At 68.0% G+C, this 56388-nt stretch carries 54 protein-coding genes and 1 pseudogene (2 of these 55 only partly in view); 23 read left to right on the top strand and 32 right to left on the bottom strand.

Annotation, left to right across the window (positions count from 1 at the left end; all coding sequences use genetic code 11):
• Positions 1-201 carry the beginning of a cysteine hydrolase family protein gene (locus CUJ89_RS21600; RefSeq protein WP_114179484.1) on the bottom strand. It extends 411 nt beyond the left edge of the window, so 201 of the gene's 612 nt are visible here — the first part of the coding sequence; it begins with the start codon at positions 199-201; its stop codon lies beyond the left edge, outside the window.
• 326 nt (positions 202-527) lie between these two features.
• Positions 528-1844 carry a citrate-proton symporter gene (locus CUJ89_RS21595; RefSeq protein ID WP_114181491.1) on the bottom strand — a complete coding sequence of 439 codons (1317 nt, stop codon included), beginning with the start codon at positions 1842-1844 and terminating at the stop codon, positions 528-530.
• Between the two features lie 321 nt (positions 1845-2165).
• Here CUJ89_RS21595 and CUJ89_RS21590 point away from each other — a divergent pair, with 321 nt between their 5' ends.
• Together CUJ89_RS21590 and CUJ89_RS21585 are read left to right on the top strand one after the other, a co-directional pair.
• Positions 2166-3083, top strand: a complete 918-nt coding sequence (locus tag CUJ89_RS21590) for a LysR family transcriptional regulator (RefSeq protein WP_114179483.1) — start codon at positions 2166-2168, stop codon at positions 3081-3083.
• Positions 3084-3303: 220 nt separating this feature from the next.
• Positions 3304-4059, top strand: a complete 756-nt coding sequence (locus CUJ89_RS21585) for a glucose 1-dehydrogenase (RefSeq protein WP_114179482.1) — start codon at positions 3304-3306, stop codon at positions 4057-4059.
• A 109-nt stretch (positions 4060-4168) separates the two neighbouring features.
• Here CUJ89_RS21585 and CUJ89_RS21580 read toward each other — a convergent pair whose 3' ends face one another.
• The 4 genes from CUJ89_RS21580 to CUJ89_RS21565 form a co-directional block, all read right to left on the bottom strand.
• Positions 4169-5686: a purine-cytosine permease family protein gene (locus CUJ89_RS21580; protein ID WP_114179481.1), complete on the bottom strand. Its 1518-nt coding sequence runs from the start codon at positions 5684-5686 to the stop codon at positions 4169-4171.
• A 253-nt stretch (positions 5687-5939) separates the two neighbouring features.
• Positions 5940-7451, bottom strand: a complete 1512-nt coding sequence (locus CUJ89_RS21575; protein WP_114179480.1) for an efflux transporter outer membrane subunit — start codon at positions 7449-7451, stop codon at positions 5940-5942.
• Positions 7448-10621 carry an efflux RND transporter permease subunit gene (locus CUJ89_RS21570; RefSeq protein WP_114179479.1) on the bottom strand — a complete coding sequence of 1058 codons (3174 nt, stop codon included), beginning with the start codon at positions 10619-10621 and terminating at the stop codon, positions 7448-7450. Before CUJ89_RS21570 ends, CUJ89_RS21575 begins: the two co-directional genes overlap by 4 nt.
• A 13-nt stretch (positions 10622-10634) precedes the next feature.
• Positions 10635-11861 carry an efflux RND transporter periplasmic adaptor subunit gene (locus CUJ89_RS21565; RefSeq protein WP_114179478.1) on the bottom strand — a complete coding sequence of 409 codons (1227 nt, stop codon included), beginning with the start codon at positions 11859-11861 and terminating at the stop codon, positions 10635-10637.
• 79 nt (positions 11862-11940) lie between these two features.
• Between CUJ89_RS21565 and soxR the strand changes: the two genes are divergently transcribed.
• The gene (gene soxR / locus CUJ89_RS21560; protein ID WP_059522233.1) at positions 11941-12420 is read left to right on the top strand and encodes a redox-sensitive transcriptional activator SoxR; all 480 of its coding nucleotides are present in this window, start codon (positions 11941-11943) and stop codon (positions 12418-12420) included.
• Positions 12421-12429: 9 nt separating this feature from the next.
• Here the strand turns inward: soxR and CUJ89_RS38580 are convergent.
• Positions 12430-12507: pseudogene (locus CUJ89_RS38580) on the bottom strand (3-oxoacyl-ACP reductase); the annotation flags it as partial.
• A gap of 9 nt (positions 12508-12516) precedes the next feature.
• Positions 12517-13170, bottom strand: coding sequence for a TetR/AcrR family transcriptional regulator (locus CUJ89_RS21550; RefSeq protein WP_114179477.1), 654 nt, complete (start codon positions 13168-13170; stop codon positions 12517-12519).
• Between the two features lie 148 nt (positions 13171-13318).
• Between CUJ89_RS21550 and CUJ89_RS21545 the strand changes: the two genes are divergently transcribed.
• A complete protein-coding gene (locus CUJ89_RS21545; protein WP_114179476.1) occupies positions 13319-14611 on the top strand; it encodes an NAD(P)/FAD-dependent oxidoreductase in 1293 nt (430 codons plus the stop codon).
• Between the two features lie 44 nt (positions 14612-14655).
• Positions 14656-15045 carry a DUF3331 domain-containing protein gene (locus CUJ89_RS21540; RefSeq protein WP_114179475.1) on the top strand — a complete coding sequence of 130 codons (390 nt, stop codon included), beginning with the start codon at positions 14656-14658 and terminating at the stop codon, positions 15043-15045.
• A 2-nt stretch (positions 15046-15047) separates the two neighbouring features.
• On the opposite strand, the gene CUJ89_RS21535 is transcribed toward CUJ89_RS21540, so the two are convergent.
• Both CUJ89_RS21535 and ggt read right to left on the bottom strand, forming a co-directional pair.
• Entirely contained in the window at positions 15048-16376 is a 1329-nt protein-coding gene (locus CUJ89_RS21535) for a dicarboxylate/amino acid:cation symporter (RefSeq protein WP_114179474.1), read from the bottom strand.
• Positions 16377-16389: 13 nt separating this feature from the next.
• Positions 16390-18141: a gamma-glutamyltransferase gene (gene ggt / locus CUJ89_RS21530; protein ID WP_114179473.1), complete on the bottom strand. Its 1752-nt coding sequence runs from the start codon at positions 18139-18141 to the stop codon at positions 16390-16392.
• 362 nt (positions 18142-18503) lie between these two features.
• Between ggt and CUJ89_RS21525 the strand changes: the two genes are divergently transcribed.
• Positions 18504-19382 (top strand): MurR/RpiR family transcriptional regulator, encoded by an 879-nt coding sequence (locus CUJ89_RS21525; protein WP_114179472.1) that lies wholly within the window; start codon positions 18504-18506, stop codon positions 19380-19382.
• A 27-nt stretch (positions 19383-19409) separates the two neighbouring features.
• Here the strand turns inward: CUJ89_RS21525 and CUJ89_RS21520 are convergent, their stop codons facing one another.
• The 3 genes from CUJ89_RS21520 to CUJ89_RS21510 form a co-directional block, all read right to left on the bottom strand.
• A complete protein-coding gene (locus tag CUJ89_RS21520) occupies positions 19410-20747 on the bottom strand; it encodes an AAA-associated domain-containing protein (protein ID WP_114179471.1) in 1338 nt (445 codons plus the stop codon).
• Positions 20748-20758: 11 nt separating this feature from the next.
• Positions 20759-22510: an ABC transporter permease gene (locus tag CUJ89_RS21515; protein ID WP_114179470.1), complete on the bottom strand. Its 1752-nt coding sequence runs from the start codon at positions 22508-22510 to the stop codon at positions 20759-20761.
• A gap of 82 nt (positions 22511-22592) precedes the next feature.
• Positions 22593-22817 (bottom strand): phosphate transporter, encoded by a 225-nt coding sequence (locus CUJ89_RS21510; RefSeq protein WP_114179469.1) that lies wholly within the window; start codon positions 22815-22817, stop codon positions 22593-22595.
• Positions 22818-23073: 256 nt separating this feature from the next.
• On the opposite strand from CUJ89_RS21510, the gene CUJ89_RS21505 reads away from it, so the two are divergent.
• The 3 genes from CUJ89_RS21505 to CUJ89_RS21495 all read left to right on the top strand — a co-directional run bounded on the left by CUJ89_RS21505 (position 23074) and on the right by CUJ89_RS21495 (position 25750).
• Entirely contained in the window at positions 23074-24018 is a 945-nt protein-coding gene (locus CUJ89_RS21505; RefSeq protein WP_114179468.1) for a metallophosphoesterase family protein, read from the top strand.
• A gap of 17 nt (positions 24019-24035) precedes the next feature.
• The gene (locus tag CUJ89_RS21500) at positions 24036-24377 is read left to right on the top strand and encodes a cupredoxin domain-containing protein (RefSeq protein ID WP_114179467.1); all 342 of its coding nucleotides are present in this window, start codon (positions 24036-24038) and stop codon (positions 24375-24377) included.
• Between the two features lie 233 nt (positions 24378-24610).
• Positions 24611-25750, top strand: coding sequence for a patatin-like phospholipase family protein (locus tag CUJ89_RS21495; protein ID WP_114179466.1), 1140 nt, complete (start codon positions 24611-24613; stop codon positions 25748-25750).
• Between the two features lie 150 nt (positions 25751-25900).
• Here CUJ89_RS21495 and CUJ89_RS21490 read toward each other — a convergent pair whose 3' ends face one another.
• Positions 25901-27064 (bottom strand): alpha/beta fold hydrolase, encoded by a 1164-nt coding sequence (locus CUJ89_RS21490; protein ID WP_114179465.1) that lies wholly within the window; start codon positions 27062-27064, stop codon positions 25901-25903.
• 248 nt (positions 27065-27312) lie between these two features.
• Between CUJ89_RS21490 and CUJ89_RS21485 the strand changes: the two genes are divergently transcribed.
• Both CUJ89_RS21485 and CUJ89_RS21480 read left to right on the top strand, forming a co-directional pair.
• Positions 27313-27621 (top strand): ArsR/SmtB family transcription factor, encoded by a 309-nt coding sequence (locus CUJ89_RS21485; RefSeq protein WP_114179464.1) that lies wholly within the window; start codon positions 27313-27315, stop codon positions 27619-27621.
• Positions 27622-27703: 82 nt separating this feature from the next.
• Positions 27704-28765, top strand: a complete 1062-nt coding sequence (locus CUJ89_RS21480; protein ID WP_114179463.1) for an alkene reductase — start codon at positions 27704-27706, stop codon at positions 28763-28765.
• Between the two features lie 18 nt (positions 28766-28783).
• Here the strand turns inward: CUJ89_RS21480 and CUJ89_RS21475 are convergent, their stop codons facing one another.
• The gene (locus CUJ89_RS21475) at positions 28784-29311 is read right to left on the bottom strand and encodes a GNAT family N-acetyltransferase (protein ID WP_114179462.1); all 528 of its coding nucleotides are present in this window, start codon (positions 29309-29311) and stop codon (positions 28784-28786) included.
• An 86-nt stretch (positions 29312-29397) separates the two neighbouring features.
• Here CUJ89_RS21475 and CUJ89_RS21470 point away from each other — a divergent pair, with 86 nt between their 5' ends.
• A complete protein-coding gene (locus tag CUJ89_RS21470) occupies positions 29398-30009 on the top strand; it encodes a LysE family translocator (protein ID WP_114179461.1) in 612 nt (203 codons plus the stop codon).
• Positions 30010-30045: 36 nt separating this feature from the next.
• On the opposite strand, the gene CUJ89_RS21465 is transcribed toward CUJ89_RS21470, so the two are convergent.
• Together CUJ89_RS21465 and CUJ89_RS21460 are read right to left on the bottom strand one after the other, a co-directional pair.
• The gene (locus tag CUJ89_RS21465; protein WP_114179460.1) at positions 30046-30267 is read right to left on the bottom strand and encodes an oxidoreductase C-terminal domain-containing protein; all 222 of its coding nucleotides are present in this window, start codon (positions 30265-30267) and stop codon (positions 30046-30048) included.
• A gap of 4 nt (positions 30268-30271) precedes the next feature.
• Positions 30272-30613, bottom strand: a complete 342-nt coding sequence (locus CUJ89_RS21460; RefSeq protein ID WP_114179459.1) for a hypothetical protein — start codon at positions 30611-30613, stop codon at positions 30272-30274.
• 229 nt (positions 30614-30842) lie between these two features.
• Between CUJ89_RS21460 and CUJ89_RS21455 the strand changes: the two genes are divergently transcribed.
• Entirely contained in the window at positions 30843-31211 is a 369-nt protein-coding gene (locus CUJ89_RS21455) for a DUF2784 domain-containing protein (protein ID WP_114181490.1), read from the top strand.
• A 122-nt stretch (positions 31212-31333) separates the two neighbouring features.
• Here the strand turns inward: CUJ89_RS21455 and CUJ89_RS21450 are convergent, their stop codons facing one another.
• Entirely contained in the window at positions 31334-32212 is an 879-nt protein-coding gene (locus tag CUJ89_RS21450; protein ID WP_161556551.1) for a phosphatidylinositol-specific phospholipase C, read from the bottom strand.
• A gap of 6 nt (positions 32213-32218) precedes the next feature.
• Here CUJ89_RS21450 and CUJ89_RS21445 point away from each other — a divergent pair, with 6 nt between their 5' ends.
• Positions 32219-33241: a LacI family DNA-binding transcriptional regulator gene (locus CUJ89_RS21445; RefSeq protein ID WP_114179458.1), complete on the top strand. Its 1023-nt coding sequence runs from the start codon at positions 32219-32221 to the stop codon at positions 33239-33241.
• Between the two features lie 32 nt (positions 33242-33273).
• On the opposite strand, the gene CUJ89_RS21440 is transcribed toward CUJ89_RS21445, so the two are convergent.
• The 10 genes from CUJ89_RS21440 to CUJ89_RS21395 all read right to left on the bottom strand — a co-directional run bounded on the left by CUJ89_RS21440 (position 33274) and on the right by CUJ89_RS21395 (position 45018).
• Positions 33274-34134 carry a carbohydrate ABC transporter permease gene (locus tag CUJ89_RS21440; protein ID WP_114179457.1) on the bottom strand — a complete coding sequence of 287 codons (861 nt, stop codon included), beginning with the start codon at positions 34132-34134 and terminating at the stop codon, positions 33274-33276.
• Entirely contained in the window at positions 34131-35000 is an 870-nt protein-coding gene (locus CUJ89_RS21435; protein ID WP_114179456.1) for a carbohydrate ABC transporter permease, read from the bottom strand. Before CUJ89_RS21435 ends, CUJ89_RS21440 begins: the two co-directional genes overlap by 4 nt.
• A 34-nt stretch (positions 35001-35034) precedes the next feature.
• A complete protein-coding gene (locus CUJ89_RS21430; protein ID WP_114179455.1) occupies positions 35035-36273 on the bottom strand; it encodes an ABC transporter substrate-binding protein in 1239 nt (412 codons plus the stop codon).
• A 187-nt stretch (positions 36274-36460) separates the two neighbouring features.
• Positions 36461-37669 (bottom strand): porin, encoded by a 1209-nt coding sequence (locus CUJ89_RS21425; RefSeq protein WP_114179454.1) that lies wholly within the window; start codon positions 37667-37669, stop codon positions 36461-36463.
• Positions 37670-37826: 157 nt separating this feature from the next.
• The gene (locus tag CUJ89_RS21420; protein WP_114181488.1) at positions 37827-38765 is read right to left on the bottom strand and encodes a helix-turn-helix domain-containing protein; all 939 of its coding nucleotides are present in this window, start codon (positions 38763-38765) and stop codon (positions 37827-37829) included.
• A gap of 69 nt (positions 38766-38834) precedes the next feature.
• A complete protein-coding gene (locus CUJ89_RS21415) occupies positions 38835-39422 on the bottom strand; it encodes a DUF3156 family protein (protein WP_114179453.1) in 588 nt (195 codons plus the stop codon).
• The gene (locus tag CUJ89_RS21410; RefSeq protein ID WP_114179452.1) at positions 39419-40921 is read right to left on the bottom strand and encodes an APC family permease; all 1503 of its coding nucleotides are present in this window, start codon (positions 40919-40921) and stop codon (positions 39419-39421) included. Before CUJ89_RS21410 ends, CUJ89_RS21415 begins: the two co-directional genes overlap by 4 nt.
• A 240-nt stretch (positions 40922-41161) precedes the next feature.
• Positions 41162-42502, bottom strand: a complete 1341-nt coding sequence (locus CUJ89_RS21405) for an aspartate aminotransferase family protein (protein WP_114179451.1) — start codon at positions 42500-42502, stop codon at positions 41162-41164.
• Positions 42503-42565: 63 nt separating this feature from the next.
• Positions 42566-44068 carry an aldehyde dehydrogenase family protein gene (locus CUJ89_RS21400; protein ID WP_114179450.1) on the bottom strand — a complete coding sequence of 501 codons (1503 nt, stop codon included), beginning with the start codon at positions 44066-44068 and terminating at the stop codon, positions 42566-42568.
• A gap of 209 nt (positions 44069-44277) precedes the next feature.
• On the bottom strand, positions 44278-45018 hold the full coding sequence (locus tag CUJ89_RS21395; protein ID WP_114179449.1) for a helix-turn-helix transcriptional regulator: 741 nt from the start codon (positions 45016-45018) through the stop codon (positions 44278-44280).
• 476 nt (positions 45019-45494) lie between these two features.
• On the opposite strand from CUJ89_RS21395, the gene CUJ89_RS21390 reads away from it, so the two are divergent.
• Positions 45495-46370, top strand: a complete 876-nt coding sequence (locus CUJ89_RS21390; protein WP_114179448.1) for a lipid A biosynthesis lauroyl acyltransferase — start codon at positions 45495-45497, stop codon at positions 46368-46370.
• Positions 46371-46535: 165 nt separating this feature from the next.
• Here the strand turns inward: CUJ89_RS21390 and CUJ89_RS21385 are convergent, their stop codons facing one another.
• Entirely contained in the window at positions 46536-47417 is an 882-nt protein-coding gene (locus tag CUJ89_RS21385; RefSeq protein WP_114179447.1) for a neutral zinc metallopeptidase, read from the bottom strand.
• 404 nt (positions 47418-47821) lie between these two features.
• Here CUJ89_RS21385 and CUJ89_RS21380 point away from each other — a divergent pair, with 404 nt between their 5' ends.
• From CUJ89_RS21380 to CUJ89_RS21360, 5 genes are all read left to right on the top strand, one after another.
• A complete protein-coding gene (locus tag CUJ89_RS21380; protein ID WP_114179446.1) occupies positions 47822-48613 on the top strand; it encodes an SDR family NAD(P)-dependent oxidoreductase in 792 nt (263 codons plus the stop codon).
• A 195-nt stretch (positions 48614-48808) separates the two neighbouring features.
• Entirely contained in the window at positions 48809-49879 is a 1071-nt protein-coding gene (locus CUJ89_RS21375; protein ID WP_114179445.1) for a LysR family transcriptional regulator, read from the top strand.
• Positions 49880-49980: 101 nt separating this feature from the next.
• Positions 49981-50667, top strand: a complete 687-nt coding sequence (locus CUJ89_RS21370) for a DUF4286 family protein (protein WP_114179444.1) — start codon at positions 49981-49983, stop codon at positions 50665-50667.
• 80 nt (positions 50668-50747) lie between these two features.
• Entirely contained in the window at positions 50748-52067 is a 1320-nt protein-coding gene (locus tag CUJ89_RS21365) for an MFS transporter (RefSeq protein WP_114181487.1), read from the top strand.
• A gap of 49 nt (positions 52068-52116) precedes the next feature.
• Positions 52117-52818: a DUF2848 domain-containing protein gene (locus tag CUJ89_RS21360; RefSeq protein WP_114179443.1), complete on the top strand. Its 702-nt coding sequence runs from the start codon at positions 52117-52119 to the stop codon at positions 52816-52818.
• 118 nt (positions 52819-52936) lie between these two features.
• Here the strand turns inward: CUJ89_RS21360 and CUJ89_RS21355 are convergent, their stop codons facing one another.
• A complete protein-coding gene (locus tag CUJ89_RS21355; RefSeq protein WP_114179442.1) occupies positions 52937-53917 on the bottom strand; it encodes an NAD-dependent epimerase/dehydratase family protein in 981 nt (326 codons plus the stop codon).
• A 98-nt stretch (positions 53918-54015) separates the two neighbouring features.
• On the opposite strand from CUJ89_RS21355, the gene CUJ89_RS21350 reads away from it, so the two are divergent.
• On the top strand, positions 54016-54918 hold the full coding sequence (locus CUJ89_RS21350; RefSeq protein ID WP_114179441.1) for a LysR family transcriptional regulator: 903 nt from the start codon (positions 54016-54018) through the stop codon (positions 54916-54918).
• Positions 54919-54984: 66 nt separating this feature from the next.
• On the top strand, positions 54985-55200 hold the full coding sequence (locus CUJ89_RS21345; RefSeq protein ID WP_152036653.1) for a hypothetical protein: 216 nt from the start codon (positions 54985-54987) through the stop codon (positions 55198-55200).
• 74 nt (positions 55201-55274) lie between these two features.
• On the opposite strand, the gene CUJ89_RS21340 is transcribed toward CUJ89_RS21345, so the two are convergent.
• Positions 55275-55472 carry an oxidoreductase-like domain-containing protein gene (locus tag CUJ89_RS21340; protein WP_114181486.1) on the bottom strand — a complete coding sequence of 66 codons (198 nt, stop codon included), beginning with the start codon at positions 55470-55472 and terminating at the stop codon, positions 55275-55277.
• Between the two features lie 117 nt (positions 55473-55589).
• On the opposite strand from CUJ89_RS21340, the gene CUJ89_RS21335 reads away from it, so the two are divergent.
• Positions 55590-56024, top strand: coding sequence for a RidA family protein (locus tag CUJ89_RS21335; RefSeq protein WP_114181485.1), 435 nt, complete (start codon positions 55590-55592; stop codon positions 56022-56024).
• 120 nt (positions 56025-56144) lie between these two features.
• On the opposite strand, the gene creD is transcribed toward CUJ89_RS21335, so the two are convergent.
• On the bottom strand, positions 56145-56388 hold the final stretch of the coding sequence (creD, locus tag CUJ89_RS21330) for a cell envelope integrity protein CreD (protein ID WP_114179439.1). The gene runs 1151 nt beyond the window's last position; only the last 244 of its 1395 coding nucleotides appear in the window; its start codon lies beyond the right edge, outside the window; its stop codon occupies positions 56145-56147.

Below are 56388 nucleotides of genomic sequence, written 5' to 3'. Positions count from 1 at the left end.
GTGAAACACCGGAATGCCCGCGCGGTCGGCGAACGCGATCACGCGCTGCGCATTGCCCAGCGCGCGCGGCCCTTCCGGAATCGACAGCCGGCCGCTGAAATATTCGTTCTGGAAATCGATCACCAGCAGCGCGGTGTGCGCGGCGTCGATGGACGTCGGCGCGGTCGCGCCTGCCAGGGTACGGATGGTCGGATGTTGCATGGGGCGCTCTCTCGGTTGGCAAATCGAACGGAACGGCGCGCCGGACCTGCCGGCGCCGCCGGACGCGGCCTGGAGCCTCCCCGGCCGCGAGGCGCCAGTGTCGGGCCGCGCGGATTTATGCGACAGCGGCGCGCGGGACAACGTCCGACAGGATCGGGCCAACGTGCGCCACCGCCTACGATAGCGCGGCCGTTCGCGCGCCCGGCCGCGTGCGTCCGTACGCGACCAGACAGGTTCTGGCCGCCGCCCGCGATGCTGACCATCGGCTGCACCGATACCCATCGTGCCGCCCGCGCCGATGAATTGCCGGCGCGGGCGGCGGGCCGCTACTTGACGCTCAGCGGTTCGCCCTGAAACTGCCGGCGCGCGAGCACGCACGGCGCGCCGTCGTGCATGAACACGCTCGCGACCAGCCCGAACGAAGCCGCGAACAGCACGTACCACGCGGGTGCGACGGGCGAGCCGCTTGCGTGCGTCAGCCACGTGACGATGAACGGCGCAAAGCCGCCGAACACCATCACCGCGACGTTGTACGCGAGCGCAATGCCGGTCGAACGCGAGCGCGTCGCGAACTGCTCGGCCAGCGTGGTCGGCGCGGGGCCATAGCAGATGCCGATGATCGTGCAGATCACGAGCTGCATCACGAGCAGGCGCCCGATGCTCGGCGCCGCGGCCAGCCACGAGAACAGCGGATAGGTGACCATCAGCATCGCCAGCGTGCCGGCGATCAGCACGGGCCGCCGGCCGATGCGGTCGGACACGACCGCGGCGACCGGAATCGTCACCGTCAGCAGCGCGACCGCCACCATCTGCACCTTGAATACCTGGTCGAGCGGCAGTCCGAAGGTCTTGTGCACGAACGTCGGCATGTTCACGAGCATCACGTAGAACACGGCCGTGCCGGTGATCGTCTGCCCCATCGACACCAGCACGCCGCGCAGGTTGTCGCGCAGCACGCGCGACACGCTCGCCGGCGGCTCGACCGTCGACTTGCTCGCGTCGAGGAACGCGTCGGTCTCCTCCATGTGCCGGCGGATCCACAGGCCAACCGGCCCGATCAGCAGCCCGAGCGCGAACGGCACGCGCCAGCCCCAGCTGTGCAGCGCGGCCTCCGACAGCGACTGCGTGGCCCACGCGCCCATCGCGGCGCCCGAGAACACCGCGAGACACTGGCCGATCAGTTGCCACGATCCGTACAGGCCACGCCGGTTGGCCGGTGCGCTTTCGACGAGAAACGCGGTGGCGCTCGCGTATTCGCCGCCCGTCGCGAAACCCTGCAGCAGCCGCGCGACGACGATCAGGATCGGCGCCGCCGGGCCGATCGTCGCGTACGACGGCGCGAACGTGATCAGCGCGATCGACAGCGTCATCAGCAAGATGATGAGCTGCATCGCCGCCTTGCGGCCCTTGCGGTCCGCATAGAGCCCGAGCAGGATGCCGCCCACCGGGCGCATGAAGAAGCCGACCCCGAAGGTCGCGAGCGACATCAGCAGCGACGCATACTGGCTGTCGGCGGGAAAGAACAGCCGCGCGATGATGCCGGAGAAAAACCCGTAAACGATGAAGTCGTACCACTCGAGGGTATTGCCGACGACAGCGGCAATCACCTGCCGATGCCGCGAGTTCCGACGTGAGTCGCGCATGCTTGTCTCCTGCAGTCTCATGGTGCCGCGCCGCATGCGTGCCGCCGTCCGTGGCGGGCGTGCATGGGCGAACCGGCTGTTCGTATCGCCTGCCGATGCGGGACAGGCACGACGGAACCTCTCGGCCCGCGCGCACGACCGGCGTGAAACGATGGTAGGGACGCCGAAAACCTGCATCAATCAATGCCCGCAGCGGATGATTAGCCGGAGATTAAATGTTTCTCGCCAGGCCCCGCCGCGAGAAAACCCCGGTGATTCGCGCATTGTTGCGGCCCGGGTTCTGCGGCAGAATCGTCGGCCGCCCTCCCCGTCGCCTGCACCATGCGCAACCGCATCAACGAAGAGATCACGTTCCGCAAGCTCGAAGTGCTCCTCGCCTTCATGGAAGCCGGCAGCCTCGCGAAGGCCGCCGAGGCGCTGGGCGTCAGCACGGTCAGCGTGCACCGCGCGCTGCATACGCTCGAGGAAGGGATGCACTGCGCGCTGTTCCGCCACGAGGGGCGGAACCTGATTCCGACTGATGCGGCGCAGGTGCTCGCCGAAGTCGCGGGCGAAGTGCTCAAGACGATGACGGACGGGATCCGTGCGACGCGTGAGGCAGCCGGCTACGGCGCCGGTCAGTTGAAAATCGGCTCGCTCTATTCGCTGACGATCCGCACCGTGCCCGAGGTCGTGATCGCGCTGAAGGAGCGCCGCCCCGAACTGCAGGCCGAGCTCGTGCTCGGCTCGAACGCCGACCTGCTCGACAAGCTCAGGCAGGGCGCCATCGACGCGACACTGATGGCGCTGCCCGAACCGGACGCCGAGATCGAATCGATCGCGCTGTTCGAGGACGAGATGTTTTTCGCCGCGCCGATCGATTCGCCGTATGCGCAACGCGACGCGATCGATCTCGGCGCGTGCGGCGACGCGCCGTTCGTGTCGCTTGGCGAAGGCTTCGCGACGCACCACGGCTTCACGGAAGCGTTCCGCACGGCCGGCGTCACGCCAAATGTCGTGATGCGGGTGGGCGACATCTTCTCGCTGATCAACCTCGTGTCGGGCGGCGTCGGCTGCTCGCTGCTGCCCGGCCGCGTGCGCGACCTGTTCGCGCACAAGATCGCGCTCGTGCCGCTCGCCGGGCCCACGATCCGCCAGACGATCGGCCTGAGCTTCCTGCACCGCCGCGAGCGCGACCCGAACCTGCTCGCGCTCGCGACCGTGTGCCGGCTGACGGTCAAGGGGCCGAACGCGCGGTAACGCGCCGATCGATTCGCAGCGCCCGCCTCCCCCTTTTCGGCTCGCGCACCCATGTCATTGCGACGCCGCGCAACACGACACCGCCAGCCGCCCACACCGTGACGCAAACGGCGCGTACTCGTCCGTTTGGATGGCACGAAGCGCGCGCTTTGTTGCGATCATGGCCGTCATTCACCGCGCGGCACGCACGCGGCCCCTCTCACTGACTGGAGCAATCCTGATGAAACGACTCGAAGGCAAGGTGGCGCTGATCACGGGTGGTGCCCGCGGCCAGGGCGAAGCGGAAGCACGCCGGTTCGTCGCCGAAGGCGCACGCGTGGTGATCGCCGACGTGCTGGACGAAGCCGGCCAGCGCGTCGCGGCCGAACTCGGCGACGCCGCACGATTCCAGCATCTCGACGTGACGAACGAAGACGACTGGCAGACGGCCGTCCATGCGACGCTCGCGCATTTCGGCCGGCTGGATATCCTCGTGAACAACGCCGCGATCCTGAAGCTCGTGCCGATCGAATCGTGTTCGCTCGACGACTATCGCAAGGTGATCGAAGTGAACCAGGTCGGCTGCTGGCTCGGCATGAAGTCGGCGCTTGCCGCGCTGAAGGACGCGGGCGGCGGCTCAATCGTCAACGTGTCGTCGACGGCCGGGATGGAAGGCGTCGCGGGCGGCAGCGCGTACGTGTCGAGCAAGTTCGCGGTGCGCGGGATGACGAAGGCCGCCGCGCTCGAATTCGGCCACCACGGCATTCGCGTGAACTCGGTGCATCCGGGCGGCATCGATACGGTGATGGCGCGCCCGCCCGAGTTCGCGGACTTCGACCCGTCGTCCATCTATAGCGGCCTGCCGATCGCGCGCATCGGCAAGCCCGACGAAGTGGCCAGTCTCGTGCTGTTCCTCGCGTCCGACGAATCCGCGTATTGCACGGGGTCGGAATTCATCGTCGACGGCGGGCTGCTCGCGGGCAGCACGTTCCACTGATACGGCCCGACATGCCGGCAGGCCGTCGCCCTGCCGGACACGACAACGCCGCCGGCGGCCATGCCCGCACGGCGGCGTTGTTGTTTCGAAGCGAAACGCAACGCGCGGCTCAGTACCCCTTCGGCTGGATCGCCGGTGCGCCGACGCCGCGCGCCGCGCCCCTGCCGCCGCGCGCGAAACGGCGCCCGTGCGGGCCGTACACGCCGTCCGCTTCCGGATACAGCGTCAGCAGCACGAAATACAGCATCCCGCCCATCGCCAGCGACACCGGCACGCTCAGGTCGAGTCCGCCCGCGAGGTTGCCGAGCGGCCCGACGAACTGGCCCGGCAGGTTCACGAACGACAGCCCGACGAACGCGGCCGGCAGCCAAGCGCCCATCGCGCGCAGGTTCCAGCCGTGCGTGAACCAGTAGTGGCCGCCGCGCAGCCCGCGGTTGAACACCTGCAGGTCGTCGGAGAGATAGTAGCCGCGGCGCGTCACGTAGCCGATCACCATGATCGCCATCCACGGGCAGCTGAACGTATCGATCAGCGTCGAGAACGTCGCGACGCTTTCGACGAGGTTGAACCAGAAGCGGCCGACGAAGATGAACGCGATCGCGATCGTGCCGATCAGCAGCGTCGCGCGCACGCGGTTCAGGAAGCGCGGGAACATGCTCGATACGTCGAGACCGGTGCCGTACAGCGCGGTCGTGCCGGTCGACATCCCGCCGATGATCGCGATCAGGCACATCGGCAGCAGGAACCAGCGCGGCGAGATCGCGAGCAGCCCGCCGACGTAGTCGTTCGACGCGATGAATGCGGGCGCCTTCGACGCGATGATCGTAGCGGTCGCGAGGCCGAAGAAGAACGGCACGAAGGTCGCGATCTGCGCGGCGAACACGGCGCCCATCACGCGATGCTTCGGCGTGTGCTGCGGGATGTAGCGCGCCCAGTCGCCGAGCGTCGACGCGAACGACACCGGGTTGCTCAGCGCGACCAGCACCGCGCCGACGAACGCGGCCCAGAAGCCCGCGCCGCCCCGCTGAAGCGTGCCGGCGTAATTCATGTCGAACAGGCCGGCGAACGCGAACAGGCCCGCGACGAACAGCACGCTCGCGGCCCACACGGCGATCTTGTTGACCCACAGCATGAAGCGGAAGCCGTAGATGCAGACGATCAGCACCAGCACCGCGAACACCATGTAGGCCGCGCCGAGCGTGAAGCCGTTGACCGGCATGCCGACCATGTCGTGCGCGCCGCCGACGAGCGCGTCGCCCGAACTCCACACCGCGAGCGAGAAGAACGCGATCGACGTGAGCAGCGCGAGGAACGAGCCGACGATCCGGCCATGGATGCCGAAATGCGCGCCGGACGACACAGGGTCGCTCGTGCCGTTGCGCGGGCCGAACAGGCTCATCGGCGCGAGGATGCAGGTGCCGGCGAGCACGCCGAGCACGATCGCGCAGACACCCGCCTTGAACGACAGCCCGACCAGCACGGGAAAGCTGCCGAGCACCGATGTGGAAAACGTATTGCAGCCGCCGAACAGCAACCGGAACAGATCGATCGGCCGCGCATAGCGCGATGCATCGGGAATGCGCTCGAAACCGAACGACTCGACCTGCGTAATCCTGCCTTCACCCATTTGTCTCCAGCTCCTCTGGTGCGCCTGTACGGCCCGGGGCTGCGGCCATACGACACATCGTCATCGATTCGCGGCCACTCTAAACCGGATCGAGCAGCGCAAATATCACGCATTCGAGACGTTTACGACGAAGGAGAACAATGTTTCCCGGCGGGCAACCGGCCGGTTTCCGCGCCGCCCGTGCGGCGCGGGCGATGCGAGGTCCGCCGCGCGGCGGGCGCAACGCCCCCGGCCCGCCGCGCGGCCCCGCGTGCTACCGCCCCGACTGCGCGAGCGGGCCTTGCGCCCCCTGCCCCGTTCCCGACGGCCAGCCGCCCGCGAGCGCCTTGTACAGTGCCACCGTCGACGCCGCGCTGCGCATCCGCCCGTCGGCCGCCGCATCCTGCGCCTGCAGCAGCGTCCGCTGCGCGTCGAGCACTTCGTAGTAGTCGATCGCACCGGCCGAGAAGCGCGTCTGCGCGAGCTGCGCGGCGCGCGCGCTGTCGTCCGCCGCCCGCAAGAGGTGCGCCGTCTCGTCGCGGGTGCGCGCGACGCGCAACAACGCGTTCTCCGTTTCCTCCAGCGCACCGAGCACGGTCCGCCGGTACTGCGCGAGCTGGCCGGCCGCTTCCGCGTCGCTCGCGGCGATCCGCGCGCGCACGCGGCCGACATCGAGGAACGACCAGTCAATGCCAAGCGCGATCAGGTTCGTATCGCTGCCGGCCCGGAAGAATCCGTAGCTGCTCGTCGCGCTGCCGAGCAGCCCCGACAGCGTGAAGCGCGGAAACAGGTCGGCCGTCGCGACGCCGATGCGCGCGGTCGCCGCATGCAGCCGCGCTTCGGCGGCCGCGACATCGGGGCGCCGGCGCAGCAGGTCGCCCGGCGTGCCGGGATCGATGTCGGCGGCAAGCACTGGCAGCGGCACGGGCGTGCCCGTCGACGCGGCTGCCTTCGGGATATCGAACCGGCCGATCAGCGCATCCGGCGTCTGCCCGGTCAGCACCGCGAGGCGGTGCTCGTCGACGCCGATCGCGGCTTCGTACACGGCGATCCGCGACGTCGTCGATTCGTACTGCGCCCGCGCGCGCGCCGCATCGAGTTCGGAGCCGCGCCCCGCGCCGACGCGCGCATTGATCAGCGCGAGCGTCTGCTTCTGGTTGTCCGCGTTGTCTCGCGCGATCCGCAGCCGCTCCTGCGAGCCGCGCAGATCGACATACGTGCTCGCGACCTCGCCCGCGATCGCGACGCGCACCGCACGCACGTCCGCCGCGCTGGCCGCCGTTTCCGCTCGCTGCGACTCGATCGAGCGGCGCACCCGGCCGAACAGGTCGAGCTCCCACGCGGCATTGATCCCGATGCTGGACGTCGGCGTATCGCGCTGGCTGCGCGGCGCGCCGAATGCCTGGTCCTTGCTCATCAGTTGATGGCCGATCTGGCCGCTCGCGGTGATCGTCGGATAGCGGTCGAAGGCCGCCTGCGACAGCAGCGCATTCGATGCGTCGTAGCGCGACACGGCGACCTGCAGGTCCTGGTTCGCCGCGAGCGCCGCGTCGACCAGCCGCGTCAGCGCCGGATCGCCGAAGCCGCGCCAGAACGCGGCGTCGGCATCGGCCGATGCGTCGGGCGGCGTATCGGCCGGCGACGCATCGTGCTGCGTGGCCGGATGCGCGTCGCGTGCGAACCGTACGGCGGTCGCCATGTCGGGCCGCCTGAAATCGGGGCCGACCGCGCACGCGGCGAGCGTCACCGACATCGCGAACGCGGAAAGACGGAAAGCTGCGCTCATCGGTTTTCTCCTTCAAGGGTGCCGTGCTGTTCGCTCCAGACGGCCGGCGTGCCGCCTGCGAGCTTGCGGATCGCGACATAGAACACGGGCGTCAGGAACAGCCCGAACAGCGTGACGCCCAGCATCCCCGCGAACACGGTGACGCCGGTGGCCGCGCGCACTTCGCTGCCCGCGCCGCTGCCGATCAGGAGCGGCACCGAGCCCGCGATGAACGCGACCGACGTCATCACGATCGGGCGCAGCCGCAGCTTGCACGCCTCGAGCGCGGCTTCGATCACGCCCTTGCCCTGGATTTCGAGCTCGCGCGCGAACTCGACGATCAGGATCGCGTTCTTGCATGCCAACCCCATCAGCACGACCAGACCGACCTGCACGAACACGTTGTTGTCGCCGCCCGACAGCCACACGCCGAACAGCGCCGCGCACATGCACACGGGCACGATCAGGATCACCGCAAGCGGCAGCGTCCAGCTCTCGTACAGCGACGCAAGCACGAGGAACACCAGCATCACCGCGAGCGGGAACACGACGATCGCCGCGTTGCTCTGCGTGACCTGCTGGTAGCTGAGGTCGGTCCATTCGAGCGTGATGCCGGGCGGCAATACCTCCTTCGCGATCTGCTGGAGCTTCGCGATTGCCTGCGACGACGACATCGTCTTCGGATCGGCGTCGCCGATCAGGTCCGCGGCCGGATAACCGTTGTAGCGGACGACCGGGTCGGGCCCGTACGCGGGGCCGACCGTGACCATCGAGCCGATCGGCACCATCTCGCCCTTCGCATTGCGCGTGCGCAGGTTCGCGATGTCGGCGGCCGTCTGCCGGTGGCCGGCATCGGCCTGCGCCATCACGCGGTACACGCGGCCGAACACGTTGAAGTCGTTCACGTACATCGAGCCGAGATAGACCTGCAGCGTGTTGAACAGGTCGGTCAGCGCGACGCCCTGCGCCTTCGCCTTCAGCCGGTCGACCTTCACCTCGAGTTGCGGGATGTTCGCCTGGTACGAGCTGACGGGATAACTCATCCCCGGCGTCTTCGCGACCGCGGCCTGGAATGCGGTGAGCGCGTTCTGCAACGCGCCGTAGCCGAGCCCGCCGCGATCCTCCAGGTACAGCGAGTAGCCGGAGCCGTTGCCGAGGCCCTGGATCGGCGGTGGCATCAGCGCATAGGTGATGCCGCCGCCGATGGCCGCGAAGCGCGCGTTCAGGTCCGCGTTGATCTGCGCGGCAGTGCGATGACGCTGGTCGAACGGCTTCAGGATCACGTACGAGTTCGTGATGTTCGGCGTGTTCACGCCCTGCAGCGCATTCAGCCCGGCAAACGCCGGCACCATCTCGACGCCGTCGGTGCCGAGCGCGATCTTCGTCATCTGCTCGGTCACCGCGCTGGTGCGCGCGAGCGACGCGCCTTCCGGCAGCTTCGCGCCCGCGAACAGGTACAGCTTGTCCTGCACGGGGATGAAGCCGCCGGGCACCGCATTGAACAGCAGCGCGGTGCCCGCGAGCAGCGCCGCATAGACCGCGAACACCACGCCGCGCCGCTTCAGCGTGCGTGCGACCACGCCGTGATAGCGATCGGAGCTGCGCTCGAAGAAGCGGTTGAACGGATGGAACAGCCAGCCGAACGCGCGGTCGAGCCCGCGTGTCAGCGCATCCTTCGGCGCACCGTGCGGGCGCAGCAGCTTCGCCGCGAGCGCGGGCGACAGCGTCAGCGAGTTGATCGCGGAGATCACCGTCGAAATCGCGATCGTCACCGCGAACTGCTTGTAGAACTGGCCCGTGACGCCCGACATGAACGCCATCGGCACGAACACCGCGCACAGCACGAGCGCGATCGCGACGATCGGCCCCGACACCTCGCGCATCGCCTGGTGCGCGGCATCGCGCGGGCTCAGCCCCTGCGCGATGTTGCGCTCGACGTTCTCGACGACGACGATCGCATCGTCGACGACGATCCCGATCGCGAGCACGAGCCCGAACAGCGTCAGCGTGTTGATCGAATAGCCGAGCAGATGGAGCCATGCGAACGTGCCGACCACCGATACGGGCACTGCGACAAGCGGAATGATCGATGCGCGCCACGTCTGCAGGAACAGGATCACGACGAGCACGACCAGCACGACCGCCTCGATCAGCGTGTGCTGCACCGCACGGATCGATTCGCGCACGAACACCGTCGGGTCCCACACGGGGCGGTACGCAACGCCGGGCGGGAAGCGCTTGGACAGTTCGTCGAGCTTCGCATAAACGGCCTTCGCGACGTCGAGCGCGTTCGCGCCCGGCGACAGGAAGATGCCGACCACGGCCGAATGCTTGTCGTTGAAATACGAGCGCAGCGTGTAGTCGCCCGCGCCGAGCTCGATGCGCGCGACGTCGGACAGCTTCACGACCTGGCCGTCGTCGCCGTTGCGCAGCACGATGTCGCTGAACTCCTGCACCGTGCGCAGCCGGCCGCGCACGTTGATCGACACGAGGAAGTCATTCGCCTTCGGCGACGGCTCCGCGCCGAGCTGGCCGGCCGACACCTGCACGTTCTGCTCGCACACGGCGGCGATCACGTCGCTCGCGGTCAGTCCGCGCGACGCGAGCCGGTTCGGGTCGAGCCACAGCCGCATCGCGTAGTCGCCGGAGCCGTACACGCCGACGTCGCCGATACCGGTGAGCCGCGACAGCTCGTCCTTCACGTGCAATGTCAGGTAGTTGCGCAGGTACAGCGAATCGCGGCTGTTGTCCGGCGAATAGAGGCTCACATACATCAGCGGCGTCGGCGACTGCTTCTGCGTGGTCACGCCGTACTGGCGCACCTCGTCGGGCAGGCGCGACAGCGCCTGGCTCACGCGGTTCTGCACGCGCACGGCGGCCGTGTCGGGATCGACACCTTGCAGGAACGTGACGACGACCTGCAGGCTGCCGTCCGACCCGGCGACCGACTTCATGTACATGATGCCTTCGACGCCGTTGATCGCCTCTTCCAGCGGTTCGGCGACCGATTCGGCGATTTCCTTCGGGTTCGCGCCCGGGTACGTCGCCCGCACGACGACGCTCGGCGGCACGACTTCCGGATATTCGCCGGCCGGCAGCATCGGGATCGAGATCAGGCCGAGCGCGAAGACGACGATCGACAGCACGACCGCGAAAATCGGCCGGTCGATGAAGAATCGGGAGAAATCCATCACATGTCTCCCGTCATTGCGCGGCCGGCGCGCCGGCGTCGGCCACTGCCTGCGTGCCGCCGCCCGTGCCGTTGCCGTTGCCGTTGCCAGTACCGGCATCGGCGCGCACGGGCAGCGCCTTCGGCTTCACCTGCGCGCCTGGATAGTAAATTCGCTGCACGCCGTCGACGACCACGCGATCGCCCGCCTGCAGCCCCTTCTCGACGATGCGCTCACCTTCCAGCTCGCGGCCGATCGTCACATCGCGGCGCAGCGCCTTGTCGTCGGGGCCGATCACGTACACGTACTTGCGGTCCTGGTCGGTCAGCACGGCCTTGTCGTCGACGAGCAGCGCATCCTGGTCCCGGCCGCTGACGAGTTGCACGCGTGCATACAGGCCCGGCGTGAACGTGTGGTCCGCGTTCGGCAGCCGCACGCGCGCGCGGATCGTGCCGGTTTGCGGGTCGAGCCGGTTGTCGAGGAAATCGACGGTGCCCGCATGCGGGAAGCCCGTCTCGTTCGCGAGGCCCACGCGCACCGGATCGGCGCCGATCGCGCGATGCTTCGGGTCGGCACGCCGCGCGTTGTAGCGCAGGTAGCTCTGCTCGTCGCAGTCGAAATACACGTAGACAGGATCCTGCGACACGACGGTCGTCAGCAGCGTGTCGTCCGCGCGCGCAAGGTTGCCGGCGGTCGCGACCGCGCGGCCGACACGGCCCGCGATCGGCGCGCGCACTTCGGTGAAGCCGAGATTGAGCTTCGCGTCGGCGACGGCCGCGTCGGCCGCCTGCAGGTCCGCGCGTGCCTGCTCGGCGGTGGCGCGCGCGTTGTCGAGCTCTTCCTGCGACGTCGCATGCGCATCGATCAGCGTCCGCACGCGCTTGAGCTGCACGTTCGCAAGACTCGCGGCCGCGCGGGCCCGCTGCTGCTGCGCGTTCGCGCGGTCGAGCGCGATCCGGTACGGGCGCGGGTCGACCTCGAACAGCAGCGCACCTTGCGCGACGAGGTCGCCCTCCTTGTAGGCGACGCGCTGCAGATAGCCGCTCACACGCGGCCGCAATTCGACCGCGTCGACGGCCTCGACGCGTCCGTTGAATTCGTCCGCGAGGCGGACCGTGCGCGGCGCGACGGTGGCGACGCCGACTTCGGGAAGGGGATGGGCCGACGCTGCGCCTTTGCCGTCGTGACAGCCCGACAACGCCAGCAGCAGTGCACAAGTGGCGCCCAACGGCGACGTCCTGCGTAGGGATAAGGGGAGCATGATGCCTCGCGACGGGTTAAACTGCCGCGTAGCATAAAAGTTGAAGTTAACTTCAAGTCAAGCTTTCCCGGAGGGCGTCATGGGTATCCAGGAAATTCCGCAGTGGCCACTGATGTCGATCCGCGAAGTGGCCGCGCGCAGCGGTGTGCCGGCATCGACGCTGCGCTTCTACGAGACGCGCGGGCTCATCAAGTCGCACCGGAACGGCTCGAGCCACCGCCACTATTCGCGCGCGGTGCTGCGGCTGATCGCGTTCATCGTGTTCGCGCAGAAGATCGGCTATTCGCTCGACGAGATCGCCGAGCAACTCGTCAGCCTTCCTGAGGATACGGCACCGAGCAACAAGGACTGGCAGCGGCTGTCGCGCGGCTGGAAGCAGCGCGTCGCGAGCCGGATCGAGGAACTGCAGCGGCTCTACATCAACCTCGACGAGTGCATTGGCTGCGGCTGCCTGTCGCTGAAGCGCTGCAAGCTGACCAACCCGGAGGACCGCGCGGGCCGCAACGGGCCCGGCGCGCGGCGCTGGCTCGGCGACGCGCCGCCCAAGGACCTCGAATGACGGACGGGGCCCGCGCGGCCCGAGTTCCCGCGCGAGCGCGACGGTGAAACTTTCGACGCCGGCCTTCGCGGCCGCATGCGCGAGACCGCGCGACGCTCAGTCGCCGATCAGGTTGAGCGCGATGCCAAGCACGGCCTGCTTGAATTCAGGCTGCCGCGCGGGCAGCGACGTGTACTCCCGCATCATGTGGCTGTACGAGACCGTCATGCCGATCGCGCTCGCGATCATGAAGAACAGCACGACCGGATCCGCCGCGCGGATTGCGCCGGCCTGCACCGCGTCCGACAGCAACGGCACCATCACGTCGTGATACGGGCGCACGAGCCGCGCCTGCAACTGGTCGAGCCGGCAGCCCTCCTCGGTCGCCGCCGTCGAGAAGAACATGCCGATATCCGGCTCTTCGAATTCGTGATCGACGCACAGCTCGATCGCGCGCCGCACGCGCTCGCGATGCGGCAATGACGACGTGCGCAGCGCGCGCAACGCGTCGAACATCGGCTCGGCCAGCTCGGCGATCTGCTCGACGACGGCCAGCCACAATGTTTCCTTTGTGCCGAAATGATGGGCGATCAGCGCCGCGTCGATTCCCAGTTCGCGCGCGACTTCGCGCACGCTCGTCGCGTCGTAGCCACGCTTCGCGAACGTGCGGCGCGCGGCCCGCAATATCACGTCCGGACCGACGGACGCATCCGCCAGCGGCCGCCCGCGCGTACGCCGCTTCGACGGCGCGCGCTCAGTGACTTCAGCCACGTTTTCCTGCTCCCCTTGAATGGTTCGAATGCCCGTGTTCGGACCCCGGTTTCACGTCGCCGGAACCGGGCTGCCTGCCCCGCTTCGTTGACACGCGAAGCCGGAAAGCGCTAGGATCATACCTTATTCATCACGTGATGATTTATTCATGACAACCCCTACACGCATCGTCATCGTCGGCGGCGGGATCGCCGGACTGCAGCTCGCGACCCGCCTGGGCGAGCGTCTCGGCCGGTCCGGGCGCGCGCAGGTCACCGTCGTCGACCGCAGCCCGACCCACATCTGGAAGCCGATGCTGCACACGATCGCAGCCGGCACGCGCGACGTGCAGCAGCAGCAGGTGATCTTCCTCGCCCATGCGCGCGACCACGGTTACACGTACCAGCCCGGCGAGCTGACGGGGCTCGATCGCGCGCGCCGCCGCGTGCGGCTCGGCGAAATCCGCTCGCAGGACGGCGCGCTGGTGATCGATGCGCGCGAACTCGAATACGACGTGCTGATCCTCGCGCTCGGCAGCCAGGCCAACGATTTCGGCGTGCCGGGGGTGCGCGAGCACTGCTACTTCATCGACAGTCAGAAGCAGGCCGAGACCTTCAACGAAGCGTTGCGGATGCGCGTGTTTCGCAGCATCGCGCGCGACGAGCCGCTGCGCGTCGCGATCGTCGGCGCGGGCGCGACCGGCGTGGAACTCGCGGCGGAACTGAGCCGGTTGCTGGAGGTGGCGCAAGCCTACGGCGACGAAACGGTGCGCGAACGGCTGCAGCTCACGCTGCTCGAAAGCGGCCCGCGCATCCTCGCCGCGTTTCCGCCGAGGATTTCCGCGTCGGCGCAGCGGCGGCTCGAACAGATCGGCTTTCGCGTGCTGACGTCGACGCGCGTTACAGCGGCCGACGCGACCGGCTTCCACTACGGCGACGGTTCGTTCGCGGAAGCGGACCTGATGGTCTGGGCGGCGGGCGTGAAGGCGCCCGATTTCATGCAGGCGCTGGGCGGGCTCGACACGAACCGCGCGAACCAGATCGCCGTCGGGCCCACGCTGCAGGCGACGGCCGACGAACATGTGTTTGCGATCGGCGATTGCGCGAGCCTGCTGCCCGACGGCCACGAACGGCCGCTGCCGCCGACCGCGCAAGTCGCGACGCAGCAGGCCGAGCATCTCGCGAAGCACCTGCCCGCGTGGCTCGACGGCAAGCCGATTCCGCCGTTTGCGTTCCACGATTTCGGCGCGCTCGTGTCGATCAGCGACTACGACGCGTTCGGCACGCTCGGGCAGTTCGGGTTCTTCCGCGGCGGCTTCATACAGGGGCGTTTCGCGCAGTTCAGCCACCTGATGCTCTACCGGCGGCACCAGCAGGCGCTGCACGGTTTCTCCAAGGCGACCCTGCTGTGGATCGCCGAACGGATCAACGGCTGCGTGCAGCCGCGCATCCGCCTGTCGTGATGCCGCGCGTCGCGGCACCGCGTAACGTTTCGAGGAAAGCACACATGAATGACAGTGCAGCGTCCTGGCTCATGACCGTCGCCGCAATCGGCAGCTTCGACATGCCATCCGTTTCGTGGGGCGTGCCGCAGCGGCGCAGCGTCACGCGCGACCGGCTGCCGTCGTGGGACGCGACGAGCCGGCCGACGATCAGCGTGCTCGAGCGGCCCACGGCCGACACCGTGATGATTTCGTGGCGCGATGCGTGCACCGGGCACTACGGCTACCAGAAGTGGCGGCTGTTCACGACGCGCAAGCGCGGCGTCTGCGCGCTGTCGGGGCGGTCGATCGAGAGCGGCGACAGCGTCTATGCGCCGCAATTGCTCGGCTCGACGCCGGGCAACGCCGCCGCGATGGTGCTGGCGGCGTGCATCGACGAGGCGTTGACGGTCTAGCGTCAGACCGGGGTCGCGCGGCCCGCGTCATAGGCCGGATCGCTGCCCTGCCGTTCCAGTTCGGCGTCGAGATGCGCGGCATGCGCTTGCGCTTCGGACTCCGACATCAGCTCGCCTTCCCACTTCGCGACCACCGCGCTGGCGATCGAGTTGCCCACCGCGTTCGTGGCCGAGCGGCCCATGTCGAGGAACGTGTCGACACCGAGAATCAGCAGCAGCCCGGCTTCCGGGATGTTGAACTGATGCAGCGTCGCCGCGATGACGACCAGCGATGCGCGCGGCACGCCGGCCATCCCTTTCGACGTCAGCATCAGGATCAGCAGCATCGTGACCTGCGTGCCGAGCGACAGATGGATGTCGTAGGCCTGCGCGATGAACAGCGACGCGAACGTGCAGTACATCATCGAGCCGTCGAGGTTGAACGAATAGCCCATCGGCATCACGAAGCTCGAGATCTTGCGCCGCACGCCGAAACGGTCGAGCGCGTCGAGGATCTTCGGATACGCGGCCTCGGAGCTCGCGGTCGCGAACGACAGCATGAACGCTTCCTTGATCAGCACGAGCAGCTTGAACACGCGGCGGCCGAGGAACAGCAGCCCGGCGGCAACGAGCGTGCTCCACAGCAGCACGAGGCTCACGTAGAAATCGCCCATGAACACCGCGAACTTCAGCAGGATCGACAACCCGTTGATCGCGACGGTGGACGCCATCGCGGCCATCACCGCGAGCGGTGCGAGCTTCATCACGTAGCCGGTGATCTTGAGCATCACGTGCGACAACTGGTCGATCGCGGCGACGAGAATCTTGCCGCGCTCGCCGAGCGCCGACAGCGCGACGCCGAAAAACATCGAGAACACGACGATCTGCAGGATCTCGTTGTTCGCCATCGCCTCGGCGAACGACTTCGGCACCATGTGGCCGACGAAGTCCTTCAGCGTGAACTTGGACGTCGCGAGATGCGCGGACGCGCCGATGTCCGGCAGCGGCAGGCCGAGGTTTTCGCCGGGCCGCAACAGGTTCGCCATCAGCAGGCCGAGCAGCAGCGAGATCAGCGACGCGCTGACGAACCAGCCGAGCGCCTTCACGAACACGCGCCCCACGGACGACGCATCGCCCATGTGCGCAATGCCGACGACGAGCGTCGAGAACACCAGCGGTCCGATCACCATCTTGATCAGCCGCAGGAACACATCGGACACGAGCGAGATGTAGCCGGCGATTTCCGCGGCCGACTGCTTGTCCGGAAACTGCGTGTAGATCAGGTAGCCGATGAAGATGCCGGCCGCCATTGCGAGCAGGATCCAGCCTGCCGCGGACATTCGTTTGTTCATGACGGGACTCGAGTCAGTAACCGATTGCGGATCCGGCCGGACGGCGCGGGTCGTTGTAGCCATAGATGAAGCCGGCGCGCACGTTGCCGGACACGGACGAATCGTTCCCGGAACTCTGGCGGCTCGCCGCTTCGGTGCCCGGCAGGCCGACCATGATCAGTTCGGCGGCGCCCCACGGCGTCTGCTCGACCATCTTGTAGCCCATGTTGCCCAGGATCGCGAGCGTGTCGGGCGACAGGCCGTAGGTTTCGTAATAGACCGCGTCGGGCAGCCACTGGTGGTGGATGCGCGGCGCGGCGACCGCGTCCTGCGGCGTCATCCCGTAGTCGATCACGTTCAGCACGGTCTGCAGCGTGATCGTGATGATGCGCGACCCGCCCGGCGAGCCGACCACCATGAACACCTTGCCGTCCTTCTTCACGATGGTCGGCGCCATCGACGACAGCGGACGCTTGCCCGGCGCGATCGAGTTGCGCGTGCCCTGCACGAGGCCGAACAGGTTCTGCACGCCGACCTTCACGGTGAAGTCGTCCATCTCGTCGTTCAGGAAGAAGCCCGTGCCCGGCGCGATGACCACGGCGCCGAAGCGGCCGTTGACCGTATAGGTCGTCGACACCGCATTGCCGTCGCGGTCGACGATCGAGTAATGCGTCGTTTCCGGCTTCTCGTGCACGCCGACACCGGGCTGCACGTCGACCGACGGCGTCGCGGTATCGCCATGGATGCTCTTGCGGATTTGCGCCGCGTATTCCTTGCTCGTCAGCTTCGCGACCGGGTTGTCGATGAAGTTCGGATCGCCGAGCAGCGTGTTGCGATCCTCGTACGCGTGCCGCATCGCTTCCGTCATGAAGTGGACCGCCGCGGCCGAATGGTAGCCAAGCTTGCGCATGTCATACCCTTCGAGAATGTTCAGCGTCTCGCACATCGTCACGCCGCCCGAGCTCGGCGGCGGGGCCGACACGAACTCGTAGCCGCGATACGTGCACGTCAGCGGCGCCATGTCCTGCGCGCGGTAGGACGCGAAATCGGCGGCCGTGATCAGGCCGCCGCCACGCTTCGCCGCGGCTTCGACGATCTTCGGGATCTCGCCGTGATAGAACGCGTCGGGCCCCTGCTCCGCGATACGCTCGAGCGTGCGGGCCAGGTCCTTCTGCACCAGGCGATCGCCCGGCTGCAGCGGCGTGCCGTCCGGCCGCAGGAAGATGCGCGCCGCTTCCGGGTCCTTCCTGAAGCGCTCGATCGTCGTATCGAGGATGTCCGTATCGGCGCGCGTCAGCACGAAGCCGTCGCGCGCGAGCCGGATCGCCGGCGCCATCACCTGCTTGCGCGTCAGCTTCCCGTACTTGCGCTGCGCGAGATCGAGGCCGGCGACCGTGCCCGGCACGCCGACCGCGCGATAGCCGTACAGGCTTTGGTCCGGAATGACATTCCCCGCCGCATCGAGATACATGTTCGCGGAAGCCGCGGCCGGCGCGGTCTCGCGGAAGTTGATGAAGCGGTCGCGGCCGCCGGCCAGGTGCACGGTCATGAAGCCGCCGCCGCCGATATTGCCGCAGCACGAATTGGTCACGGCCTGCGCATAACCGACCGCCACGGCCGCGTCCACCGCGTTGCCGCCGTCCTTCAGGATGTCGACGCCGATTTGCGACGCGAAGTGCTGCGACGACACGACCATGCCGTTCTTCGCTTCGACCGCGGGTTCCGAAGCGGCGAACGCGCACACGTGAATGGCCGACAACAGGGTGAGTACGACGAGCCGCCTCATGACGGAATCCTCCAGACAAATAACCGGGCCATGCCGGGATGCGCCGCCGCGCAATCGCGTGCCGACGCTGCCAATCCGGCATGTAATAAACCATACATTCCGGCGAGGCCGCGATCATAGCACTCGCTTTTTTGCACCAAAACCTAGGGTTATCACTGAATTTGAAGCGAAGACTCACGGAATTGCTTCTCGATGAATGTTTGTTTCATTACATTGATAGGCGAGCCTGCTGACCGAGCGATACGTCCCTCTAATTTCGGGCCACCCGCGGCCCGGCTCACGTCGATCGGCTAACATGCGTGGAGTCGCCGGCAGACGCCTGTCTGCCGTTTGTCATTCAGATAAGAGAGCTGGAGTGCCCGATGGGGACGAGCATCAGGGCGTTGCTGTTATCCCAGATGGATAGCTTCACGCCGTCGGAACAGAAGGTCGCGCACGCGTTGCTGGATCGCTACCCGAGCCTCGGCCTCGGGCCGATCGCGAGCTTCGCCAAGCAGGCCGAAGTCAGCGATCCGACCGTGTTTCGCTTTGTCGTCCGGATCGGCTTTCCGAATTATTCGTCGTTCCAGCAGGCACTGCATGACGAGATCGACACCGCGATGAATTCGCCGCTCGCGCGGATGGATGCGTTCCATTCCGAATCGGGCAGGCGCGACAGTCATTCGGCGATTTTCCAGCGGCTGTCCGAGTCGCTCGCGACCACGATCGAAGGGCTCGACGCGGCGGCGTTCGATGCAGCCGTGGCGCTGCTGGCCGATCCGGCCGTCCGCATCTTCTGCGGCGGCGGGCGCTACACGGCGCCGCTCGCTTCGCTGTTTTCGTTCACGCTGGCCTACGCGCGCCCGCATGTGCAGGTTGTCGAGCCCAACGTGAACCTCGCGTCGGTCGCACTGGCCGACATGGGGCGCGACGACGTGCTCGTCATTTTCGACTTTCGCCGCTACCAGAAGGACAGCATCCGGTTCGCGCAGGCCGCGCACCGGCTCGGCGCGCGGATCCTGCTGATCACCGACGAATGGCGATCGCCGATCGGCGAATTCGCGGAGATCGTGCTGCGGATCCAGGGGCGCCCTTTCGCGATGCTGCAGACCAACGTGCCGGCGCTGGCGCTCGCCGAAGCGCTGGTGATCGGCGTGACGAACCGGCTGCCGGAACTCGCGCGGCAGCGGATGGAGAAGATCGAGCAGCTCGGCACGGGCGGGATCGAGCAGCACACCAACCCGCGCGACTTGCCCGAATGACGATCGCTCGCCATTCGGGTGCGGACATCAGCTCTCGACGTCCTCGAGGCTGAACACTTCGGTCTTGTCGTTGTACGAGAAGACTTCTCCGTAACGGCCCCAGTCGATCACCGCGTCGAGCGTTTCCTCGGCGACCTCGTCGGACAGGAAATCCTCCAGTTCCTGCTCGAAGCGCACGCGCGGCGCGCGATGGCCCGGACGCTCGTTCAGCACCTTCCTGATCCGTGCGGCGAGCGGCACGTGCTTCAGCAGGTGATCCGCGAACATCAGCTTGCGCTCCTGCGTGCCGAATTCCGCGAACACGCGTGCGGGCGGCGTCAGGAACACGTCGCCTTCCCGCACGTCCGCGAAACCGAGGTACTGCAGCACTTCGGCGATCGGGAACAGTTCGTCGACTTCCAGATGCAGCGTGCGCGCGATTTCCGGCATGTCGGCGCGGCCGTGATACGGCGCCATCGCGAGCGTCTCGATCAGGCCGGCCATCAGGTTGGTCGACACGCGCGGCAGCCAGCTGCCGAGCTCGAGCCCCTTCTTCGTCGCTTCGTTGGTCTGGCGCGCGGTCATCTTCGCGTAGATGTCGTCGACGAGCTTGCGGAAGTCGGTATCGAGCCGGTTGCGCGGGTGCTTGAACGGCACCTTGATCTCGGCGATCACGCGGCCCGGGTTCGACGACAGCACAAGGATCCGGTCGCACATGAACACGGCTTCCTCGATGTTGTGCGTGACGATCAGCACCGACTTGATCGGCATCCGCCCTTGCGTCCACAGGTCGAGCAGGTCGGTACGCAGCGTCTCGGCCGTCAGCACGTCGAGCGCGGAGAACGGCTCGTCCATCAGCAGGATCGTCGGGTCGACGACGAGCGCGCGCGCAAAGCCCACGCGCTGGCGCATGCCGCCCGACAACTCGCGCGGGTACGCGTTCTCGAAACCGTCGAGACCGATCAGGTCGATTGCGGCGAGCGCACGCTCGCGCCGCTCGCGCGCGCCGACGCCGAGCGCTTCGAGGCCAGCCTCCACGTTCTGCAGCACGGTGAGCCACGGGAACAGCGCGAAGGTCTGGAACACCATCGCGACACCTTCGGCCGGGCCGCGCAGCGGCTGGCCGAGGTAGGTCACTTCACCGCCGGTCGGCTCGATCAGGCCGGCGATGATCCGCAGCAGCGTCGACTTGCCCGAACCGGAACGGCCGAGCAGCCCGACGATCTCACCTTCGCGCAGCGACAGGTTTGCGTCGTCGAGCACGAGCAGTTCGCCCTGCGACTTGCTGAAGCCGCGGTTCACGTGCTCGACGCGCAGGATTTCCTCGCCGAGGCGCGGCGGCTGGGGCGTCTGGACAGGGGCGTTGATAACGGTCGAATTTTGCATCGCGCTTACTCTCAATCGAGACGGAGCCGGGATTCCGCATAGGCGTACATCGGACGCCACAGCAGACGGTTGAACAAGGTAACGAACAGGGACATCACGGCGATGCCCAGGATGATCTTCGGGAAGTCGCCGGCGGCGGTCATCTGCGCGATGTACGAACCGAGGCCGTGCGCGACGACCTTCGTGTCGCCCCATTGCACGAACTCGGACACGATGCTCGCGTTCCACGCGCCGCCCGACGCGGTGATCGCGCCGGTCACGTAGTACGGGAAGATGCCCGGCAGGATCGCCTGCCGCCACCACTGCCAGCCGCGGATGCGGAAATTCTTCGTGGCTTCCTTGTAATCGTTCGGATAGGACATCGCCCCGGCGATCACGTTGAACAGGATGTACCACTGCGTGCCGAGCACGATCAGCGGCGACAGCCAGATATCCGCGTTCAGGTGAAAGCGGACAATCGCGATCACGAACACCGGGAACAGCAGGTTCGCCGGGAACGCGGCGAAGAACTGTGCGAGCGGCTGGATCTTCTCGGCCAGCGCCGGGCGCAGCCCGATCAGCACGCCGAGCGGCACCCAGACCACCGATGCGATCGCGATCAGCACGACCACGCGCAGCAGCGTGATGAGCCCGAGCACGAGCACGTGGCCGACCTCGGCCATCGTCACGCCGGTTGCGACGAAGCCGACGACGCGCCAGACGACATACACCGTCAGCAGGATCACGAACGCACCCCACACGATGTCGCCGATCCGCGACGAGCGGCGCGCCGGCGCACCGCGCGACCGCGTGCCCTTCAGCGACGGCACGCGCAGCGGCACGCGCGCCGCCTGCGACAGCAGCCAGCCGGCCGGCACGAGCAACTGATGGATCAGGTGCGTGCGGCGCATCATGTCGAGCAGCCAGGACTGCGGCGCGTCGCCCGACGCCGTGTTTTCCATCCGGAACTTGTCGGCCCACGCGACGAGCGGGCGGAACAGGAACTGGTCGTACGCGAGGATCACGACCGACATCGCGACGATCACCCAGCCCACCGCGCCGAGGTTCTTGTCCGAGATCGCCTGCGCGAGATACGCGCCGACGCCCGGCAGCGTGATGGTCTGGTTGCCGACGGTGATCGCTTCCGACGCGACGACGAAGAACCAGCCGCCCGACATCGACATCATCATGTTCCAGATCAGGCCCGGCATCGAGAACGGCACTTCGAGCTTCCAGAAGCGCTGCCACGACGTCAGGTGGAAGCCCCGCGACACTTCGCTCAGATCGCGCGGCACCGTGCGCAGCGACTGGTAGAAGCTGAACGTCATGTTCCACGCCTGGCTCGTGAAGATCGCGAAGATCGCCGCGAGCTCCGCGCCGAGCACGCGGCCCGGGAACAGCGCGAGGAAGAACGTGACCGTAAACGAGATGTAGCCGAGCACCGGCACCGACTGCAGGATGTCGAGGATCGGGATCAGCACCATCCCGGCGCGCCGGCTCTTTGCGGCGAGCGTGCCATAGACGAGCGTAAACACGAGCGACGCGACCATCGCGGCGAGCATCCGCAACGTGGTGCGCAGCGCGTATTCGGGCAGGTTCGACGGATCGAGCGAGATCTTCTGCGTCTGCAGCACGCCGATCGGCGCCATTGTCTGATGGAAGCCGACGATCGCCATCGCAAGCAGGCAGATGATCAGCGGAAACGCGACGGCATCCCAGCGGTTGGGCAGCACGCGCCACGCCGAGGCGTTCGCGGTGCGGTTCGGATCGAAACTGATATCCATCGGTAGCGTCTTGTGTTGAATTGAAAATCGATGGGGCCGGCCGCGTGCCGCGCGGCCGGACGTCGCACCCGCGGTGCGCGGATCAGAAAAGTCCGTGCAGTGCCCAGTACAGGCCGGCCGACAGCGCGACGACCAGCAGCGCGAACGACAGGACCGAACTTGCCCCGACCGGGCCGAGATCGGCACTCAGGTGAATCGCGATATAGACGATGCCGCAGGCAATGATCAGAAAAAACAGCGCGGAGCTGAGGGTGCGCGTGCGCTGGATGGCCGCGCCGCTGGTTTCCGTTGCCGCGAGATTCGGCATGAAGGGGCTCCGGAGAGGTGACTCGGAGTCGCAGGCTATCGGGCGGTCATGACGCAAATGTGACGTGTCAATTACAGGACATTAACAAGTCATCGTCCGCTGTCCGGGCGGCCTCGTCGCGGGCCGCCGGCTCCGGTGTCCGGCTTCGCACATGGCGGGAATAAAACCGTCGTCGCGCCGGTATGGCACGCGAAGGCGCCGGTTTATTCCAGGACGATCCGGCCGTCCAGTTTCGTCACACGATTGCGAGGCTCACATGTCTTCATCGACTCCCACCCGCCCGTCGCGCCGCAAGGCCCTGCAGTGCATGGCCTTCGGCGGCCTCGGCACGCTGTTTACGCTGTCGGGCGGCATTCTGACGCCGTTCGACCTCGCGCTCGCGCAGACCGGCGACGCGCGCCCGGCCGATGCGGGCCGGCCGCTGTTCGTGCAGATCAGCGACACGCACATCGGCTTCAACAAGGACGCGAATCCCGACGTCTCGGCCACGCTGCGGCAGACGATCGAGTTCGTGAACGGGATGCCGGCGATGCCCGCGCTGGCCATCCATACCGGCGACATTACGCACCTGTCCAAGCCCGAGGAATTCGACCACGCGTCGCAACTGCTGTCCGCGCTGCGCGTGCCGGAGCTGCACACGGTGCCCGGCGAGCACGACGTCACCGACGGTTCGGGCGCCGAATATTTCGGCCGGTTCGGCAAGGCGTCGGACAACCGCGGCTATTACAGCTTCGATCACGCGGGCGTGCACTTCATCGGCCTCGTCAACGTGATGCATTTCAAGCCGAACGGCCTCGGCAGCTTCGGCGACGACCAGCTGGCGTGGCTCGCGCAGGATCTCAAGGGCCGCTCGTCGAGCACGCCGATCGTCGTGTTCTCGCACATGCCGATGTGGACCATCTACGAGCCGTGGGGATGGGGAACCGGCGACGCGCCGCAGACGATGGCGCTGCTGCGCCGCTTCGGCTCGGTCACCGTGCTGAACGGGCACATCCACCAGATCGTGTCGAAGGTCGAGGGCAACGTGACGTTCCACACCGCACGCTCCACCGCGTTCCCGCAGCCGACAGCCGGCAACGGCCCGGGCCCCGTGCCGCTCACGGTGCCGCGCGACCAGCTGCCGAGGATGCTCGGCGTCACGACCGTCGAGTTCGCCGGCCACCCGGCCGCTTCGGCGCTGCACGACGCGACGCTGGCCTGAACCCCGAGGAGAACCACATGAAAAACCTCACGCCGATGCGATCGCTCGTGGCGCTCGCCCTCTGCGCGGCCGCCGCCGGCACGCCGCCCGCCGCGTTCGCGCAGGGCCCGGGCGGCCCGCTCGTGACGATCCACAACTTCATGTTTTCGCCGATGTCGACCACGATCAAGGCCGGCACGACGATCACGTGGAAGAACCTCGACGGGGAGCCGCACACCGTCGTCAACGACGCCGGCATCTTCCACTCGAAAGCACTCGACCAGGACGAGACGTACTCGTTCCGCTTCGACAAGCCGGGCGTCTACAAGGTGTTCTGCGGGATTCATCCGTACATGAAGGAGACGATCACGGTCGAATGACACGGCGTACCACGAAACGCACGGACGAACGGCGGGCGGCGGCGATCCGCCGCCGTCCGACGCGCCGTGCGCGCAGCGCATCCGCCGGCGCCACCGGCATACACGCGGCGGATTCTCGAGCCGGCACGGCTCGCCCGTGTTCTCGCCCTGATCCGACGCATCGCTCCACCGATCGCCTAAACTGAATCGAACTGTTCGGACCCGACCCACCGTCACACGCAACGAGGCAAGCCATGACCGCGAGCCAGCCGGCACGAATGGACCTCCCCGGGCAAGTCGTGCTCGTGCTCCAGGGCGGCGGCGCACTGGGTGCGTTCCAGCTCGGCGTCTTTCAGGCGATGGACGAAGCGGGTATCCGGCCCGACTGGGTGGTCGGCACGTCGATCGGCGCGATCAACGCGGCGCTGATCGCCGGGAACCCGCCGGAACGGCGCGTCGAGCAGTTGGCGGCGTTCTGGCGCCGCGTGACCGAACGCACCCGTTTCGACGTCCCGGCGCTGATGCCCGGCTGGGACAGGATGCTGGCCGAACTGATGATCATCGGCGGCGGCATCGCGGGGTTCTTTCAGCCCAATCCGGCGTCGTGGCTCGGGCCGATGGTCCACCTCGGCGTCGATCGTGCATCGTATTACCGGATCGCGCCGCTGCGCGACACGCTCGTGTCGTTGATCGACCCCGCGCTGCTGAACGCGGGCCACCCGCGCCTGACCGTCAGCGCGGTCAATGCGTGCACGGGCACGATGCGCTATTTCGATTCGCGCGATACGCGGCTGGGAATCGACCATATCATGAGCTCCGGTGCGTTGCCGCCCGCGTTCCCGGCGATCCGGATCGACGGCGCGCCGTACTGGGATGGCGGCGTGTATTCCAACACGCCGGTCGAGGTCGTGCTCGACGACAACCCGCGCCGGAGCTCGATCATCTTCTCGGTGCAGATGTGGAACCCGGCCGGCCCCGAGCCCGAAAGCATCTGGCAGGTGTCGGAACGGCAGAAGGACATCCAGTACGCGAGCCGCACCGACAGCCATATCGCGCGCCAGCAGCAGATCCATCGCCTGCGCCACGTGATCCGCGAACTGGCCCGGCACGTGCCGGAAGCCGAACGCGCGTCACCGGCCGTGCGCCGGCTCGCCGCATGGGGGTGCGAGACCACGATGCACCTGATCAAGCTCGCGGCGCCGCGACTCGACGGCGACAATCAGTTCAAGGACATCGATTTCACGCCGGCCGGCATCGCGGCCCGGCGGCAAGCCGGCTACGACGCCGCGAAACGGGCCATCGCGGCACGTCCGTGGAACCTGCCGATGGACCCGACGGAGGGATTGACGGTATTCGACGCGGACGCACCGCCGATCGTTGAAAAGCCGGCGTGACACGCGGCGGCGCAACCGGGTCCGATCATTCTGGTGCGATCAGGTGCGCGCAGCGCGGAGGTCGGCACGGCCAGGTGCACTCACCTCGACCTCCGCCAGGCCGCCAGGCCGCCACGTGCATGATGTCGGCTCACATGGCCACGCGCAGGCTTAAGGCGATTCCGCGCGCACGCCCGGCGCGGTGCCGGCGACGACCGGACACGATTGCGGCAACGTCTGGCCGAACAGCACGGCCAGCCCGCACGCAGACGTGAACATGCCGAGATTGTCGTGCCCGACGCCCGGCACTTCGACAAGCTGCTGCGCGAGATCGTCCGGATGCCGCTTCTTCAGGTAATCGAAATACGCGAGCCCGCGCGCGAGCCGGTACGGGCCTTGCGCCATCGCCGCGCACGAACGGTCGATGAAATGCGTGTAAGGGTTCGTGTCGGCCTGCCCGAGCAGGTACACGACATGCCGCGCGACGTAGCGCGCTTCGAGTTCGCGCACGTCCTGCGACGCGACGTAAGGCGGCGCCGATTTCAGCCCGTATTTCCATATCGTCGCGCGCGGGCAGGTTCCGCCCGCGGTTGCCCGGGCGTCCGGCCGTTCGTCGTCGAAATACAGGTAGCTCGACGGGTTCGCGACCACATAGCGCACGGCGACGCCGGCGCGAACCAGCGCGTCGCCCTCGCGCCCTGCCACCGCGTAGCGCTGCAGCAACTGCGCGCCGGCGGAATGGCCGATCACGACCACGGTCGACAGCGACGGGTACAGGCTGCGGTCGGCGAAATGCGCGAGCAACGCGTCGAGCGCGGCGAACGAACTGATCGGGCCCGGCTGGCGGGCCGGTTCGCCGTCCTTCCATCCTTGCTGTGTCCAGGCCAGCGTTTGCGCCGGCAGCGAGAACGCGCGCGTATCGGCGCGCGTCAGGAACTGGGGCGCGACGACCATCGTGCCCTGGCCGGCGGCGCCGGCCTTCTCGACGACCTCGAGCCCCGATGCGTAGTACGCGTCGGCATTGCGGAGCGTGCCGTGAATCACGATGAACACGCGCGTGACGTCGGGCGCGGCCTTGTCGAGCGGATGATCGGCGTAGACGGGCAGCACCGCGCTGCCCTGCGGCGTGTCGACGGCCACGCGCTGGTCGGCGACGGCCTTGACCGGTGCGTCGAGACGTTCGCGCTGTGTGGCCGCGTCGGCCGGACGTGCGCCGCCCAGTATTCCGATTACGGTACAGGCTGCCGCGAGCGGAATGGCGTATGGCAGGGTTCGGAAAGTCGACAGCGCCCGCGAGAGCCGGATTCGTGCAAAGGCGACGGAAATGAGCGACATGGGGGCGGGCCTGTTTGCAGGTATGAATTTAACGGCGATGGTCGCAGAATCCGTCGCGCGGTCGCCGACTTTTTCGGCAAAGGTTCAGTCGGCCCGTTCGCCGCCGCATTCGCCCCACTCTGCCCCCACAATCGCAGTTCACTATCAACCCCATAGCCAGCAGTGCTTTCCAGCATATCGTCAAATTCCGATATATGATTCGCCCATCGACGATACCCGTTTGCCCGACCGAAACGCCAAGCCCATCCATGCCGACCGAACTCGACATCGACGCAATCCTGAAAGCGCTCTCGAACCCTGTGCGCCGGGAAATCCTCGTCTGGCTGAAAACGCCGGACGCGCATTTCCCGCACCAGACGCTGCCGTACGAACACGGCGTCTGCGCGGGCCAGATCGACGCGCGCTGCGGGCTGTCGCAGTCGACCGTCTCCGCGCACCTCGCAACGCTGCAGCGCGCGGGGCTCGTGACGTCGACGCGGATCGGCCAATGGGCGTTCTTCCGGCGCAACGAGGCCGTCATCGACGCATTTCACGACGCTTTGCGCCGCGATCTCTAGCCAACCGGCCGTATCGGCCACGCGGGCCCGCGTCGCGCATGACGCGACGGTGCGCCCGCCTTTCGTGAAGAGGTTATTTGCCATGCCCACGCTGTTCGATCCCGTTACCCTCGGCGACCTGACCCTGCCGAACCGCATCGTGATGGCCCCGCTCACCCGCTCCCGCGCGGGCACGACGCGCGTGCCGAACGCACTGATGGCCCGCTATTACGCCGAGCGCGCGTCGGCCGGCCTGATCATTACCGAGGCGACGTCGGTCACGCCGCAGGGTGTCGGCTATGCGGATACGCCCGGTATCTGGTCCGACGAGCAGGTCGAGGGGTGGAAGCGCGTGACGCAGGCCGTGCACGCGGCCGGCGGGCGCATCGTGCTGCAACTCTGGCACGTCGGCCGGATCTCCGACCCGGTGTTCCTGAACGGCGACCTGCCGGTCGCGCCGAGCGCGATCGCCGCGGGCGGCCACGTGAGCCTCGTACGTCCGCAGCGTCCGTACGTGACGCCGCGCGCGCTCGAGCTCGACGAGATCCCGGGCATCGTCGCCGCGTACCGCAAGGGCGCCGAGAACGCGAAGGCGGCCGGCTTCGACGGCGTCGAGATCCACGGCGCGAACGGCTATCTGCTCGACCAGTTCCTGCAGGACAGCACCAACCGCCGCACCGATGTCTACGGCGGCCCGATCGAGAACCGCGCGCGCCTGCTGCTCGAAGTGGTCGACGCGACGATCGACGTGTGGGGTGCCGGCCGCGTCGGCGTGCACCTCGCGCCGCGCGGCGACGCACACACGATGGGCGATTCCGATCCCGCGGCGACGTTCGGTTATGTCGCGCGCGAACTCGGCCGCCGCAAGATCGCATTCATCTTCACGCGCGAATCGTATTCGGGCGACCATTTGAGCCCGCGCCTGAAGGAAGCGTTCGGCGGCCCGCTGATCGCGAACGAGCAGTTCACGCTCGATACCGCGCAGGCCGCACTCGCGAACGGCAGCGCCGACGCGATCGCATGGGGCAAGCTGTTCATCGCGAACCCCGACCTGCCGCGCCGCCTCGAACTCGGCGCGCCGCTCAACAAGCCGGTGCCGGAGACGTTCTATGCGGAAGGCGAAACGGGCTACGTCGACTACCCGGCGCTGAGCAACGCGGCCTGACGGCCGGGCAGCACGTGTTCAGGCGCGCACGTCCGCGCGCATGAACACGCGCTGCGTCTCGTCGAGCCCGCGTGCGACGTGATGCGCGCGGATCGCGCGCAGCGTGTCGTCGAGCACGGCATCGTCGATGACGTCGAACCCCAGGCGCGCGTAGTACGGCGCATTCCACGGCGCGTCGCGGAACGTCGACAGCACGACCTGTTCGATGTGCTCCCGCGCGGCGCGCGCCGTCACCTGTTCGATCAGGCGCGCGCCGATCCTTTGCCCCGCATGCGACGGCGCGACATCCAGTTCCTCCAGATACAGCCGCTGCGCATCGAGCAGCCGGTAGAACGCAAACCCGACGCACGCGCCCTGCAGGTCGACCGCGACAACCGCACGACCGCCGTCGATGCGCGCGAGCACGTCGGCCGTATCGGTCGGCTCGGCATCGGCGATGTCGGTCATGCCGATCTCGCGAAACCGCTGCGCGGCGGCGACTTCCACGGCGGCCATCGCGGCCGCGTCTTCCCGCGTGGCGGGACGAATCAGGATCGATGCAGTCATGGCGGCAATTCACGCAGGCAGTCTGGAACGGCCGTCACTATAATCGAAACTTCATATGTTTCGAACGCCCCGCCCCGAGGTCCGTCATGACGTTGTCCGCACTCGCCGTCTTCGCCTTCGCCCTACTCGTCACCGCCGGCACGCCCGGCCCGAGCGTCGCCGCGCTCGTCGCGCGCGTGCTGACGAACGGCGTACGCGACGTGTTGCCGTTCCTCGCGGCCATGTGGCTCGGCGAAGCGTTGTGGCTCACGCTCGCGGTCGCGGGGCTGTCCGCGTTCGCGCGCACGTTCGAGACGGGCCTGATCGTGCTGAAACTGCTCGGCGTCGCATACCTGCTGTTCCTCGCGTGGAAGATGTGGACCGCGCCGACCGAAGCGGGCACGGACGACCTGCCGCGCGGCCAGTCGCCGTGGCGCATGTTCGTCGCGGGCCTGCTGGTCACGTTCGGCAACCCGAAGATCGTTGTCTTCTATCTCGCGCTGCTGCCGACCATCGTCGACCTCACGCACGTCGGCGTGATCGCCTGGGCCGAGCTCGTCGGCACGATGCTCACCGTACTGATTCTCAGCGATTGCCTCTGGTCGCTGCTCGCGTCCCGTGCACGGACGTTCCTGACGTCGGCGCGCGCGAAGCGGATCGCAAACCGCACGAGCGCGGCCGCGATGGCCGGTGCGGCGGTGGCGATCGCGACGCGCTGAGCGACGCGGTTCCCGCGCCATCCGGCTTCCCGCACTTCAGGCGCCCTTCGCGAGCGTGCGCAGATTCTGCGCCGAATCGCACTGCACGCCCGGCGCGAACCTCGCGCGCAACCCGATCAGCGTGCACGCGGACCCCGCCAGATCGCCGCGCACGATCCATTCGTCCGCCGTCACGTCGCCCGCGAACTGCACGTACACGCAGCATTGATCGGTCCAGAACCACGGCACGGACGGCGCATCGTCCGGCGCGCCGAGCATCGCGTCATCGTCCGATCAGCTTCCTGAGAATGTTCTGCAACGCGCGCTCATGCTGATCGAGCGCGTCGTCGAGGGTATGGGCCGCGTAGCCCTCGTTGCCGTCCGCCTCCATGCCGGCGATGCGCGTCACGAACAGCAACGCTTCGCCGCGCCTCGCATCGGACACGCCGCGAAAGCGTGTCGTGATCGTCACGCCGGATTCGTCCAGCAGCGTGCGACGGAACACGAGTTCGTTCCCGGACATCCAGCGCGACCACTCGCCGTGATCGAACACCTCGACGGGCGTGTTCTTCGCGTCGAGGATGTAGAAGCGTCGGCCTCGGGCCGGATCGGACGGGGGTTTCATCGTTCATCGGGAGACGCACGCAGGAAGCCGATCGCGCGTCGCCGCCAGGTATCGTCGAATCTTTTCCGCTAAGCTGAATCTCGTGCTCGCACGCGGGCCGGCGCGAGGAAGCATGCATCACGCGTCGACGATCAAGCATACGCTTGCCGGCGAAACGACGCGCGCCACGCAAGGCAGGCCTGCCGATTGCGCGGGATGAGCCGGCGTGACGCATCCTCGCAAGGACATCATGATCTGGCTCGCCAATACGGTTCTGGTGCTGCACGCGATGCTCGTCCTGTTCATCGTTGGCGGACTGGTCGCGATCTGGGTCGGCGCCGGATTCGGGCGCGACTGGGTGCGCAATCGCGCTTTCCGGATTGCGCATCTCGGCGCCATCGGCATCGTCGCGACGCTCGCGGCCCTCGACGTGCCGTGCCCCCTCACCGTGCTGGAGGACTGGCTGCGCACGGGAAAGGCCGGCCCTCAGGGGTTCGTGCAGCGCTGGGTGAGCGACTTGATGTATTACGATTTGCCGGGCTGGGCGTTTGCAGCCGCATATGTCGCGTTTTTGCTGGTCGTGCTGGTCACCTGGCGTCGCATTCCGCCACGATCGTGACGGGGCCGTCGCGGATTTCAGGAGCGGCCGCATTCGGGCGTCTCTCCAAAGTCGGATTGGAGGGCCGCTGACCGGCGATCGTGATCGCCGCGCGTCACCGCACGCGTACCCGACATCGATGGCTACCCGTTCCGCGCGATCAGGGCTCGCACCAGCGCCCAATCGTCGTCATCGCAGAAATCGAGCAGCATCGCGCCGTACGGGCCGCGCCGCTCGCGCAATCGTTCGACCAGTCGCGCATGAATGCCCCGCACCCTGCCGTCGCCGTGCGCGACCACGGACGGATTCGCCCCCATCCCCGTCCCGCTCGTGAAATTGATCGCCCAGCGGCCGCTGTCGGGGGACGGCATGTGCGCCAGCAGCGCATCGATCGCCTGCCATTTGTGCGCGATCGACGCCGCGACGGGCACGCGGTATTCGTCCTGGATCACGAACGCCCCGTCGGGATGATCGATCGTGAACGTCGCGTTGTCGGGCCACGCGGTCAGGTCGATGCCGAGCGGCCGGCCGCTGCGAAAGCGCCGCAGCAGCACGACCGCGCCGCGCACGTCGCCGAGCGCGGGCAACGCGCCGCCGGCATGCCAGCGCAGCCGCGGGTGCCGCGCGCGATGCGCGTCGAAGGTTGCATCGAAACTGCGCGTGCACGCATGCGTCGGCCATTCGTCCTTCACCGACATCACGATGCATTCGCGCGGATGCGCATCGAGAAAGCGCGTACAGGTCGCCAGCACATCGTCGAACGTCATGCCGAGCGCGATGCCGCCGTGATGAATGTCGAACGCATCGCGCACGTGCCGGCAGCGGATGTCGAGCAGCCGCACGCCGTGCGCAAGTTGCGCATCGAGCGGCGCGCGCTGCGTGCGCACGAGCCGATCGTCGACCGTATACGCACAGGTGTCATGGCTGCCCGGTAGGGTCAGCGTATGCAGCGGCCGCGCATCGTCGAGCGCCGACATCCAGTCGGCAGGCGGCATGCACGTATCGTGGCTCGAAAGGATCATGAATCGATGAATGACAGGGAAAGAAAACCGTGGGTAACCGCGTCGGATGTCGCGGTACGGGCCGGCGTGTCGCGCTCCGCGGTGTCGCGCGCGTTCTCGCCGACGGCGAGCATCGCGCCGCAGACGCGCGAACGCGTGATGGTCGCCGCGCGCGCGCTGGGCTACCAGGTCAACCTGATCGCGCGCGACATGATCACGCAGCGCAGCAGCATGATCGGCGTCGTGACGGCCGGGTTCGAGAATCCGTTCCGCGCGCGGCTGCTGTCGGACCTGATGGCCGCGCTCGGGCAGCGTGCGCTCACGCCGCTCGTGACCAATGCGGAAGATCCGCGCCAGGTCCGGCAATCGCTCGAACAACTGCTCAGCTACCGGATCGCGGGCCTCGTGATGACGTCCGCGTCGCCGCCGCTGTCGGTGGCGCAGCAGTATCTCGAACACCGGATCCCGGTCGTGATGATCAACCGCGAAGCGAACCTGCCGGGCGCGGATGTCGTCGTCAGCGACAACGCGGCGGGCGCCGTCCACGCGGCGCAGCGGCTCGTGCGGGGCGGCGCGCGTCGGCTCGCATTCGTCGGGCCGCGCGGCGCGAGCTACAGCGCGCGGTCGCGCGCCGCCGCGTTCGAGCATGCGGTCGGGCGCGGCGACGCATTCGACACCACCCTCGCGCGCGTGCTCGACACGCCGTCCGACACCCATGCCTGCGGGATCGACGCGGCACGGCAACTGTTCGCTGCCGGCGAACGGCCCGACGGCGTGTTCTGTTCGTCCGACCTGCTCGCGCTCGGCGTGATCGACGTCGCGCGCAGCGAATTCGGGTTGCGCGTGCCGGACGACCTGCGCGTGATCGGCTTCGACGACATCCCGGCCGCCGAATACGATGCGTATCGGCTGACGACGCTCCGGCAGGACACGCGCGGCCTCGCGCACGCAGCGGCCGACCTGCTCGTCGACCGGATGCAGACCTTCGACGGCCCGTCGCGCACGCGCGTCGTGCCGGTGACGCAGGTGGTGCGGGATAGCTGCGCGTGACTGGGTGAGATCGGGCGCGGCATTGCCGCGCGTCACTTCAGCCCGCCCGCGAACCCGCGCAACAGGTAGCGCTGCACATAGCCGGCCACGGCCAGCGTGGGCAGCGACGCCATCAGCCCCGCGCTCATCAGGTCGCCCCAGTCGATGCCGTTCTCCGTCACATAGCCGGCGATCGCGAGCGGCAGCGTGAAGCGGCTGGGCGTCGACACGAACAGCAGCGCGATCAGGAACTCGTTCCATGCGGCGATGAACACGAAGATCGCGGTCGCGATCAGCCCCGGCGCGCACAGCGGCAGCACGATCTGCACGAGCCGTCTTGCGAGCCCCGCACCGTCGATGCAGGCCGCTTCTTCGTATTCGACAGGCACGTCGCGCACGAACGCGAGCAGCATCCAGATCGCCATCGGCAGCGCGTAGATTTGATACGCGAGCATCAGGCCGAGCGTCGAATCGAGCAGGTGAAGCCGCTTCGCGAGCGCGAACAGCGGCACCGCGATCGTGATCGGCGGCATCAGCTTCAACGCCAGCACGAGCATCAGGAACAGCAAGTCGAGCCGCGCCGGAAACCGCAGCCGCACGAGCGCGTACGCGGCCGGAAACGCGAGCGTCAGCGCAAGCAGCGTCGTGCCGAATCCGACCAGCAGCGAATTGAAAAGCGGCGCGCCGATGCCGTTGGACCACACCGATGCGAAATGCTCGACGGTCGGCGCGGCCGGCCAGATCCGCAACGGATGATCGAGGCGTTCGAGCGTCGGCATGAAGGCCGCGCCGGCCATCCACAGGCACGGCAGCAGCAACAACGCGAGCGCGACGATGCGCAGCGCCCACGGCATCGCGCGACCGAATGCGGCGCCCGTTCGCGCGTGCGCGATGCCGGTGGATCGCGCCGTCATGCGCGCCGCTTGCGAACCGTCTGCCATACATACCCCGAGACCAGCAGCGCGGACGCCGCGAGCATCAGCACCGACGCGGCACTCGCCGGCCCGACGTTGAAGAAGCGGAAGCCCGTGTCGTAGATATAGGTCGACAGCGTCTGCGTCGCGTTGCCGGGGCCGCCGCCCGTCAGCGCATAGACCTTGTCGAACAGCTTGAACGTGTCGATCGAGCGCAGCAGCAGCGCGAGGCCGATCTGCGGCGCCGCGAGCGGCAGCGTGATGTCGCGCAGGCACTGCCACTCGCTCGCGCCGTCGGTGCGCGCGGCTTCGTACAGTTCGCCGGGAATCGACTGCAGCCCGGCCAGCACGATCAGGAACGCCATCGGCGTCCACTGCCATACGTCGACGAGCGCGAGCGACCACAGCGCGAGATGCGGATCGGACAACCAGCGCACGCCTTCGATGCCGAACGCCGCGAGCAGCGCGTTCAGGAAGCCGTCGAAGTTGAGCCAGTTGCGCCAGATCGCCGAGCAGACGAGCGTGGACAGCATCATCGGCAGGATCGCCAGCGGCAGCGCGACGCGCCGCCCCGGAAACGCGCGCACGAACAGCAGCGCGAGGCCGAAGCCGAGCGCGACCTCGACGAGCGACGCCACGATCGTGAAGCGCAGCGTGTTGCCGAAGCCGGCCATGAACGCGTCGTCGCCGAGCACCGCGCGATAGTTCGCGAGCCCCGCGAACGCGCGGCGGCCGGCCGCATAGTCGACCTGGCAGAACGAATCGATCAGCACCTGCGCGACTGGGTACAGCGCGAGCGCGGCGAGCACCAGCAGCGCGGGACCGAGCAGCGCGACGAACGGCAGGCCGCGGCCGAAGGCTTTCATGCGCGGTGTCCGGGCGACGTATCGAGGCGGGCCGTCACTTGCCGGCCGCGGCCATCGCCTGCGCGATCTTCTGCTGCGCCTGGCGCAGCGCGGCGTCGGGCGCAGCCTGCCCGGTCAGCGCGAGCTGAAGCTGGTCGCCGAGAATGCTCTCGACCTGTTGCCAGTCCTTCACGCGCGGCCGCGCACGGCCGGCCTCGAGTGCCTTCAGCTGATCGGGATACCAGCGGTACTGGCGCACCAGCGCCGGATCGGCGAACACGCTGCGGCGGGTCGGCGGAATGCCGATCGCGGCGAGGCGCGTCTGCGTGTCGCGTGCGGTCAGGTAAGCCAGAAAGTCCTGCGCGAGCTTCGCGTGCGGCGCGTCCTTCGGAATGCCCATCTGCCAGATGCCGAGCATCGGCGCCGGGCCCGCGGTCTGCCCGGGCGGCGGCTGCAACGCGATCTGCCCGACCACGCGCGACTGCTTCGGATCGTCGAGCGCCGGCACCCAGGCGGGCCACACCTCGATCGACTGCGCGGCCGTGCCGCGTTGCAGCGCATCGCGCACTTCCGCCGCACCGTACACGTCGACGTCCTTCGGAGCGGACGCCTTCAGCGCGAGGAACGTCTTCAGCGCGGCCTGCGCCTCGCGCGAATCGATCGTCACGTTGCCGGCATGGTCGAACACATCGCCGCCGTATGCCCACAGGATCGGCAGAAAGCCCGTCACGACCGGGTTGCCCTTCGTGCCGCGAAACACGACGCCCGACACGCTCTTGTCCGCGCCGCCGACGGTCTGCGCGATCTTCAGCACGTCGTCCCAGTTGCGCGGCGGCTGCAGCTTGTACTTCGCAAGCAGGTCCTTGCGGTACGCGAACATCTCGACGTTGCCGACGATCGGCAGCGCGTACAGCGCACCGGCCGCGTTGCGGCCGAGCGCAACGGCGGACGGCACGAGATCGGCGTCCGCGAGCGACGCGGGCAGCGGCTTCAGCCAGCCGTTGCCGATGAATTCGGGCGCCCATGTGTCGTCCATCATCACGAGGTCGTACGCGCCGGTGCCTTCGCGCATCGACAGCTTGAGCTTCTGGTACAGGTTCGCGTTCGGCAGCTTGAGCAGCTCGATCTCGGTGCCCGGGTGCAGTTTGTTGAAGCCGGCGACGGCGTCGGCCAGCCCCTTGCCGTAGATGTCGTCGCGGCCTGCGATGACGAGATCCGCGGCAACGGCGTGCATGGCGGCGAAGGACAGCGCAAGGACGGCGGACAGCGCGCGCAGGCGGCTCGGCAAGGTCATGAGGTCTCTCTCGTTCGGCGTGGTGGCGGGACAGCCAGGCGTTGCACACGTGTGCAACGCGGGCGACGCTTCGGGCTGCCTGAAGCGAACGCCATTGTTCACGCCGATCGTTAAGAATTTATGGCACGCGGCAGGAGAAGCCGCCGCCGGGCCCGGCTGCCCCGCCCGCCGGGCCGCCCCGGCCCCGTCAGAAGTTCACGCGAATCCCGGCCATCACCGCCAGTTGCCGGCTCGAGTTGCTGTTCGCGAGCACCGGAATCTGCGCATAGTTCACCGCGTTGCCGTTCGCGTCGGTGCCGAGCCCCGTCCCGCTCGCGATCTGGCCGATCGCGACCGCATACAGCGCCGTGCGCTTCGACAGGCTGTAGTTGGTGCCGACGTTCACCTGGTGGAAACGCGTCGTGCCGCGCCCGTCGGTATGCGCAGCGTTGAAGATGTACGCGACGCCGCCCTGCAGCGCGGGCGTGAACATATACGTGACGTTCAGCTCGCCGATGTCGAACGTGAACGCCTGCGTGCGCGGCTGCGCGGTGGTCGAGAAATAGCGGCTGTCGCCGAGGCGCGTATGCGTGTAGGTGAGCGCGACCGTCGCCGCGCCGAGCGTCACCGAGCCGCCCGCGCCGAACGCGCGCATCGACCCGGCATCCTGCAGCAGGCAGTACATCGCGCCCGGATTGCTGCACGCGAAATCGCCGATATAGCCGCTCGCGCCGCCGAGCGCCGCGTCGAGCGGCTGATGCAGGTCGAGGTAGCCGACCGAGAACGCCACCGGCGCGCGCGTATACGTCACCGCCACCGCATAACCGCGCTTCGCGGAAAAGTCGCCGGCCTGCCCGCCGAAGCTGAACGTGCCGCCGAACGTGAGTCCGTTGAAATCGGCGCTGGTGAACTTCACTGCGTTGTTGAAGTTGAACGCGGCATTCAGGTTGTCGACGTCGCCGAGATGCGAGCCGTACGGCGTCGCCCAGTTGTTGCTCGACACATACGCACCGAGCATGTCCGTGTACGAGTCGTATTGCCGGCCGAGGCCGAGCGTACCGATCCCGTCCTGGCGCAGCCCGACCCATGCCTGCCGGCTGAATGCCGTGCCGCCCTGCAGCGCCTGCCCGTTCGCGGACAGGAACTGCTGCTCGAGCGTGAACACCGCGTCGAGCCCGCCGCCGAGCGGCTCGGCGCCCTGGAACCCGAAGCGGGACGGCACGAGGTTGCCGCCGCCCATCTGCCATGCATGCCCGCCGCCCGTGCTTCCGTCGGCGCGCATGAACTGCTGGTTCGTCGAGTAGATGATGCCGGTGTCCACGGTGCCGTACAGCGTCACGCTGCCCGATGTCTGCGCGTATGCGTGCATGCAACCCAGCGCGGCCGCGGCCGCGGCCATTCGTCGTCCGATCTTCATGTCCCGCCCTCTGTTGTCATCGGTTCGCAGTGCAAACCGATGGTGTTGTCGATATGGGTGACAGGACTCTATCCAGCGAAAATTCAGGACCTCTATCGCAAATCGGCAAACGGTGGAGCGCGCTGCCCGCGACGGTTCCGTCGCGGGTGCGCCGGCGTCATTCGGGACGCGTCGTCCGGGAAGGCAGCTCGCCGAACAGGTCGCGATACTCGCGCGCGAAATAACCGAGATGCGTAAAACCCCAGCTCGCGGCGGCCTCGCCAACGCCGAGCTGCTGCACGGACGTCGTGCGCAGCATGCGACGCACCGCGTTCAGCCGGATCGTGCGCAGATAGCCGACCGGCGTGACGTCGGCGACGCGCTGGAAGCTCGTTTGCAGCGTGCGACGGCTGCAGCGCAGCGCGCGGCACAGTTCGAGCACGGTAACGGGTTCTTCGGGCCGGTCGCGCAGATGCTTCTCGCAGCGGCTCACGATGTCGCTATAGGTAGCGTGCGTGATGTCGCGGCGCTCGATGCCGATGCCCTGTTCGAGCGCATCGAGGAACATGCCGAGCATCGCGTCGCGGAACATCTTGCGGGTGGCCGCGTATTCGAGGTGGCCCGGGTTGCGCTGCGCGTCGTCGATCAGCGACGACAGCCGCACGCCGAGCGCGACGCCCTGTGCGTCGGACAGCCGCGTCACGTGCCGCAGCCTGCGCGCGCCGGCTGCGCCGAATTCGGCCTCGCACAGCTCGTCGACCATGTCGGACGCCGCGCTGATCCCGACGAGCCCCATCCCTTCCGGCGTGTGGAATTCGAAATCCTCGCCGGCGCGCAGCGCCAGCAGCGCATAGCCGTCGACCGGCTGGCCCTGGAACGTACCCGCGAGCGGCACGGACAGCGGCACCGCGAGCGACGTGCGCCCGGCCGGTGCGAGCCCGGTTTGCGCGACGCGCCGGTTGGTCGTTTCGCGAAAGAAATGGAAATCGTCGTACAGCACCTGCGTGACCGTGCCCTTGAACCGGCCCGGCGTCATCTGGCGGTAGACCTGATGCCAGCCCGCGATCGCGAGCCCGTGATCGTGCACGTCTTCGTGTGAGCGTGACTGGAACAGCATCGGCATCTCCGGTAAAACCCTGATTCCTGGATGCGGCCGCCGGGTTCGCACGGCACGCAACGTCAAAGCTTACCCCTGCAAAATTCTGCGTAGTGCGGTTTCGAACGCAAGACAGGCCGCCGACAGCGCATCCGCCTGCTCGCCGGTCAGCCGGACGTAGCGACGAAACGACGGCATCCGGTTCACGACCTCGCTGCCGCCGAACGGCACGATCGCAAGCGTCCAGCGGCCGTCGCGCGCGTCGATCGCGCAATCGGCCAGGTGCAGCGGCCGCAGCGCATCGGCCAGCGATGGCTCGGCGACGAGGGCCGCCACCGTGCTGACGAATCCGGGGTCGCATCCCTGCTCAGGCATCGCATCGATGCCCGTGCGGCGCAGCCAGCCGGTCTGCCGCACGCGGGCGCGGCCCTGCACGGCCGGGCCACATGCGGTCGCCACCACCTGCACGCTGACCGTATGCATCAGGAACTGGCGCTCGACGCGCTCTTCGATGCTCACGCGCACGCCGTTCGGCAGCCGGGCCGTCGGACTGCCAACGCCATCGGCATCGCGCGCGGCACGCAGGTCGGCGAGCACGCGCGCGGCGATCGCGCCGGGCCGATGGCCGGGCGGCGGCGCGTCGGGCGCCGCGCGCCAGCGGGCGAGCGCGGCCTTCACGATGCGACGTGCTCGTTGCGCAGCACTTCCTCGACCGGCACCGGCTTGAACGGATGGCGGCGCTGCACGACGAGCGTCCAGAACAGCGCGTACAGCGCGGTGAGCCCGAGCATCGCGCCGAACGGCACGTAGATGTCGCGCGCGTTCATCCCGGGCGGCGTGATGTACCAGATCGCGAGCACGATGCCGACGCTCGACACGATCTGCGGCAGCGGGAACAGCGGCGAACGGTACGGGCGCGGCAGGTCCGGGCGGCGGATGCGCAGCATCACCACCGACGCGGTGACGAGCAGGTACGCGGTGCCCCACGCGCAGGTCGCGGCGAGCACGAGGTGCAGGATGCTGTCGAGATTGCCGTTGATCAGCCACGCATGGAAGATCGGCACGATCGCCGCCGCGGCGATGCCGACCACGGGCGTCTTGAAGCGCGGATGCAGGTACGCGAAGCAGCGCGGCAGCGCACCGTCGATCGCCATCCCGTACAGGATGCGCGGCAGCCCGGCCATCAGCGTGTTGATCGTCGCCGCGCCCGCGCACAGGAACGCGATGCCGAACCAGATGCGGCCGAACGGGCCAAGCACCTGCAGCGCGAACGCGGGAATCGCGCCCGGCGTGTCGAGCAGGTGCGTGAGGCCGTCGGGGCTCACCGGCACGTTCGCGACCTGGCGGCGGATCGCCGCGCCGTACAGGAACATGCAGATCGCGACGCCGACGAGGCCGAGCGTCATCGCGCGCGGAATCGTGCGGCCCGGCGCCTTCATCTCCGGCGCGAGCGGCGTGACGAACTCGCAGCCGACGAACATGAACATCGCCATCCCGACCAGCGACAGCACGGCCGGCACCGACGTGCCGACTTCCGAGCCGCCGAACCAGCCGTCGAGGTGCACGGCCGGCGCGGCCACGAGCCCGAGAATCCCGAAGATCATCAGCGACAGCCACATGCCGGCCGTCAGCACGATCTCGAGCTTGCTGAATACCTTGATGCCGATGATGTTGGTGATCGCGAACGTGACCACGAGGCCGACGCCGACGAGCCAGGAGCTGTTGTGCTTCTCGAACGCGGCGTTCAGCGATTCGAAATTGACGAGCGCCATGATGCCGCTCAGGATCGTCTCCGCCGTGCCGGCGAACACGTGGACGAGGAAATACGCGGAGATCGTGCCGGTGATCGCCCAGAAGCGGCCCAGCCCGCACGACAGGTAATCGTAAACCGAACCGGCCGTCGGCAGCATCGCGGCGGCTTCGGAGAACGTGGTCGCCTGCGCCTGCATCATCACGAACGCGATGATCATCGCGACCGCGAACGCCCAACCGCCCATCCCGAAGCCCGACGTCGCGGTGAGGATCACCGGGCTTGCCATGATGAGGCCGACCGCGCTCGCCAGCGCGGTCGGGAAACCGACCGCGCCCGCCTTCAGCGCCGTGCCGCCGCCCGCTTCGGCCGGCGTGCCGGCGGGCGTGTCGCCCGCGGCGCCGGTAACTCCTGACCATCCCGACATCTTTGTCTCCTTCCTTTGTCGACCTGAACCGCCGCTTCGACAGCGGCCGAGGTCCCTTGCCTTGCGGTCGGCCCGGGGCGGCGCTTCAGCGCTGACTGCACCCGGGTCCCCTGTCGATCACACGTTGATCCGATGTCGAAAAAATACGCAGTCAAAATAATCCGGTCATAGCGCAAATCGGCAAACCGGCGGTGACGGCCAGGCCGCCCGCCGCCGGTTTGCCGTCACGCGATCACGCCGTCAGGCGAACGGCACGGCCTCGAAGCCTGCCGCGAGCGCGTCGACGATCCGGTCGAGCTGCTCGCGCTGGATCACGAGCGGCGGCGACAGGATGATCTTCGTGCCGACCGGGCGCACCAGCACGCCGTGCTCGCGCGCGACTTCCGCGACCGTGTTCGCATAGCCGGACAGCGGGTCGATCGGCTCGCGCGTTTCCTTGTTCGCGACGAGGTCGAGCGCGAGCATCAGCCCCTTGCCGCGCACCTCGCCGACTGCCGCGAAGCGTTCCGCGAACGGTTGCAGCGCTTCGAGCAGATACGCGCCCTGCTTCGCCGCATTCGCCGGCAGGTCTTCCTTCACGACGATATCGAGGCTCGCGATCGCGGCCGCGCACGCGACCGGGTGGCCCGCATACGTGTAGCCGTGCATGATCGCGCCGCCGAAGTCCGCATTCGCGGCGAACGCGTCCTCGATCCGCGCGTTCACGACCGTCGCGCCGAGCGGCACGTAGCCCGACGAAATCCCCTTCGCCAGACACATGATGTCCGGGCGCACGCCCCAGCCGCGACTGCCGAACATGCTGCCGCTGCGGCCGAAGCCCGTCACGACCTCGTCGGCGATCAGCAGCACGCCATAGCGGTCGCACACCTCGCGCACGAGCGGCCAGTAGTTGGCCGGCGGCACGATCACGCCGCCCGCGCCCTGGATCGGCTCCGCGATGAACGCGGCGACCGTGTCGGGGCTCTGGAACTGGATCTCGCGCTCCAGCATTTCCGCGCAGATCCGGCCGAGTTCCTCCGGATCCTGCGTGAACGGGTTGCGGTACAGCCACGGCGTCTCGACGTGGAAGCAGCCGGGCAGGTTCGGCTCGTAGTTGCGGCGAAACACCGTGTTGCCGTTCACCGACGCGCCGCCGAAATGCGTGCCGTGATAGCCCTGCTTCAGCGAGATGAACTTGGTGCGATCGGCCTGGCCGCGCACCTTCCAGTACTGGCGCGCGATCTTCAGCGCGGTCTCGATCGAATCGGAGCCGCCCGAGCTGTACAGCACGCGGCGCATCCCTTCCGGTTCGAGCAGGTCGATCACCTTCTTCGACAACTCTTCCGCGCGCGGATGCGAAATGCCGTCGAACAGCTGGAAGTATTCGAGCTCGTCGAGCTGGCGCACGATCGCATCCTTCACTTCCTGGCGGTTGTGGCCGACGTTCACGTTCCACAGGCCCGCGACGCCGTCGACGAGCTGCCGGCCCTCGTCGTCGAACACGTAGCAGCCGTCGCCGCGCACGATGCGGATCGGCTTGCGCTGCTTCATTTCGTTCGGGTGCACCATCGGATGCCAGAATTTCGCTTCGTTGTAGCTCATTGCAGTCTCCACTGTCGGATCGTTTGAACTGGGGTCGTTCGGGTTCGAGGTTCGCGCCGCGCGTCAGTGCGCGATGCAGACGGATTTGGTTTCGGTGAAGCCTTCGATCGCGTACTGGCCGAATTCGCGGCCGATGCCCGATTGCTTGTAGCCGCCGAACGGCATCGACGGGTCGAGCGGGATATGGCAGTTCACCCACACGGTGCCGGCCTCGATCTGCGGCACGAGGTTCATCACGCGCTTCAGGTCGTTGCTCCAGATGCTCGCGGCCAGGCCGTACGGCGACGCGTTCGCGAGGCGCACCGCGTCGGCCGCGTCGTCGAACGGCATGACGACGATCACCGGGCCGAACACCTCGTCGCGCACGATCGCGCTGTCCGGATGCGGATCGGCGATCACCGCCGGCTTCACGAAATAGCCGGGCAGGTCGTCGGCCGACGTGCCACCCGCGAGGAATGTGAGGCCGGCGCGGCGCGCGCCTTCGATGTGCTGGACGACCTTGTCGCGATGCTGCGCGGAGACCAGCGGGTTGATCTGCGCGGTCGTGTCGAGGCCCGCGCCGAGCTTCATCGATTGCGCGACGCCCGCGAGGCCGTCCGCGAGCTGCGAAAACTTGCTGCGGTGCACATAGATGCGCGATGCGGCCGCGCACACCTGCCCCTGGTTGAAGAACGCTCCGGCGGCGACGCCGTCGAGCGCCTGCGCGACGTCGATGTCGTCGAGCATCACGATCGGGTTCTTGCCGCCGAGCTCGAGCGAGAAACGCGTCATGTTCTGCACGGCCGCCGCGCCGACCAGCTTGCCGGTCGCAGTCGAGCCCGTGAACGAGATCTTCGCGATCGACGGGTGGCTCGCGAGCGCGGCGCCGCACGTGCGGCCGCCGGTGACGACGTTGAACACGCCGGGCGGCACGCCGGCTTCGCGTGCGAGCTCGGCCAGGCGCAGCGCGGTGAGCGGCGTTTCCGGCGACGGCTTCAGCACGATCGTGCAGCCGGCCGCGAGCGCGGGAATCAGCTTCCACACCGCAATCATCAGCGGGAAATTCCACGGCACGATCGCGGCGACCACGCCGACCGGCTCCTTGCGCGTATAGGCCGTGTAGCGCGTGCCGGGCGGGAACGGGATCGACACGTCGAGCGTCTGGCCGGTGATCTTGGTCGCCCAGCCGGCCATGTAGCGCACGTATTCGACGCTCGCGCCGACCTCGACCGCGCGCGACACGTGGATCGACTTGCCCTGGTTCAGCGTTTCGAGCTGCGCGAGCGTTTCGGCGTCGCGTTCGATCAGGTCGGCGAGTTTCAGCAGGATGCGTTCGCGGTCGGCCGGGCGCAGCCCGCTCCACACGCGGGCGTCGAACGCATGCTTCGCGCTGGCGACCGCGCGGTCGACATCGCGTTCGTCGGCATCCGCGACCGTCGCAAGCCGCTCGCCCGTCGCGGGGTCGTATACGTCGAGTCGCGCGGCCGCCTGCGCGGGCTGCATTTCACCGTCGATGAAGAGGCCGAAATCGCGCGCAACGAAAGTGCGCACGGTGTCGCTGACGGCGACGAAGTTCGTGTTGCTCATGGGCGTCTCGATGATTGTCGTGGCTGGGCCGCATGCGCGTTGGCACGCGGACGCCGTACCACTGTATCGACGAGGGATCGCGCTCGGTGAGCGCAAATTGGCAGCGCGTGGGGCGGCAAATTTTTACAAAGCTTTCGGCCGGCGAGCGATCGGAAACCCGTCGTTGACGAAGCCGGAACGGACGATGGCGCCGCAGAGACGCCCGATCCCTACAGGAACAGCGCCCCGACCAACTCGGTGCGATTCGACACGCCGAGCTTGCGGTACATGCGCATCAGGTGGGTCTTGACGGTCGGCTGACCGAGCGCAAGATCGCGCGCGATCTCCTTGTTCGAGCAGCCGTCGCGCACGAGGCGCGCAATCTGCTCCTCGCGATAGGTCAGCCGCTCTTCGCAGCCGATCCGGTGAATCCCGCGCCGCGCGCGCAGAAGCGGGCTCAGCGCGGCCTCGGCAACGGGCTGCAGGCGCGTGAGCGCGTCGACCTCGCCGGGCGCGAACCGGCCTGCCGTGCCATTTCCGGCCACGCCGCTGCCCGCTGCGCCGATCCCGAAGCGCAGCAACGAGAACGCGCCGACCGTCCGGCCCGCGTCGCGCAGCCAGATCTCGACGACGTCGGCCACGTCGTGCCGCCTCAGGAAACGGGTCCAGTACGCGGACGCATCGCGTCTTTCGTCAGGCAATTGGGAAGCGAGCGTGACGACCGCGCGCTCGCCGGCCGCGCAGCGCGACGGATGCAGCGGATCGAGCATCCGGTAGCGCGCGACGTAGGTGCGATGCATCGACTCCGGCATCCCGAACAGCTCGAAATCGGCCGGCTCGCCGCTCGCGTCGAGTCGGTAGAACACGATCGCGGACGGGCTCGCGAACGCGTCGAACGCGTCCACGCATGCGCGCAGCGCGCGCCGCCAGTCGGCGGCGTCCGAATCGGCAGTGACGGGGGAAGTCGGCATGAACGGTATCGGCGGGCGGGCAAATGCGACGAAAACCAGGCCAGCCTACGCGCGGCCGCCACGCGCCCGTGAGCCCGAATCGGCAAATCGCCGCGCCGATCGCCGGAAGTAACTGCGTCCGCCCCATGTCAGCCACCCGGGCAACAGCTGCAAGCGGTCCGGTGTCTGCCGGTATCCGACCAACGGGGAAACAATCAGCGAGCTGACAAAAACAGGACGGGGACACCCGACCGGGCATGTGATAATGCGGTCGCTCGCGGCGAGCTCATTATTGTCATTTTCAGGCATCCATCTTCATCCCGCCGGCCATTGCTTCGATCAGGGCGGGAAATTCGGTCCAGACGCGATTTTCTATCCCGCAACGCCCCGCCGCAACCTGGCGCGCCAAAACGACGACGCTGCTTCTGTCATTTTCCTCAATGGACGTTCGTTGTTAGCGAACGACAACATTCCCACATGGCGCTCAGGAACAATTCTTGGAACAACTCGGTCACGCCCTCGTCGTCACGCTGCTGCGCGCTTTCTCAGTCCTGCCGTACCCGCTGGTCGCCAGACTTGGCAGTGTTCTCGGGGCGGCGTTGTATGCGCTTCCGAGTCGCCGCAAACATGTCGTACTCGTCAACCTGCGCCTTTGCTTTCCGGAAAAGACCGAACGTGAGTACAACGATCTTGCGAAGGATCATTTTCGGCAGGTTGTCCGCAGCTATCTCGAACGCGGCATTCAGTGGTTCGGTAGTGCGCAGGCAATAAAGAATATCGTCCAGATCGAAAGCAAGATCGATCTCGAAGACAAGGATGCGCCGCCTACCATCTTCATGGGGTTCCACTTCGTGGGCATCGAGGTCGGATGCATGCTGTACTCGATGCAGTTTCCTGTCGCAGCGCTGTACACACGCATGTCGAACACGCGTCTCTGCGACCTTGCAAAGCGACAACGCGGCAGGTTCGGCGCGGAGATGATCGAACGCTCCACGAGCGCCAGAAAGATCCTGGGAATCCTTCGTTCCGGCAAACCCGTCATGCTCGCGGCGGACATGGATCACGGCATCGACAACTCCGTGTTTGTCCCATTCTTCGACGTTCCCGCCTGCACGCTGACCTCCGTCTCGCGGCTTGCAGCACTGGGCCATGCGCGGGTGGTGCCGTTCGTGACGGAGGTGTTGCCGAATTTCAAGGGATACAAGCTGACCATCTTCGAGCCGCTCAGCGATTTCCCATCTGGAAGTGACACGACCGATGCACGGAGAATGAACGCGTTTCTCGAGGCGCAGATTATGCGATTTCCGGAACAGTATTACTGGGTGCATCGACGCTTCAAACACCGTCCACCCGGCGTTCCAGCGGTCTACTGATGGTGCCGGTTGCCCGGGGTGTCTTTTCGTTATCCGGACAGGTTTCCTGAAGCGGATCAGGCGAAGGTCGGGTGCAAGTGATGCCGGACGCGTGACCGCGCTACCGCAACGGAGGTTCACGCACGACCGCCTCCGACGTGCGCGAACGCCCAAAGTACGCGAACGTCAGCGCGCGTTCGCGGCGAACGTGTCGCACGCGCTCACCTCGCCCGACTCCATTCCGCGCCGGAGCCAGTACACGCGCTGGTCGCTGGTGCCGTGCGTGAAGCTTTCCGGCACGACGCGGCCCTGCCCTTGCTGCTGCAGGCGATCGTCGCCGATCGCGGCCGCCGCCTTCAGCCCCTGCTCGAAATCGCCGGGTTCCATCAGCCGCTGGTTCGCGTGCTGCGCGTTGTTCGCCCACACGCCGGCAAAGCAGTCGGCCTGCAGTTCCATCCGCACCGACAACGCGTTCGAGCGCGCCTGGCTCGAACGCCTGCGCGCGGCGTCGACCTTGTCGGAAATGCCGAGCAGGTTCTGCACGTGATGGCCGACTTCGTGCGCGATCACGTAAGCCTGCGCGAAATCGCCGCCCGCGCCGAAGCGCTTGCGCAGTTCGTCGTAGAAGCCGAGATCGATATACACGTTGCGGTCGCCTGGACAGTAGAACGGCCCCATCGCCGTCTGGCCCGTGCCGCATGCGGTCGGCGTCGAGTTCGTGAACATCACGAGCTTCGGCGGCTCGTACTGCGCATGCAGTTGGCTGTTGAACACGCCCGTCCACGTGCGCTCGATATTGCCGAGCACCTTGCGCGTGAACACCGCGCCCGGATCGTTCGCCGGCGCGCCCTGGCGCTGCGCCGGCGCGGGCTGCGCCTGCTGCTGGCGGCCCTGCAGCGCCGACGCGCCTTCGAGCACCACGCGCGGGTCGATCCCGAAGAAATACGACGCGGCCAGCGCGACCACGATCGTGCCGATGCCGATCGTCGCGCCGCGCCCGCCGCCGAAACCGCCGGCACCGCGGCGATCCTCGACGTTCATGCTCTCTCTTTCGTCGTCCAGCCTCATTGCCGGCCCCTCCCTGTTCTTGTCGATGGTCCGGCCGCGCCAGCGCGCAACCGGGCGATCAGCCGTGGCGACACGATCCATCGGCAAACGCGATGTCTGAGCATCGGACGCTCGCGCGTGCCGATGTCGCCGGCCTGCCGCTCCGCTCGCACGACGGCATCGGCCGGCCAACGCGCCGCGCGTCGATGCACGGGCACGCCCGCGCTATTTTGCCGGGCTTTCGTGACTTATCCCAAAAATGTGGAGGATAGAGCGATTCGGCGCCGAACATCGTCAGCCTTTGCAAAATGAGTCTCGACCGTTCCGGCCAGACGGACGCCGTCCACGTTCATCCTTTCGGCTGATACCGGCGCTGGCCGGCACCGCCTAAAGTGACCGGAAACGACACCTTTCCGGAGCACGATATGACGCACCCGCAACCCCGCACGATCGCGATCACCGGCGCCGGCACCGGCATCGGCGCCGCGTGCGCGCGCCGCTTCGCCAGCCGCGGCGACCGCGTCGTGCTGATCGGCCGGCGTCAGGCGCCGCTCGACGCGCTGGCCGCCGAAACCGGCGGTCTCGCGCTCGCGGGCGACGCCGCGAGCACCGCCGACTGGGCCGGCTTCCTGCCGCGCATCGCCGAACGCTTCGGCCGCGTCGACGCGCTCGTCGCGTGCGCCGGCGGCCACGGTGTCGGCCGTGCGGACGAAACCGACGATGCACAGTGGCGCGACGCGATGCACGCGAACCTCGACACCGCGTTCGTCAGCGCGCGCGCATGCCTGCCCGACCTGATCGCGCAGCACGGCAATATCGTGCTGGTCGCGTCGATCGCGGCGCTCGCGGCCGGGCCCGGCGTGTGCGGCTACACGGTCGGCAAGCACGCGCTGCTCGGGCTCGCACGGTCGCTCGCGCGCGACTACGGGCCGCACGGCGTGCGCGCGAACGCCGTGTGCCCGGGCTGGGTCCGCACGCCGATGGCCGACGCGGAAATGGAACCGCTGATGGCCGCGCATGGCGACACGCTCGAGCGCGCGTATGCGCGCGTCAGCGCCGACGTGCCGCTGCGGCGCGCGGCCGATCCGGACGAAATCGCGGCCGTCTGCGCGTTCCTTGCGTCGCCCGATGCGTCGTTCGTGACCGGCGCGACGCTCGTCGCCGACGGCGGCGCGATGGTCGTCGACGTGCCGACGCTCGCATTCGACAAGCTTTGATGCGCGGGGGCGCGCCGCCCGCGTGACCCATCGCTGCGGGCGGCGTTCCGTGCACGTCCTCCGGCACTTCGCCGCCCGTCCCGGCACCGGCTACGGCGCGCTCACCGCTCCGCCCGCTCGTTTCCCGCCCCGAAAATCCGCTACCATCGACCGATCGCGCCGCCCATCCGGCACCGCCTCACCGTTTGGAATTCGATGAACATCCGGTTTCTTGAAACCTTCGTCTGGCTCGCGAAGCTGGAAAACTTCCGGCTCACCGCCGAAAAACTGCACACGACGCAGGCCGCCGTGTCGAGCCGCATCGCGTCGCTCGAGGAAGCGTTCGACGTGCGCCTGTTCGACCGCAACACGCGCTCGGCCACGCTCACGCCCGCGGGCCGGCGCATGCTCGCGTACGCGGAACGGATCGTGCGGCTCGACGGCGAAATGCGCCGCGACATCGATGCGGCGAGCGACGCGGGCCTGATCCGGATCGGCGTGATCGAATCGATCGTGCACAGCTGGTTCCCGGCGCTGATGGCGCAGCTGCGCGAGCGCTATCCGCGCCTCGACGTCGAGATCACGAGCGACACGACGCTGCACCTGATCCGCCTGCTCAGCACCGACGGCGTCGACCTGATCCTGCAGACCGACCCGGTGCCGGGCCCCGACTTCACGAACCTGCCGCTGTGCGAATTCCCCGTGCGCTGGGCGGCAAGCCCGCGCCTCGGGCTCGGCGGCCAGCCGCTCGACGTCGCGCGCCTGGCCGAATTTCCGATCATCAGCTTCTCGCGCCACTCGGGGCCGCATGCGACGATCGAGCGGCTGTTCGCGGCCGTCGAGCGGCCGGCCAGCATCAACTGCATCACGTCGGTCGCCGCGATGATCCGCCTCGTCGCCGACGGCTTCGGCGTGGCCGCGCTGCCGCCCGCGATCATCGGGCGCGAACTGAACGAAGGCGCGCTCGAACTGCTCGACGTCGACCCCGAATTCCCCGCGCTGCCGCTCGTCGCGACGTACCGAAGCCAGGGCCTGCCGGTTGCCGCGCGCATCGCGGAACTCGCCAGCGAAGTCGCGCGCGCAATGACGGCCGCTCCGAACCCGGCAAGGGCAACCGCCGCCGCCGAAGCCGATGCGCGCCCCACACGCGCTGTACCCGCTGCACCCGCTGCATCGGCAAAAACGAAGGCAAAGGCAAGCCCCCCGACGCAGAAGAAACGCAAGACGAAATCCGCACCGCCCGCTGCCCCCGCCGCCCCTGCCAAACGCCGCCCGCACCGCTCATAAGAAAACCTGTTCACCGCGAATTTGTTTTCTTGTTGGACGGGCGCGGCCCGTCTTCGGGAAACTGCGGTTCCTGACACACCCCCGTCACGAGGAACCCCGCGATGACCCGCCTTTCCCTTCCGCACGGCCAGCTTTGCGTCTGGACGGATATCGACCCCGCGCACGAAGCCGACTTCAACGCGTGGTACGACCGCGAGCACATGCAGGAACGTGTCGCGATTCCCGGCTTCACGCACGCACGGCGCTTTCGCGCAACCGACGGCGGCACGCGCCAGTACCTCGCGCTCTACGTGACCGACACGCTCGACGTGTTCCGCAGCGATGCGTACCGGCGCGCATTCACGCAGCAGACCGCGTGGTCGCTCGCGAACTTCGAACGCATGACGGGTACGCAGCGGCGCGTCGGCGAACTGACGATCGAGGCCGGCGACGGCGAAGGCGCGCATCTCGCGCTGTTCGTGCTGCCGCCGGATCGCATCGACGTGCCGCACCTGCGCGAGCGCTTCGATGCCGCGCTGCGCGAACCGGGCATCCACGCCGCACGGCTCTTCTGCACCGCACCCGAGCTGTCCGCGCCGATCGGCGCCGATGCGGCCGCATGCCCGGCCGCCGACGCGCTCGTGCTGATCGAAGGCAGCGATGCGGCCGCGACGCGTCGTGTGGCCGCCGCGCTCGCCGGGCACGACGACGTGCGCACCTTCGATCTGCTGTGGCGCGCCGCCGCGCCGCTGCCGGCCGCGCGCCGCGACTGCGAAGCCGAGCCGACCGCCGCCGCGCTGTCTGCCTGACGAACGCCAACGCCGGCCGTGCCGCATTCGCGCGCGGCCGATGCGCCGGCCCCGCGCTTCATCCCGTCCTACATCACGATATGCCCGACACCATGAGCACTCTCGCCCAGCCCGCCGTCCACGCGCCCCGCCGCGTCCGCAACAGCCGACTCGCGACCGCGAGCATGATCGGCACGTCGCTCGAGTGGTACGACTTCACGATCTACAACACGCTCGCCGCGCTCGTCTTCAACCACCTGTTCTTCCCGTCGGTCGATCCGCTGGCCGGCACGATCCTCGCGTTCTCGACCTATGCGGTCGGCTACGTGTCGCGTCCGCTCGGCGGCTTCGTGTTCGGCAATCTGGGCGATCGCATCGGCCGCCGTGCGGTGCTGATGCTCACGCTCGTGCTGATGGGGCTGACGACCGCGCTGATGGGTGCGCTGCCGACCTATGCGCAGGCCGGCATCCTGAGCCCGATCCTGCTCGTCGCGCTGCGCTTCGTGCAGGGCGTCGCGCTCGGCGGCGAATGGGCCGGCGCGGTGCTGCTGTCGGTCGAGCATGGCGACCAGAACCGGCGCGGGCTGTCCGCGTCGTGGACACAGATCGGCCCGTCGTTCGGCACGCTGCTCGGCACCGGCTGCATCGCGCTCGTGACGCTGTCGACCACGTCCGAGAACTTCCTGTCCTGGGGCTGGCGCGTGCCGTTCGCGGCCAGCGCGCTGCTCGTCGTGTTCGGCTTCTGGCTGCGGCGCGGCGTCGACGAAACGCCGCAGTTCGAGCAGCTCGCCGAATCGCACGCGACCGCCGAGGTGCCCGTCGCCGACGTGCTGAAGTACCACTGGCGGCGCCTGCTGATCGCTGGCGGTTCGCGGATCGGTTCGGACGTGCTGTATGCGCTGATCGTCGTGTTCACACTGACCTACGTGACGACCGTGCTGCACCTGTCGCGCCCCGTCGCGCTGACGGCCGTGATGGTCGGCACGGCCTGCAACGCGCTCGCGGTGCCGTTCTTCGGGGCGCTGTCGGACCGCTTCGGCCGCCGGCCCGTGTATCTCGCCGGTGCGCTCGCCGGCATCGTATGGGCGTTCGTGTTCTTCGCGATGCTCGATACGGCGCGCCCCGGTGCGATCGTCGCGGCCGTCGCGATCGGCCTCGTGATCCATGCGGTGATGTACGGCCCGCAGGGCGCATTCGTGACCGAACAGTTCCCGACGCGCGTGCGCTATGCGGGCTCGTCGCTCGCGTACACGCTCGCCGGCATCGTCGGCGGCGGCTTCGCACCGCTCCTGATCGCCACGCTGTTCCGGCAGACGGGCACGACGACGGCCGTGTCTCTCTATGTGAGCGCAGCGCTCGTCGTCACCTCGATCGCGCTCATCGTCGCGCGCGAGACCGCGCACCGGCCGCTGGCGGAATGAGCGTCGCCGCCGGCTCATTCCTTCCTTCGCACTTCAAACGGATAACCGCATGCAAGCCCTGTCGTTCAACGTGATTTCCCTGCAACGCGCGCCGGCCGCCGTCGACGTCGAGATCGAGCGCGTCGTGATCGCCGGCTGGGCCGGCCGCGATCCGGAAGCGATCCGCGCGCATATCGACGAACTCGCGGCGCTCGGTGTCGCGCCGCCGTCGACCACGCCGTGCTTCTATCGCGTATCGTCCGCGCTGCTCACGCAGGCGCCGTCGATCGGCGTGCTCGGCGCACGCTCGGGCGGCGAGATCGAATGCGTGCTGGTCGACAGTCCGGCCGGCACGCTGGTCACGGTCGGCTCCGATCATACGGATCGCGAAGTCGAAGCGTACGGCGTCGCGGTGTCGAAGCAGGTGTGCGCGAAACCGCTCGGCCGCGATGCGTGGCTTTACGCGGACGTCGCGGATCACTGGGACCGGATCGAAATGCGCTCATGGCTGATCGCGCGCGGCGGCGAGCGCGTCGCGTATCAGCATGGCGCGGTCAGCGGCCTGCTGACGCCGGACGCGCTGTGGCAGCGCTTCGAAGACCGGCGTGCGATGCCGGCACGCTGCGCGATGTATGGCGGCACGGTTGCCGTGCATGGCGCCATCGCGGCAATGGCGGACGGCGATGCGTTCGAGATGGAGCTGCACGACCCGGTGCTCGGGCGCAGCCTCCGGCACCGGTATGCGGTCGAGGTGTTGCCGGTTGTTTCGTAACGGGGAGCGCGGGCGCGACTGAGGCCGATGTGCACGCCATGCCGGCCGACACCATGCATTGCGACGAACGGCATCGCGCCCGCCTGCTCCCGCTTGTCGACCGCCCGGGAACCGTCGTTCACCGCAGACACCCCAGCCCCGCCAGCGTCTCCTCCACCGCCTGGTCGAGCGGCGTCACCGGTTCGCGGCCGAGCACCGCCGTCACCCGCGCGTTGTCCAGGCGGATCGGCTCGCGCCACAGGTAACGCATCTCGAGCAGTTCGCGCAGCGTCGTCACGAACGGCGCCGCGGCCCACACGAACCACCACGGAAAGCGCCGCAGCACCGGCCGCATGCCGTGCCGCTGCGCGACGCGACTGACGGCCTCGGCCATCTGCGTGCCGTCCGCGTCCCAATGCCCGCCGAGATGAAAGCGCGCGAACGGCTCCAGCGTATCGCGGCGCTCGATCAGTTCGACCATCGTGCGTGCGACATCCGGCAGGTACGACCATTGATGGCCAACGCCCGGCTGCCCCGGCACGCTGACGGCCGCGACGGGCCGCCCCGCCTTGACGAGCCCCTGCGCAAACCAGTTGTTGCCGGCGCGCGGCCCGAAGAAATCGCCCGCGCGCACGACGATCGTACGAACGCCCTGCGCGGTCGCTTCCTGCAGCCGCCGCTCCAGTTCGACGCGGATCGCGCCCTTGCGGGTCGCCGGATGCTGCGGCGCATCTTCCCGCAGCACCGGAAACGCGTCGGCGCCGTAGTTGTAGACCGTCCCGGGCAGTACGACCGTCGCCTGCGCCACCGTCGCCGCCGCGATCGTGTTGTCGATCATCGGCAGCACCAGGGTCGCCCAGTTCCGGTAGCCGGGCGGGTTCACCGCGTGCACGATCACGCTGCAGCCGCGCGCGGCCCGCACCACCGCGTCGCGATCCATCGCGTCGCCGCGCATCCACACCATGCCGTCGCGCTCCACGACGTCGGCATCGAGCCCGCGCTTCAATGCGCGCACCTGCCAGCCCGCGTCGCGCAACTGCCGCGCGACTTCCCCACCAATCCCGCCGCTCGCGCCGAGCACGAGTGCCTGTCGTTGCGTCCCGCCTGCGTTCGTCGTCATTGCCGCACTCCTTGAATGAACCGTCTTGAGATGCATTCTGGCGGGCCGAGAGCTATCAAGGAATTGCCGAACCTAGCAGATCAGTTATACATTTATGCATGACCACCGATCTGAACTGGGAACGCTATCGCACCTTCCTCGCGGTGCTGACGGAAGGCTCGCTGTCCGGCGCGGCGCGCGCGCTCGGCATCACTCAGCCGACGGCCGGCCGCCACGTCGCGGCGCTCGAAGCCGCGTTCGGCCAGACGCTGTTCACGCGCTCGCCGTCGGGCCTGCTGCCGACCGAGGCGGCGCTCGCGCTGCGCGGCCATGCGGAGGCGCTGCGCAGCGCGGCGGCCGCCTTCGAGCGCGCCGCCGCGAGCCACGGCGCCGGCGTGCGCGGCATCGTGCGGATCTCGGCCAGCGACGTGATCGCCGTCGAGGTGCTGCCGCCCGTGCTCGCGCAATTGCGGCACGATCATCCGGGGCTCGTCATCGAACTGGTTCCGACCGACCGCATCCAGGACGTGCTGAAGCGCGAGGCCGACATCGCGGTGCGCATGGCGCCGCCCGCGCAGGACGCGCTCGTCGCGCGGCGCGTTGGCGAGATCGAAGTCGGGCTGTATGCGCGCGACGACTACGTGGCGCGAAACGGTGCGCCCGCGACGCTCGACGCACTCGCGCATCACGCGCTGATCGGCTTCGATACGGTCACGCCGTTCATCCGCTCGGCGGGGCGCGGGATGCCGTCGTGGAAACGCGATGCGTTCGCGCTGCGCACCGACAGCAACCTCGCGCAGCTCGCGATGATCCGCGCCGGCTACGGGATCGGCTTCTGCCAGACGGGGCTCGCGAAACGCGACGCACGGCTGGTGCGCGTGCTGCCGGACGGGCCCGCGATGCGGCTGGAAACCTGGGTCGTGATGCACGAGGACCTGCGGACGAGCCCGCGCTGCCGGGCGGTGTTCGACGCGCTGGCGGACGGACTGCGTGCATACGCCGACGGAGAGGCCGCCGAGTAGACGGATCGATGCGGCGTGCGTGAATCGCCCGGACGGTGCTACTCGTAGATTTTCCCGGCGAACAGGATGTCCGCCATGCGCCGCCGCATGTCGCGCGGCACGGTTTTACATCAGCAGTTGCCGCGACAGCACCTCGCGCGGCTCGGCATCGATCCGGCCGCTGTCGACTACGTGCTGGGGTTCAGGACATCGATGTTTACGCTGACGGTCGTATTGCTCGCGTGCATCGCACTGTCGACGGCGCTCGGGCCGCTGCATCGGCGGCGGCGTGCGGGCGCGTGAAACCGGACGGATTGCCCGCCAGCTGTGAGGCCCCCGAAGCAGGAACGGTGCATGCGCGCCCGCCGGCATCCGGCTCAGCGGTGATGCTTGCGCTTCGCCTGCCGCGCTTCCCAGTCGGCCAGCTCGATGCGATAGCGCGCGAGCGCGTCGTCGTACAGATCGAAGACGCACGGCGAGCAGCCGCTGTTGCAGCAGTCTTCCAGTTCAGGTTGTTGAGGCGGGGTCGGACGCGGATCGTCTGGGGACGCATCCGGCGAAGCAGGCTTGGGCACGGCTCGGATCACATGACGGGGAACATCCAGTATAAGGTGATGGCCTACGGCCTGCAGGCGGCCTTGCCGCCAACCGTGCCCCGTACCGCCGCCCCCTCGACCGACAGGAGCCGCGTCATGACAGAAGGAGTGAATCCGCCGGAAGTCTGGGCGCCGTTCGGCGCGTTCTCGATGGCCGTGATCCAGGGCGACGGCCGCATCGTCCACCTGAAGGGCCAGGTGGCGCTCGACCGGGACGGTCAGGTGGTCGGCGCCGGCGACATGCGCGCGCAGGTTCGGCAGACCCTCGACAACATTCGCGCCGTGCTCGCCGCGATGGGCGGACGGATGCAGGACGTGATCTCGCTCGTGCATTACGCGACCGACATCGATGCGTTCATGCAGGCCGGCGACCTTCGCAAGACGTACTTCGCCGAACCGTATCCGGTGACGACGACCGTTCAGGTCGAACGCCTCTACCGCGCCGACCTGATGATCGAGATTGCGGCGATCGCGGAAATTCCGCTGGCGCGGTTTCGCCAGCCGGCGTCGCCGTCGTCGTCGACGGCATGACACGGCGGCGCGCCGATGTCTCCGCGCGCCGCCCGTTCCCGTTCTCTTTCACCGCACGTCTCTCAGATGCACGCCGGCCGGGCAACGACCCGGCCGGTGTCAGCCATCAGATACGTTTCGTCACTGCCCCGACTTCCCCGTGCCCGTGCCCGTGCCCGCGCCCGGCTTGTCGGCCAGCGGCTGCCACGCCGCACCGACCGAATACCAGTCGACGCGACGCGTGAGCGTCATGATGCCGGCGAGAATCGCGAACAGCAGCAGCGAGCCGAGCATCAACGCGTTGTCTTCGGACAGCAGCAGGCCGTAGAGCGCCGCGTACAGCATCGTGAGCAGCGTCGCGAACGTCGCGCCGCGTTTCACGCTG

It is taken from the genome of Burkholderia pyrrocinia (assembly GCF_003330765.1).
GTDB classification, from domain to species: domain Bacteria; phylum Pseudomonadota; class Gammaproteobacteria; order Burkholderiales; family Burkholderiaceae; genus Burkholderia; species Burkholderia pyrrocinia_B.
The sequence above is the reverse complement of the archived record's forward strand: the minus strand, read 5'-3'. Positions and strand labels throughout refer to the sequence as shown.

Coding starts and splice junctions, on each gene's coding strand:
- CUJ89_RS21595 (WP_114181491.1), bottom strand. CDS start 1,844: ATGCGCGACTCACGTCGGAACTCGCGGCATCGGCAGGTGATTGCCGCT.
- CUJ89_RS21590 (WP_114179483.1), top strand. CDS start 2,166: ATGCGCAACCGCATCAACGAAGAGATCACGTTCCGCAAGCTCGAAGTG.
- CUJ89_RS21585 (WP_114179482.1), top strand. CDS start 3,304: ATGAAACGACTCGAAGGCAAGGTGGCGCTGATCACGGGTGGTGCCCGC.
- CUJ89_RS21580 (WP_114179481.1), bottom strand. CDS start 5,686: ATGGGTGAAGGCAGGATTACGCAGGTCGAGTCGTTCGGTTTCGAGCGC.
- CUJ89_RS21575 (WP_114179480.1), bottom strand. CDS start 7,451: ATGAGCGCAGCTTTCCGTCTTTCCGCGTTCGCGATGTCGGTGACGCTC.
- CUJ89_RS21570 (WP_114179479.1), bottom strand. CDS start 10,621: ATGGATTTCTCCCGATTCTTCATCGACCGGCCGATTTTCGCGGTCGTG.
- CUJ89_RS21565 (WP_114179478.1), bottom strand. CDS start 11,861: ATGCTCCCCTTATCCCTACGCAGGACGTCGCCGTTGGGCGCCACTTGT.
- soxR (WP_059522233.1), top strand. CDS start 11,941: ATGGGTATCCAGGAAATTCCGCAGTGGCCACTGATGTCGATCCGCGAA.
- CUJ89_RS21545 (WP_114179476.1), top strand. CDS start 13,319: ATGACAACCCCTACACGCATCGTCATCGTCGGCGGCGGGATCGCCGGA.
- CUJ89_RS21540 (WP_114179475.1), top strand. CDS start 14,656: ATGAATGACAGTGCAGCGTCCTGGCTCATGACCGTCGCCGCAATCGGC.
- CUJ89_RS21535 (WP_114179474.1), bottom strand. CDS start 16,376: ATGAACAAACGAATGTCCGCGGCAGGCTGGATCCTGCTCGCAATGGCG.
- ggt (WP_114179473.1), bottom strand. CDS start 18,141: ATGAGGCGGCTCGTCGTACTCACCCTGTTGTCGGCCATTCACGTGTGC.
- CUJ89_RS21525 (WP_114179472.1), top strand. CDS start 18,504: ATGGGGACGAGCATCAGGGCGTTGCTGTTATCCCAGATGGATAGCTTC.
- CUJ89_RS21520 (WP_114179471.1), bottom strand. CDS start 20,747: ATGCAAAATTCGACCGTTATCAACGCCCCTGTCCAGACGCCCCAGCCG.
- CUJ89_RS21515 (WP_114179470.1), bottom strand. CDS start 22,510: ATGGATATCAGTTTCGATCCGAACCGCACCGCGAACGCCTCGGCGTGG.
- CUJ89_RS21510 (WP_114179469.1), bottom strand. CDS start 22,817: ATGCCGAATCTCGCGGCAACGGAAACCAGCGGCGCGGCCATCCAGCGC.
- CUJ89_RS21505 (WP_114179468.1), top strand. CDS start 23,074: ATGTCTTCATCGACTCCCACCCGCCCGTCGCGCCGCAAGGCCCTGCAG.
- CUJ89_RS21500 (WP_114179467.1), top strand. CDS start 24,036: ATGAAAAACCTCACGCCGATGCGATCGCTCGTGGCGCTCGCCCTCTGC.
- CUJ89_RS21495 (WP_114179466.1), top strand. CDS start 24,611: ATGACCGCGAGCCAGCCGGCACGAATGGACCTCCCCGGGCAAGTCGTG.
- CUJ89_RS21490 (WP_114179465.1), bottom strand. CDS start 27,064: ATGTCGCTCATTTCCGTCGCCTTTGCACGAATCCGGCTCTCGCGGGCG.
- CUJ89_RS21485 (WP_114179464.1), top strand. CDS start 27,313: ATGCCGACCGAACTCGACATCGACGCAATCCTGAAAGCGCTCTCGAAC.
- CUJ89_RS21480 (WP_114179463.1), top strand. CDS start 27,704: ATGCCCACGCTGTTCGATCCCGTTACCCTCGGCGACCTGACCCTGCCG.
- CUJ89_RS21475 (WP_114179462.1), bottom strand. CDS start 29,311: ATGACTGCATCGATCCTGATTCGTCCCGCCACGCGGGAAGACGCGGCC.
- CUJ89_RS21470 (WP_114179461.1), top strand. CDS start 29,398: ATGACGTTGTCCGCACTCGCCGTCTTCGCCTTCGCCCTACTCGTCACC.
- CUJ89_RS21465 (WP_114179460.1), bottom strand. CDS start 30,267: ATGCTCGGCGCGCCGGACGATGCGCCGTCCGTGCCGTGGTTCTGGACC.
- CUJ89_RS21460 (WP_114179459.1), bottom strand. CDS start 30,613: ATGAAACCCCCGTCCGATCCGGCCCGAGGCCGACGCTTCTACATCCTC.
- CUJ89_RS21455 (WP_114181490.1), top strand. CDS start 30,843: ATGATCTGGCTCGCCAATACGGTTCTGGTGCTGCACGCGATGCTCGTC.
- CUJ89_RS21450 (WP_161556551.1), bottom strand. CDS start 32,212: ATGATCCTTTCGAGCCACGATACGTGCATGCCGCCTGCCGACTGGATG.
- CUJ89_RS21445 (WP_114179458.1), top strand. CDS start 32,219: ATGAATGACAGGGAAAGAAAACCGTGGGTAACCGCGTCGGATGTCGCG.
- CUJ89_RS21440 (WP_114179457.1), bottom strand. CDS start 34,134: ATGACGGCGCGATCCACCGGCATCGCGCACGCGCGAACGGGCGCCGCA.
- CUJ89_RS21435 (WP_114179456.1), bottom strand. CDS start 35,000: ATGAAAGCCTTCGGCCGCGGCCTGCCGTTCGTCGCGCTGCTCGGTCCC.
- CUJ89_RS21430 (WP_114179455.1), bottom strand. CDS start 36,273: ATGACCTTGCCGAGCCGCCTGCGCGCGCTGTCCGCCGTCCTTGCGCTG.
- CUJ89_RS21425 (WP_114179454.1), bottom strand. CDS start 37,669: ATGAAGATCGGACGACGAATGGCCGCGGCCGCGGCCGCGCTGGGTTGC.
- CUJ89_RS21420 (WP_114181488.1), bottom strand. CDS start 38,765: ATGCTGTTCCAGTCACGCTCACACGAAGACGTGCACGATCACGGGCTC.
- CUJ89_RS21410 (WP_114179452.1), bottom strand. CDS start 40,921: ATGTCGGGATGGTCAGGAGTTACCGGCGCCGCGGGCGACACGCCCGCC.
- CUJ89_RS21405 (WP_114179451.1), bottom strand. CDS start 42,502: ATGAGCTACAACGAAGCGAAATTCTGGCATCCGATGGTGCACCCGAAC.
- CUJ89_RS21400 (WP_114179450.1), bottom strand. CDS start 44,068: ATGAGCAACACGAACTTCGTCGCCGTCAGCGACACCGTGCGCACTTTC.
- CUJ89_RS21395 (WP_114179449.1), bottom strand. CDS start 45,018: ATGCCGACTTCCCCCGTCACTGCCGATTCGGACGCCGCCGACTGGCGG.
- CUJ89_RS21385 (WP_114179447.1), bottom strand. CDS start 47,417: ATGAGGCTGGACGACGAAAGAGAGAGCATGAACGTCGAGGATCGCCGC.
- CUJ89_RS21380 (WP_114179446.1), top strand. CDS start 47,822: ATGACGCACCCGCAACCCCGCACGATCGCGATCACCGGCGCCGGCACC.
- CUJ89_RS21375 (WP_114179445.1), top strand. CDS start 48,809: ATGAACATCCGGTTTCTTGAAACCTTCGTCTGGCTCGCGAAGCTGGAA.
- CUJ89_RS21370 (WP_114179444.1), top strand. CDS start 49,981: ATGACCCGCCTTTCCCTTCCGCACGGCCAGCTTTGCGTCTGGACGGAT.
- CUJ89_RS21365 (WP_114181487.1), top strand. CDS start 50,748: ATGCCCGACACCATGAGCACTCTCGCCCAGCCCGCCGTCCACGCGCCC.
- CUJ89_RS21360 (WP_114179443.1), top strand. CDS start 52,117: ATGCAAGCCCTGTCGTTCAACGTGATTTCCCTGCAACGCGCGCCGGCC.
- CUJ89_RS21355 (WP_114179442.1), bottom strand. CDS start 53,917: ATGACGACGAACGCAGGCGGGACGCAACGACAGGCACTCGTGCTCGGC.
- CUJ89_RS21350 (WP_114179441.1), top strand. CDS start 54,016: ATGACCACCGATCTGAACTGGGAACGCTATCGCACCTTCCTCGCGGTG.
- CUJ89_RS21345 (WP_152036653.1), top strand. CDS start 54,985: ATGTCCGCCATGCGCCGCCGCATGTCGCGCGGCACGGTTTTACATCAG.
- CUJ89_RS21335 (WP_114181485.1), top strand. CDS start 55,590: ATGACAGAAGGAGTGAATCCGCCGGAAGTCTGGGCGCCGTTCGGCGCG.